Raw genomic sequence first — 57,671 nt, 5'->3', positions numbered from 1 at the left:
TCGTCCCAGACGTACTCACTCTGCACATGTTCGATCAGCCCCTCGCGGAGCAGGCCGCGGCTGAACACCTTCGTCGGCACGCCGCACAGCAGGCTGATGAAGTGCGTGTCGTGGACATGCAGGTCGGCGCCCCAGCCGCCGAGCTCCACGAAGTCGTCCTCCCCCTCCCGCCAGTCCGGCGGGCAGATCACGCGGGCGAAATGGGCGGCCCGCAGTTTGCCGTACTTCTTTTTCTCCGTGGCCTCGTGCAGGTAACGGAACTCCGGGAAGAAGGGCAGCACGTGGCCGACCATCAACAGCACGCCGGCCTTCTCGCAGGCTTTGACCATCCGGTCGGCGGAGGCCAGATCCGGGGCGATCGGCTTCTCCACGAAGACGTGTTTGCCGGCCGCGGCGGCCTTCAGCGTGACCTCCTCGTGCATCTTCGTCGGCAGGCAGACGTCGACCATGTCGACGTTCGGATCGGCCAGCAGTTCGTCGACCGTCTCGTGGGCGGTGACCTTGGAGAGATCCACCTTCCCGGCGGGGGGGCCGAAGTTGCCCTTCAATCCGGTCCAGTCGCCGGCCCGCTTCTTGGCGTTGCGACTGGCGATTGCGGTGATCTTCCCGCCGCGCAGCTTGGCGCTGGCGGTGAAGTGCGTGTAGCCCATGAACCCCAAGCCGACGATGCCGATACGGATCATGCGGAACTCCTGAACCGGCGAATCTGGTGAGCGAGGGACGGGGCAAGCCGAACGATCCGCAGGGTCCGCGGGACGGGCCGCGTTCGCAACCGGGACGGGGATCGAGTCTCGCGCATCTCGTTGCCGAGGCGCGGCCGGCGTCGTAAACTACCGATGCATCGGCAGCGGCTTTCCTATCGGGCAGGCGCGCGTCGCACGATGCCGAGGCGGTGCGACCCCGCCGTCACCGTGACCCCGGTGCGGCCTTCGTCGGGCTGTGCCTGCTTCGCTGGGACGACCGCGCTTCGCGTGGCGGCGCCGGCGTACGTCACGGGGAATCCGCTCCTCGAACGATGCGACCCGCGGCCATGTTGAATCTGCTCGGCGACGGCTCCGCCCACGACTGCGACGGCTCCACCCGCCGCGACTTCCTCACCGTAGGGGCGCTCTCCGCGTTGGGGCTGAACCTCGCGGATATGGCCGCCGCCTCCGAAGCCGGGGCGGTCAAGTCCGGGCACGAGGACAAGGCCTGCATCCTGATCTTCAACCTCGGCGCCCCCAGCGCTCAGGACTGCTTCGATCCCAAGCCGGACGCCCCCAAGGAGATCCGCGGGCCGTTCAAAGCGGTGCCGACGAAAGGCGACTTCCTGCTCTCGGAGATCCTCCCGGAGCACGCCAAGCTGGCGGACAAGTTCAGCATGGTCCGGAGCTGCTACCACACGGCGCCCGCCGTGCACGACACGGGCCTGCAGATGATGCAGACCGGGCGGTACTTCTCCGGCGGGGTCAACACCCCCCACGCCGGCAGCGTGCTGAGCTACCTCCGCGGTCGCAAAAGCGATCTGCCGGCCAGCGTGATCCTTCCCGAGCGAATGGGCCGGGTCGGCGGGAACCTGCCGAACGGTCAGGACGCCGGGTTCCTCGGCCGCGGCTACGACCCGTTCATCCTGAACGCCGATCCGAGCAAGCCGAACTTCCAGGTCCCCGACCTGCTGCCGCCGAAGAGCATCGGCGACGCCCGGCTCGAACGGCGCCGCAAGCTGCGGAGCATCGTGGAGGGCCACGCCGCCGCGTTCGAGAGCAGCGAACAGGCGCGGCTGATGGACTCCAATTTCGAGAGCGCCTACCGCCTCATCACCAGCCCGGAGGCGCGGGGGGCGTTCGATCTGAACCAGGAACCGGACGACGTCCGCGACCGTTACGGCCGCAATCGCTTCGGCGCGAGCCTTCTGCTGGCCCGCCGGCTGATCGAGGCCGGCGTGCGGTTCGTCACGGTGAACACCTTCCTGACGGTGTTCGACGAGATCACCTGGGACATCCACGGCACCAAGCCGTTCACTTCCATTGAGGGCATGCGGGACATCGTCGCCCCGATGTACGACCAGGCGTATTCGGCGTTGCTGACGGACCTGATCGACCGCGGGATGCTGGAGGACACCATGGTCTGCAACCTCGCGGAGTTCGGCCGCACGCCCCGGGTGAACCCCGCCGGCGGTCGCGATCACTGGCCGCAGTGCTGGACGATGTACTTCGCCGGCGGCGGCGTGCAGGGCGGCCGGGCGATCGGCGCCAGCGACGAGATCGGCGCCTACCCCGCGGAACGGCCCACCAGCCCCGCGGACATCGTCGGCACGATCTTCCACAGCCTCGGCTTGGACCTCGAACAGCACCTCCCCGGCCCCGCCGGTCGACCGTTCCCGCTGGTCGATTTCGGCACGAAACCGCTGTACGAGCTGTTCGCCTGACAGGTTGTGAGACCGGAGCGCCAGCTCCGGCCGTCGGTGGAGCCGGCGGAACGCTGAACCGAACGACGCACTGCCGGAGCTCGCGCTCCGGTCTCACCGAATCGACTTTGCGATCGCTGCCGTATGACGCCCCTGCTCCTCGCCGCCGCCCTGCTCGCCGCACCCGCGGAGGTTGGGGGAACCTCGGCCGACGCCGGCCTCGCCGTGCTGCCGGCGACGGTCGAACTGACCGGTCCGAAGGACTTTCAAACGCTGCTCGTGCAGACCCGCGGGGCGGACGGCACGCTCGGCCCCGCCTCGCCCGAGGTCGTTTGGAGCAGCGATGACGAAGCCGTCGTCGCGGTGAAGGAGGGCGTGGCCGTGCCCATGGGCAACGGAACCGCGACGCTCACCGCGACGCTGGGTCAACGCTCCGCGACCGTCGCGGCGACCGTCACGGACTTCGATCAGTCCCAGACCTGGAGCTTCCGCAATCACGTCCAGAGCGTGCTGACGAAGCGCGGGTGCAACGCGGGCGCCTGTCACGGCGCCGCGGCGGGCAAGGGCGGGTTCCTGCTGTCGTTGCGGGGCTACGACCCGGACACGGACTTCCACGCCATCACCCGGGCCGCCCGCGGGCGGCGGATCGTGCCGAGCGACCCGGCCCGGTCGCTGCTGCTCACCAAACCGACGGCCGCGGTGCCGCATAAGGGCGGCTTGCGGTTCGAGGAGGGCAGCGACGATTACCGAGTCATCAGCGAATGGCTCGCCGCCGGCGCCCCCGCCCCGACGGAGGACGATCCGCGGCTCGATCGGCTCGAAATCCTGCCGAAGCGTGTCACGCTGGGCGTCGGCGACGTGCAGCCGACCGTCGTCATCGCGCACTTCACCGACGGCCGCACCGAGGACGTCACCCGTTGGGCGAAGTTCACCGCTGCGGACGCCTCCGTCGCGACGGTCTCGGACGACGGCGTGATGACCGTCGTCGGCCCCGGCGAGGGGCCGGTGGTCGCGTGGTACCTCGCCCGCAACGTCGTCAGCACGGCCGTCGTGCCGCGGTCCGAAGCGCCCGCGGAGGGCGTCTACGCGAACGCCCCCCAGGCGAACCTGATCGACGGGTTCGTCTTGGAGAAGCTGGACGCCCTCAACCTGCCGCCCTCCCCGCGGTGCGACGACGCGACCTTCCTGCGGCGGGCCTGCCTCGACGTCGCCGGCCGTTTGCCGACGCCGGACGAGGTGCGGACGTTTCTCGCTGACGACGCCCCGGACAAGCGGGAACGGCTGGTCGACGAACTGCTCGCCTCGCCGGAATACGTCGATTACTGGACGCACAAATGGAGCGACCTGCTGCTGGTCTCCGGCGATCGCCTGCGGCCCAAGGCGGTGGAGAGCTTCTACGGCTGGATCCGGGAACGGGTCGAGGAGAACGCCGGCTGGGACGAGTTCGCCCACGGCGTCGTCACGGCGAAGGGCGGCACGTTCGACAACGGCGCCGCCAACTTCTTCGCCCTGCATCAAGACCCGGAAACGATGGCGGAGACCACCTCCGCGGCGTTCCTAGGCATGTCGATCGCCTGCGCGAAGTGCCACGACCACCCGCTCGAAAAGTGGACCAACGACCAATATTACGCCTTCGCGAACCTGTTCGGCCGCGTCCGCGGCAAGGGCTGGGGCGGCGATTACCGTAACGGCGACGGGAACCGCACGATCTTCGTCGCGGACGACGGCGACCTCATTCAACCCCGCACCGGCGAGGCCCAACCCCCCGCCCCGCTGGACGCGGACGCCCTCCCCGCCGACTTCGCCGGCGACCGCCGTGAGGTGCTGGCCGAGTGGCTCACCGACCCCGCGAACCCCTATTTCAGCCGGGCGATCGTCAATCGCGTGTGGGAGAACTACATGGGCGTCGGTCTGGTCGACGCCGTGGACGACCTGCGGCTGACCAACCCGCCCAGCAACCCGGCGTTGATGGACGCGCTCGCGGAGTATCTCGTCGCGAACGACTACGATCTGAAGCGGTTGATGCGGCTGATCCTCACCAGCGAAGCCTACCAACGCAGCAGCATCCCGGAGCCGGGCGCGGAGAGCGACACTCGCTACTACTCGCACTTCCTCCCGCGTCGTCTAAAGGCCGAAGTGCTGCTGGACGCCTTCAGTTCCGCGACCGCGGTACCGACGACCTTCAAGGATCAGCCCGAGGGGACGAAGGCGATTCAATTGAAGGACAGCGCCGTCGCCAGCTACTTCCTCGACGCCTTCGGCCGTGCGGAACGCCTGAAGACATGCGCCTGCGAACGCACGGAGATGCCGAGCATGAAGCAGGTCTTGCACGTGATGAACGGCGGCACCTTGAACGAGAAACTCTCCGCCGACGCCGGTCGGATCAAGGAGGGACTGGCCTCCGGGAAGCCCGATGCAGACTTGATCGAAGAGGCCTATCTCGCCTCGCTGAGCCGGTCGCCGACGGAGAAAGAAGCTGCCGCCGTCGCCGCGGTGCTGGGCGCCGCGGAGGGGGACGAGAAACGCATCGCTCTCGAAGACCTGTATTGGGGGCTGCTCAGCAGTCGCGAGTTCCTGTTCCAGCACTGAACCGCTCGCCGTCGCCCCGTCCATCCGCACCTTGCCGCCCGCCGTCGCCGCTATGTTCGCCGTTCGCTTCGCCGCTTTCACGCTGCTCCTGACGCCGGTCGCTATCGCGGCGGAGGGCGAGCCGGGGGGGCCGGACTACGACCGCGAAATCCGCCCGCTGCTGACGAAGTATTGTTCCGGCTGTCATAACGCCGGCGAGCAATACGGCGAGTTCGCCCTGCACGATCACGCCTCGCTGCTCAAAGGCGGTTACGAAGGGGCGGTCATCGTCCCCGGCGACGCGGCGGGGAGCCGCATCTTCGGCCTCCTCGACGGCACGCAGGGCGAGTTGATGCCCCCGGAGGACGAACCGCGGCCGTCCGCGGAGGAGGTTGCCCTGCTGAAGCGGTGGGTGGACGCCGGGGCGCTCGGGGGGAGCGATCAACCGACGTTGATCGTGCCGGAGATCGCCGTGACGGCGGAGACCGTCCGCGAGCCGGTGCACGCCCTCGCCCTCAGCCCGGACGGGGCGACCGTCGCCGTCGGCCGCTACGGGCGGGTCGAACTGATGGAAGCCGACACCCTCAAGCCGTCTCGCACGCTGACCGGCGTGCCGGGGCACGTGCACGCGCTGCGGTGGCTGGATGACGAGCGCGTGTTGGCCGCCGCGGGCGAGCCGGGCCTGAGCGGGGCGGTGGTCGTCTGGGACGTCGGCGAGTGGAGCGAGACCGGCGACGAACCGGCCTACGTGCTCCGCGGGCACGCGGACGCGATCCTCGCCGCGGCGCTCTCCCCGGATACGGAAACGCTGGCGACGGGCGGGTACGACAAGCTCGTGCGGCTCTGGGATCCAGCGACCGGGTTGGAGAAGGGGGTGTTGAAGGGCCACAACGGCCCGGTGTTCGGGGCGGCGTTCCACCCGACGCTGCCGCTGCTGGCGACGGCCTCGGACGACCGCACGATCAAGCTGTGGGACGCGACTACGGGCGCCCTGAAGGACACGCTGACCGAACCCGCGGGCGCCCAGTTGTGCGTCGCCTTCACGCCGGACGGCACGCACCTGCTCGCCGCCGGGGCCGACCGCACCCTGCGGGCGTGGGAACTGACCGGCGAGGGCCGACAGGGCACGACGAAGGTGCGGCTGAGTCAGTTCGTCCACCGCGGCCCGGTGCTGTCGCTGACGTTCGCTCCGCTCGACGACGCGGGCCGCGGCGGGCAACTCATCACGTCGGCGGAGGACTCGACCGTCAAACTGTGGAATCGGCCCCGCGAAATGAAGAACGGCTTCGTCCAGGCCGCCCCCGCGGTCACGCTGCCCGACTGGCCGGCGGCGGTGGCGGTGACAGGCGCATCAGATGAAGTCGGGGCGCTCGTCGGCCTGCTGGACGGTTCTGTGAAGCGGGTGAGGTTCGCGGGGGGCGAATCGGGGGACGCGCCGCCTACTGGCGACGGCGAGTCGGGGGGAGCCGGTGAGCGAATCGCTGCGGTGGAGGACTCCCCCGCGAACGAAGTGGAACCGAACGACGCCCCGGCGACGGCGACGCCGCTGGCGCCCTCGACCGTCTACGGCGTGATCGGCGAACCCGGCGATGCGGACCTGTACCGCTTCGCCGCCGCCCCGGGCAGCGAGTGGGTGTTGAGCTGCGTCCGCGAGACTGAGGGCAGCGGCCCGAACGCCACGCCGACCGACCCGCTGCTGGAGATCCTCCGTCCTGACGGCGAGCCGGTGATGCGGGTCCAACTGCAGGCGACGCGGGCCAGCGTGATCAACTTCCGGCCGATCGATTCAATGCGGTCCAACGACACGCGGTTGGACTTCTGGGACGAAATGGAACTGAACGAATATCTCTACATGAGCGGCGAGGTCGTGCGGTTCTATCGGGCGCCGCAGGGACCGGACAGCGGCTTCGTGTTTTACGAGCGCCCCGACAACAAGCACCGCATCAACTACTTCGGCACCAGCGCCACGGCCCACTCGCTGTACGAGCCGGTTTACACCGTCGCCCCGCACGATCCCGACGCCGACCTGCCGGACAACGGGCTGCCGATCTTCGAGGTGAACTACGTCAGCGACGACGATCCGGAGCGGGAATGGGGCTCCGCCGCCCGCTTGCGGTTCGTCGCTCCGCCGGCCGGCTCCGCGCAGGCGTCCTCGACGGGCGAGTATCTCGTGCGGGTCCGCGACGTCCGCGGCGAGGGCGGGCCGGATTACGGCTACAAGCTCACGCTGCGCGAGCCGCAGCCGGGGTTCACGGCGTCGGTGCAGCGGCCCGGCGGGGGACTGACCGTACCGGCGGGGAGCGGGATGAAGTTCGAGATCCGCGTCGACCGACACGACGGCTGGAACGGGCCGTTGACGGTCGCGTTCGACCATCTGCCGGAGGGTTTTACGGTCGGCGGGCCGGTCGAGATCGAAGCGGGGCACTTCGACGTCAGCGCCGTGATCCGCGCCGCCGCGGACGCCGAATCGCCGAGCGAAGAGCAGTGGAAAGCCGTCTCCGTCACCGCGACCGGGACGGTCGACGGCGAGGAGCGGGTCGAATCGCTGGGCGACCTCGGCAAGCTGTCCGTCGGTCCGCCGCCGAAGTTCACCGTGCGATTGGAGCCGGACGCGGGGTCGCACCTGGACGCCGACGGGAATCTCGTCATCCGCCCCGGCGAGACGATCACCGCGAACCTCGTCATGGATCGCCAGCCCACTGCGAATGCCGAGGGGGGCGATGCCGAGGGAAACGGGGAGACGTTCGGCGGGGAGCAGAAGTTCGACCTGTTCGGCCTGCCGCACGGGGTGATCGTGAACAACATCGGCCTGTCCGGCGTGCTGATTCGCAGGGGAGAGACCGAACGGCAGATCTTCCTCACCGCGGCCGATTGGGTGCCGCCGAGCGTGCGGCCGGTGTTCGCCCGCAGCAAAGGCGAAGGCGGCCAGTGCAGCGGCGTGGTCTCGCTGCGGGTCGCCGGCCCGGGCGAGCGCGTCGCTGTGTCAGGAGGGGGCGTCGCGGCGGAGTGAGCCGGTTTGCGCGGTCGTCCGGCCGGCCGACGTGCGGATCGCTCCGGGGGGCGGCTCGATTGGCCGCGTGCGGCCCCAACGGTACTGTCCGCCGCCGCGTAGCAGCGTCGCCCCCGTCCCGTACCGCCCGCTCCAGCCGCCCGTGTCCGTCGCGCCCGTTCTCGGTTCGATCCTTCCGGTCCTGGCCCAGATCGGGGAGGAATCGTCCGGCTGGGGCGTGGGCGGGAACTCGCCGAAGGGCTGGCTGTTGGTGGCCGGCGTCGTGTTGGCGGTCGCAATCGGCGGATACGTCTTCCGTCGCACCACGCGGGCCGGGGTGCTGGCCGCGGCGACCGCGAAGGAGGCCGTTCGTCAGCCGGTCTTCCTGCTGAGCATGGCGCTCGCCGTGGCGCTGCTGGTGGTCAACACCTTCCTGCCGTTCTTCAGCCTCGGCGAGGACGTCAAAATGCTGAAGGACACCGGCTTGGCGACGATGCTGATCGTCGGTCTGCTGGTCGCCGTCTGGACCGCCAGCACGACGATTCACGACGAAATCGAGGGCCGCACCGCGATGACGCTGCTGTCCAAACCGATCAACCGCCGGCAGTTCGTGCTGGGGAAGTACCTCGGGATCTTGCAGGCGGTCGGCCTGCTGACCGTCGTCGTCGGCGTGATCTTCATGGGGCTGGTGTTCTACAAGGTCGCCTACGACGCGAAGGAGTCCGGCGAGCCGATCGACTACACCGAATGGGTGCAGCCCAAGCAGATCGGGCTGGGCGGGGCGTTGGAAGGCAAAGAGATCCTCGTGCCGAACGTCGAGGCGCTGCTGTCCACGTTCGAGATCGTGCCCGCTTTGATGTTGGTGTATCTGGAGATCGCCGTGCTGACGGCGATCAGCGTGGCGATCAGTTGTCGCCTGCCGATGGTCGTGAACCTCAGCGTCTGCTTCACGGTGTTCATCGTCGGCCACCTGACGGGGGTGCTGGTGCTGTGGAAGGGGGACGGCGGGGCGCTGGTGGAGGGGGTGCGGTTCATCGCCGGCCTGATCGCCACCGTGCTGCCCGCCCTGCCGGCGTATAGCAGCGAGGCCGCGATCGCCCGGGAGGCGCTCGTGCCGCCCGAATACCTCGGTTGGGCGACGCTCTACACGGTCTGCTACAGCTCCGCGGCGATTCTCGTGGCGTTCCTGCTGTTCGAGGACCGCGATTTGGCCTGACGTGCGTTCGCCGTTCTCTTCTCGACCGGATCGGGAGCCGAACGGCGGTCGGACTCCCCGGTCCTATCGGTTCTGCCGCGGAAAACGCGGATCGAACGGCGTCGATCGTGCGGCGACTGCCGTTCGTCCGGGGGAGCCTGCTAGACTGGTGTGTCCGCCGCTTCCGGGTTCCATTCACAACCACCGCCGTTCAGGGAGCCGATCGTCGTGCCCGCCCACGCCTCCCTTCGCCGCGCGTTTCCCCCGCGTGAATACGTTCGCGGTCGATCGTTGGGCAGCGCACTGCTGGGTTTCGCGGCGACGTTGCTGCTGTGCGGCGTGCTGCTGTCGCTGTATCTCATCGCGGATCTGCTGATTTCGCGCGGGACGGTCTCCGCCGAGAACGATCATCTGGCGGACCTGCTCGTCCTGACGGGGCAGGCCACCCCGGATGAGGACGGCGTCGTCGCGATCCCGGACGGCTATCGCATGGCGCCGGGCGATCGCGGCATCGCGCATGCGGTGTGGATGAATCGGGACGGCGTCCTCGGTCCGCCGCTCGCCTGGCTGTACCGCAACGTACAAACGCTGCAATCGAACCTCCCGGCGCTCGCGACGCTGATCGGCGCCGCCGTGGTGCTCGGGTTGATGCGGTCGCTCTGTTTGTCTTGGGCGCGGCTGGCGGCGGCCCGGGCGGTCGGAGCGGCGGTGACGCGGCTGCGAAAGGCGTTGCATCGGCAAGCCTTGCGGCTCGGTCCCAGCGACCTGACGGAAGAGGCCGCCAAGGAGGTCCTCGGCCTGTTCACCGTGGACGGCGAGACGCTCCGGCAGGGGTTGCAGGACGGGGTGCTGCGGCTCGGCCGCTACCCGGCGAAGATCATCGTGCTGACGGCGTTCTCCCTGCTGGTCAGCCCGCTGATGACTTTCTACATCGCGTTCCCGCTGCTGGTTTGCTGGTGGCTGCTCCGTCGTCAGGCGGTGTCGGTGAAGCTGGCCCGTCGGTTGGCCACGCATCGCAGCGACAAGGCGCTGCGGCTGCTCGCCGAGGGGCTGACCAAGGCCCGCGTCGTGCGGGGATACGGGATGGAGGAGTTCGAGAGCGATCGCTTCAACACGCACCTCGGTCGCTATCAGTCCGATCTCGCCGCCGCGAATCGCAAAGCCCGGTTGTCGCGCGGGCTGGCGCGGGCGGCGTTGGTGCTGGCCGGTGCCGTGGTGCTGGGCATCCTCGGGACGAAGGTGCTGAACACCGGCGGAGCGTTCACCCCGGCCCATGCGTTGCTGCTGCTCGGCATCGCGTTCAGTCTGCTGCGACCGCTCAACGAACTGGCCGATCTGCACCGTGATCGGCACGCCGCCGCCGTCGCCGCGGATCGGATCTACCGCTATCTGAACCGCGTCCCGGAGGTCGGGCAGGCCGTCGGGGCCAAGTTCCTCCAACCGCTCTCCCGGACGCTGGAGTTCGACGACGTTCATTACACGGATCCTCGCGGCCGCAAACTGCTGGACGGCGTCAGCCTGTCGCTGCCGGCGGGCCAGGTCACCGCGATCGCCGCGCCGGAGTCGCTCGAAGCGAAGGCACTGGTCAGCCTGCCGCCGCGGTTCCTCGAACCGCAGCGCGGCCGCGTGAAATACGACGGCGAAGACATCGCCTGGGTGACGCTGGAAAGCCTGCGTGCGGAGACCGTCTACGTCGGCGGGGGCGATCCCTGCTTCACCGGCACCGTTCGCGAGAACCTCACCGGCGGCGATCCGGAGGTGCCCCTCTCCAAGGTGATCGACGCCGCGAAGACGGCCCACGTGCACAACTTCGTGCAACGCTTCCCGCAGGGCTACGAAACGGTGCTCGGCGAGTTCGGGGAGACTTTGACTCCCGGACAACTCTTTCGATTGGGCTTGGCCCGGGCGGTGCTCCGCGACCCGGCGGTCCTCATCGTGGACGAACCGAGCGAAGGGCTGGACGAGGACAGCAAGGCGCAACTCGACGACACCTTCGCCCGGGTGTTCCCCGGCCGCACCGTGCTGCTGCTGCCCGGCCGGATGACCACGCTTCGCCGGGCCGATCGCGTCGTGTTGCTGCATCGCGGCGCCGTCGAGGCGGTGGGTCCGCGGGAAGAACTTGTGCAGAAGGTGCCGCTGTACCGGCACTGGGAATACGTGCGGTTCAATCACTTCCGTCACGGAACCGCCCCGCAGCCGGCCGGCCCCTCGAACGGTCGCCCGTCGCCCGGTTCTCCCGCCCTCGCCGGTTCGACGGCGTGAGCGACGCGGCGCCCTCGGATCGCGTTCCCGTCGAACCGACCGGGCTCGACCCGTTTCCTCCGCTGCTGGCTCAGGCGACGCGGTTCGCCGCCGTCGCCCACATCGGTCACCTGCGGAAAGGGTCTGAGGTGCCCTACGTCACCCACACATGGGCGGTGATGGTGATTCTCTGCCGGGCCGGCTGGGCGGAGGACGACGAACTCCTCGCCGCCGCGGCGCTGCACGATGTGTTGGAGGACACCGCGGTCACTCCCGCGGAACTGGCGACATCCTTTCCCCCGCGCGTCTGCGAACTGGTCGCGGCGCTCTCCGAACGCAAACGGGACGAGAGCGGGACGAAGCTCCCGTGGGAGACGCGGAAAGCCGAGCACCGCACGCGTCTGGCCGACGCCGATGAGGCGGCCCGGGCGCTCGCCCTGGCGGACAAGCTGCACAATCTGCGATGCCTGGAAGCGGATCTGGCCGCGGGCGTCGACGTCTGGGCGCTGTTCAACGCCCCCCGCGGACGCTGGTTGGAAGCGACCTGGGAGACGATTGAGGCGCTCCGGTGCGACCGCACGGAGAAATTGGCGGCGGCATGCGTGGCGGTTCTCGAGCACCTGTCGAACCGGCCGTAACAGCATGAAACGCTGTCTCTGCACGGTTCAGGCGAGGCGACGAGAGGTTCCCGTGAACGGGCCGTGAAGGAAGCGCAAGGCCCGTTCCAAAAACTTCCGTGCCAATCGTGCCCAAGTTCGTTGACGGCCAGAACCGTCGCCCTTACTCTCCCCGACCGCCCGCGGGACGCGTCTTTCGAGACACGCCTTGTGTGCCGCGGCTTTACTTGAAACCACTCGGCAAACACTCGAGACGGAATGGCCGGGACAGGTCAGGAACGCATTCGGATTCGGATGGAGGCTTACGAGCACTCCACATTAGACGCGAGTGCGTCTGATATCGTCGATACGGCGAAACGAACCGGGGCCCGCGTTCACGGACCGATCCCGCTCCCGACACGGATCGAGCGGTACACCGTGCTGCGTGGCCCCCACGTGGACAAGAAAAGCCGCGAACAGTTCGAGATTCGCACCCATAAACGCCTGATCGACATTCTCCAGCCGACCGGCAAGACGATCGACGCTTTGAACAAGCTTTCGCTCCCTGCCGGCGTGGATATCAAGATTAAGGCCAGCGTCGGGGGCTGAGTGCCCTTCGCGTCGGTCGTCTTTCGTCTCGCTGTTCCGTTTCACGCCCGCGTTTTCGTCGGCGTGTCTGAGTCTCGCTTCCGGGTTCGGGGGCGTTCTCTCTACCAGACAATTCTGCCCGTCCCGCGGTTCGCGCCCCGGGCTCCGGTCTTCCTCCTCGCCTCCCTCACGCCCGCCTCCTCGCCATGCCCGTCGGACTGCTCGGCCGCAAGATCGGCATGACGCAGGTGTTCGAGGAAGATGGTTCCCGCATCGCGGTGACCGTCGTCCAGGCCGGCCCCTGCGTCGTCACTCAGGTGAAGACCGTCGAGTCGGATGGTTACGAGGCGGTGCAAGTCGGCTTCCTTGATAAGGATCGCCGCAAGGCCAGTCGGGCCGAGCGGGGTCACGTCGCCGATCTTGGCGGCAAGAAGCAGGAAGCTCGCAAGCAGGCCGGCGTCGAGCCGGCTCCCCGGGCGAACTGCGAGCCGAAAACGCACTTTCGCGAGTTCCGCACCGACGGCGAAGAGCACGGCCTGTCCGTCGGCGACGAGCTGACGGTCGAGGCGCTCGCCGATCTGAAGCGGATCGACGTCGTCGGCACCAGCAAGGGCCGCGGCACCGCCGGCGTCATGAAGCGTCACAACTTCAGCGGCCAGCGGGCCACGCACGGCGTCAAGCGGGTTCACCGTCACGGCGGCTCGATCGGTCAGAGCGCCGACCCGGCCCGCGTGATGAAGGGTACGAAGATGCCCGGCCGCTACGGCAACGATCGTGTGACGGTGCGGTTCCTGGAGATCGTCCGCGTCGACGCGGAAAACAACGCCGTTCTGCTTCGCGGCGCCGTGCCCGGTCCGAACGGCGGTCTCGTCGAGTTGAAGCACACCACCAAGAACCGTCACAAGAAGTCCGCCTGACCGCTTCGCGGTTCGCTTGGAACTCTGGTTCGCCCTCACCCTTTTATCCTCCCCGGTTCTTCCCACCCACCTGCGACACATGGCGGCGATTAGCGTCCCCGTGCTCGGCCGCGACGGCGGCGAGACCGGCACCTACGACTTCGACGGCGACGAGCTGGCCTCGGCGATCTCGAAGCAGCTCCTTCACGACGCCGTCGTGATGTACGAGCGTAACAAGCGGCAGGGCACGGTTCAGACCCGCTCCCGCGGTATGGTCGCCGGCTCCACCAAAAAGATTTACCGCCAGAAGGGCACCGGCCGTGCCCGGATGGGTGCTAAGCGGACCCCTGTCCGTCGCGGTGGCGGCGTGACCTTCGGCATCAAGCCAAAGGACTGGTACACCCGGATGCCCCGCAAGGCGGTTCGCCTCGCCACGCGGATGTCGATTCTGTCGAAGTTCCAGGACGGCCAAGCGGTCGTCGTGGACGGGTTCGACCTCGACGAGCCCCGTACCAAATTGGCGGCCGATCGCCTCAAGGCGCTCGGCCTGTACGGTCAGCCGGCGTTGCTGGCGCTGGACGGCCACGACCCCCTCGCCTGGCGGGCCTGTCGCAACTTGGAGCACCTCTGGGTGCGTCCGGTCGGCGATCTGAACGCTTACGACGTGCTGCACCAGCGGCAGTTCGTGATCACCACGGCCGCCCTCGACTCGCTGCTCGGCCGTGCCGATCAGCGGCTCGCCGCCTGACCTTCCCCTCCCGCACCGCACGCACGACCACCGCCGGAGGAATTCATCATGGGCCGCCCCCGTCCCCCCAAGCCGGAACAGTTCGCCGCCGATCGGGCGATCGAACTCGACCCCTACAGCGTTATCTTGCGGCCGTTGGTCACCGAAAAGGGCACGCACCTTTCCGAGCGGCACAACGCGTACACCTTCGAGGTGCACCCGCAGGCCGGTAAGTACGACATCAGAAACGCCGTGCAGACGATCTGGAACGTCCGGGTCGATAAGGTTCGCACCCAGAACCGTGCCGGCAAGACGAAACGGACTCGTTCCGGCCTCGGTCGGACCCGGGCCTGGAAGAAGGCCATCGTCAAGTTGCACGCGGAAGATCAGATCTCGTTCTTCTGATTCACCCGATCGACCTTTATTGCGACCGCATGGCGGGCTGACGTCCGCCGCTCGCCTTTTACTCTCAACTTCGCTCCCCTCCGACTCCCGCTCTCATGGGCATCCGCAACTACAAACCGACCAGTCCGGGCCGCCGCGACGCGTCGGTCGCGGACTTCGCGGAGATCACGGACCGGAAGAAGCAGCCCGAGAAGTCGCTGCTGGTTCGCATCACCCGCAAGGGCGGTCGGAACAACCAGGGCAAGATCACCGCTCGTCACCGGGGCGGCGGCGCTCGCAAGATGTATCGCCTCGTCGACTTTCGTCGCGAGAAGGATGACGTCGCGGCGAACGTGGTCGGCATCGAGTACGACCCGAACCGGTCCTGCCGGATTGCGTTGCTGGAATACGCCGACGGCGAGAAGCGGTACATCCTGGCTCCGGCGAAGCTGGAAGCGGGCATGACCGTGATGAGTGCCGAGTCCGGCCTGGACCCGGACGTCGGGAACTGCATGCCGTTGTCCGCGATTCCGCTGGGCACCACCGTTCACAACATTGAGATGCGGCCCGGCCGCGGTGGACAGATCTGTCGCGCCGCCGGCACCGAAGCCGTGTTGAACGCCCGCGAATCCTCCTGGGCTCAGCTGACGCTGCCCTCCGGCGAGGTTCGCCGCGTGCCGGCCGCCTGTCGGGCGACGATCGGCGCCGTCGGCTTCAGCGAGCACAGCGCCATCAAGCTCGGTAAGGCCGGGCGGAAGCGCCACATGGGCTGGCGTCCGAAGGTTCGCGGTACGGTGATGAACCCGGTCGCTCACCCGATGGGCGGCGGCGAAGGCAAGAACTCCGGCGGTCGTCACCCCTGTTCGCCGACCGGCGTCCTCGCCAAGGGCGGCGACACCCGCAAGAAGCGGAAAGCCAGCTCCAAGTCGATCGTCCGGCGTCGTAAGTCGCGTCGCTACGGCGTCAAGAAAACCTGATCGGCGAGTCTTCGACCCGCTCGTTCATCCCCCGCACTCCGTCTCCTTTTCGTTCACCTCCCGCCTTCACCTCGCAAATGGGTCGCAGCACCAAAAAAGGGCCGTTCGTCGCCGCGCACCTTCTGAAGAAGGTGGAGAAGCAGGACGCCGACGGGACCAAGATCCCGATCAAGACGTGGGAACGGGCCAGCACCGTGATCCCGGACTTCGTCGGTCACACCTTCCAGGTGCACGACGGTCGGAAGCACATCGACGTTTACATCACCGAGGAGATGGTCGGGCACAAGCTCGGCGAATTCGCCCTCACCCGCACCTTCCGCGGCCATGGAGCGAAGGGCAAACGCTAATCGCCCTCCCGCTCTGTTACGTCCGCCTCACGCCTGTTCGCCCTGCTCCCGTGTCACACGTCCGCGCCGTCCACAAGTTCGCCCGCATCTCGGCGACGAAGGTGCGTCCGTTCGCGGACCTGATCCGCGGCAAGACCGCTGGTCAGGCCGAGCAAGAGCTGAAATACATCCATAACCGCGGAGCCCGCATGTTGGAGAAGGTGCTGAAAAGCGCCGTCGCCAACGCGGAAGACAAAGGCGCCCGCAACCCGGAGGGGCTGATCATCGCGGAAGCCCGCGTCGACGGCGGCCCGATGATCAAGCGCTCGCAGGCTCGTGCCCGCGGGATGTCCTACATGATCCGTCGCCGCACGGCCCACATTCATGTGGCCGTCGACGCCCCGGAAGTCGCCTAGTCCCGCCCCTCGCCACCACACCTCAGAACAGGACCGCAGCGATGGGCCAGAAGACCCGCCCCACCGGTTTCCGCATCGGCATCACGGAGCCTCACCGCTCCAAGTGGTATGCCAACAAGAAGAACTTCGGCGACCTCCTGGTCGAAGATCACAAGATTCGGACTTTCATCAAGTCCAAGAACAACAACGCGGCGATCGCCCGCGTCGATATCGAACGCACCCGCGACAGCGTGGTCGTCCATCTGCACAGCGCCAAGCCCGGCGTCCTGATCGGCTCCAAAGGCCAGAACGTGGACCGGGTGAAGGCTGAACTGGAGGATCTGACCGGCCGTCGTATGGACGTCAAGATCGTGGAGCTTTCCAACCCGAACCGCAACGCGGTGCTGGTTGCGGAAGACCTCGCCGGTCAGCTGGAGCGTCGCGGCAGTTTCCGCCGGGCGATCAAGCGGACGATGGACTCCGTGATGGAGTCCGGCGTCCTCGGCGTGAAAATGGAATTGGCCGGCCGTTTGGGCGGCTCAGAAATGAGCCGTCGTGAGAAGGCCAGCCGCGGGAGCATCCCGCTGAGCACATTGCGGCGTCACATCGACTACGGGTTCGCCCAGGCCAAAACGGCCCAGGGGATCATCGGAGTCAAAGTCTGGATCGACCTCGGCGACTACTCGGAAGAAACTCATGGCGTTGATGCCCAAGCGGGTCAAGCACCGCAAGCAGCAAAGAGGGCGTATAAAAGGTGAGGCCCAACGGGGCAACACCATCGCCTACGGCGACTTCGGATTGCAGGCCACGGAGGCCGGTTACGTGACGGCGCGCACCATCGAGGCGAGCCGGATCGCGATCATGCAGTACATCCGGGGCGAGGGGAAGTTGTATATTCGCATCTTCCCGCACAAGCCCGTCACCGCCCGTCCGCTGGAAACGCGGATGGGTAAGGGTAAGGGCGACCCGGATCATTGGGTTGCCGTCGTCCGCCCGGGCACCGTGCTGTTTGAAGTCCTCGGCGTGTCGAAAGACGCGGCGAAGGATTGCTTCGCTCGCGTCGCCTACAAGCTGCCGGTGAAAGTCCGGTTGCTCGAAAAGACCCCCGGTCCGTTGCAGTCTTAGGCCGTGAGCGTTGCGGCCGGAAGGCCGTCTCGCCACACTGCCCCGTTCGGGCGGCCCTCACCGGGTCGCCCTTGTTTTCGATATCCCGCGTCCCCCGCAACCCAGAGACACGATCATGGCGACCGCCTCCGAATTGCGGGAGATGAGCGTCGAGGAACTCGGCCACCAGCTCAACAGCACCCGCCAGGAACTGTTCCGTTTACGGTTCCAGGCGAGTACCGAGAAGCTGGAAGCTCCCTCGAACCTCAAGAAGCTGCGTCGCGACGTGGCCCGCATCCTGACGATCCGTCACGAACGCGAACGGTCCGAAGCCGTCGCCGCGGCCTGACGCTCGATCGTTCGCTCTAAGTTTCCCCGGTTCCTCCCCCACGGCCGGCGCCCCGCACTCCTCCCGATGCTCTCCCTCCAGCGATGAAGACCCGACTCCGCGGCACCGTGACCAGCGACGTAAACTCCAAGACCTTGAAGGTCGAGGTGCAGCGCCGGTATCGGCACCCGAAGTACGGCAAGATCGTTCGTGGCCGGACCGTCTGTCACACCCATGACCCGCAGGAGCGCGGCAAGCTGGGCGACGTGGTTGAGATTATCGAGTCCAAGCCGCACTCCAAGCTGAAGCGCTGGGAGTTGGTGAAGGTCGTTCAGGCCTCCGACGAGGTGGCCGTGAAGGCCAGCTTGGAGACTGAGGCCGATGTGCCCGAGGCGACGGGCGCCACGGCGGATAACACTCCCGCCCCGGACGGGCAGCCGGTGTCCGCGCCGGAGGGGCTCGCCGAGCCGCCGACCGGCGCCGCCGGAGCGGCCGGCTCCCCGGAAGGCTTGGCCTGACTCCCGCCGCACGGCGTTCCCGCCGCTTTTCCGCGTCCCGCCACGCGTTTTTCCCGCACCCTTTTTGATCCGCCGCGTCCGGCGTCTGAGGCCTCCCGATGATCCAGATGGAAACCGAACTCGAGGTCGCGGATAACTCCGGGGCTAAGATCGTCAAATGCATCAAGGTGTTGGGCGGCACGAAGAAGCGGACGGCCGGCCTGGGTGACGTGATCGTCGTCTCCGTTCAAAAGGCGGCTCCCGGCTCGGCGATTAAGAAGGGCACGGTGACCCGCGGGGTGATCGTTCGCACTCGCAAGTCGACCCGCCGCATGGACGGCAGCTACGTGCGGTTCGACACGAATGCCCTGGTCGTGACCGACAAGGACGGCAACCCGCGCGGCACTCGGATCTTCGGGGCCGTCGCCCGGGAGTTGCGGGGCAAGTTCATGAAGATCGTGTCGCTCGCCAGCGACGTGGTCTGAGAGTCGTTCGGTCCCCCACGTACAAGATCGCGCCCCGCTTTCGGGGCTGACGCCCCACGCTCGCCTTCAGCTATGAAGATCAAAAAGAACGACCTCGTCGTCGTCACCGCCGGCAACCATAAATCCACGCAGCCGAAGCGGGTGCTGGAAGTGCGCGACGGCGGGAAGAAGGTCGTGGTCGAGGGCGTGGCCGTGGCGTTCAAGCACGTCAAGAAGGGCCATCCCAAGAGTCCGCAGGGCGGCCGGCTCGAGATGGAAATGGCGATCGACGCCTCTAACGTGATGTACTTCGATCAGGCCGCCGGCAAGCCCTGCCGCCTGGGGTACCGCTTCACCGAGGACGGCGCGAAGGAGCGTTATTGCAAAGGGAGCGGCAACGCTGCCGGGATCGTCAGCCCCCCGAAGGCCAAGTACGCCTCCAAGTAGCATCGCTTCGTTCGCCCACTCTAAGTCTCACCGCACCCGCGAAAGCGTATCGGCAAGCGGCGTCTCCCCCGCCGCGGTTGATTGCCGGTCCCCTGAAAGAATCTCATGCAGCCTCGCCTGAAAACGAAGTACGAGGAGCAAGTCCTCCCCGAGCTCAAGAAAGAGATCGGCCGCGACAACGCGCATTCGTTGCCGAAGCTGACGAAGATCGTCATCAGCATGGGGCTGGGCGAAGCGAGCCGCGACAGCAAGCTGATCGATCAGGCTCAGGACATGCTGTCGATCATCGCCGGCCAGAAGGCGGCCCGGCGGAAAGCGACCAAGAGCATTTCGCAGTTCCGGCTCCGCGAGGGGACCGAGGTCGGCGTGATGGTCACGCTTCGGGGCGCTCGGATGTACGAGTTCCTCGATCGGCTGGTCGCCCTGGCCCTGCCGCGGGTTCGTGACTTCCGCGGGTTGAACCCCAAGGGCTTCGACGGCGCCGGGAACTTCAACATGGGCCTCAACGAGCAGTACGTGTTCCCCGAGGTCGACCCGGACCGCTTCCCCAACCAGCAGGGGATGAACATCGTGATGGTGACCACGGCCAAGGATGACGACGAGGGCCGGATTCTGATGCGGAAGCTCGGCCTGCCGCTCCGCAAGCCGGGCGACACCGGCGGTCGTCGTCGGTAGTCTCGCGCTCACGTCGCTTTTTCACCACTCATAACGCTCAGGGGGCGAACGCCCCCCGCTCGCCTCCCACTTCTTTCGCCCCAAGGCCCCCGCCATGATGACCGACCCGGTGGCGGACATGCTCACCCGCATCCGCAACGCAGTCGCGATCGAGCGGCCGCACGTCGACATTCCCACGTCCAAGCTGAAGGTCGGCATCGCCGAAGCCCTCCAGCGTGAGGGGTATATCTGGGAGTACGAGATCGTCGAGGAAGAGCCGCGCAGCACGCTGCGGCTGATCCTCAAGTACGGTCCGAACGGCGAGCGGGTCATCACAAAGATTGATCGCTTCTCCAAGCCCGGTCGGCGCGTCTACGCCAACGTCAAAGGCACCCCGGTGGTGCTCGACGGCCTGGGCGTGGCGATTCTCAGCACCAACAAGGGCGTTCTGAGCAGCCGCGAGGCCAAAGAGCAGAACGTCGGTGGCGAAGTCCTCTGCACGATTTATTGAGCCGACTTTTTCGCTGCCCTCTTCCAAGAGGCCGGCGAACGTTCGTCTCTCTTCCCTCCTCCCGGACGCACCGCCCAAGCGGCTCGCCGACGGACTCTTCCTGAGAACCTCCCATGTCTCGTATCGGTAAGCAGCCGGTCGTCGTGCCGGACGGCGTGACCGTCTCCGTCGACGGCGGCTCCGTGAACGTCAAGGGCCCGAAGGGCGACCTGTCGTTCGCCCCACACCCGAACATGACCGTGGCGCTCGCCGACGACGGCAAGAGCGTCTCCGTCACCCGGCCGAACGATCAGGCTCAGAACCGCGCCCTGCATGGGCTGACGCGTTCGCTGATCGACAACATGGTGATCGGGGTCAAGGAACCGTTCGAGCGGAAGCTGGAGATTCGCGGCGTCGGTTACAACGCCAAGCTGAACGGCAACAAGCTCGCGTTGCAGGTCGGCTTCGCCAACACGATCGAGTTGACGGTCCCGGACGGCGTCGAATGCACGCTGCCGGATCAGACGCACGTCGTCGTCCGCAGCCCGGACAAGCAGAAGTGCGGCCAGTTCGCCGCGAACGTCCGCAAGGTGCGGCCGCCCGAGCCGTACAAGGGCAAGGGAATTCGCTACGACGGCGAACAGGTCAAGCAGAAGGCAGGTAAGGCGTTCGGCGCCGGCGGCAAGTAGGCCGCGTCGTTGATCGGGGCCGAACGTCGGCGTTCGGCCCCCGACCGCTCCCTCGGGCGGTTGCCCTTTTCGCCGCCCCACCGCATAGTGCCCGGCCCGCCGCCGGGCGAGACGAACCCACCACACGCCGATGCCCACCCAGAAGAAGCTCGCCAAGACCCGCGCCCGTCGCGGCTATCGCGTGCGCAACCGCATTCGCAAGTTCGCCGCCGGCCGTCCCCGGCTGACGGTGTTCCGGTCGAACAAGCACACCTACGCCCAGTTGATCGACGACGTCGCGGGCAAGACGCTCGCCGCCGCCAGCACGACGGAGTCCTCCTCCGACGGCAAGGCCGCCGGCGACGCGGAGTCCGCGAAGAAGGTCGGTTCGCTGATCGCCGAGCGGGCGAAAGAGGCCGGCATCACCGAGGTCGTCTTCGATCGCGGTCGCTACGCCTTTCATGGCCGCGTCGCGGCGGTGGCTGAAGGCGCTCGCGACGGCGGCTTGAACTTCTAAGCATTTCTGCCCGCGTCGAACCTCGTTCGGCGCGGCACCCGATCACCTTTCTCCCCACGTTCGTCTCCCGATGTCTCAAGGCCGCGGCGACTCGCCGGAAAAGACCGTTCAGATTCGCCGCTGCTCCTGCGTGGTGAAGGGCGGCCGTCGGTTTAGCTTCACGGCGCTGGTGGTGACCGGGAACTCGCAGGGCAAGGTCGGCTACGGCTACGGCAAGGCGATCGAGGTGCCCCTGGCGATTGAGAAGGCCACCAAACAGGCCAATCGCCAGATGAAGGACATCCCGCTGGTCGACGGCACGATCCCGCACAAGGTGATCGGCAGCTATCGTAGCAGTAAGGTGATCCTGATTCCGGCCCGCCCCGGTACCGGCATCATCGCCGGCGAAGCCGTGCGGGCGGTCGTCGAGAGCGCCGGCGTGACGGACATCCTCACCAAGTCGATCGGGTCCTCGAACCCGGTCAATCTGGTGAAGGCGGTCATGCAGGGGCTGGAGTCCCTGCGGACCCGTGAGACGGTCGCGACGCTTCGCGGCGTCGAACTCTAAACCGCACTGTGAGCCGTCCTCTTCGAGAGGACGGCTGACGCTTCGTTCACACTTTTCTGATCAGTCCGCCGCACGACGGCACGGGCGAGGCGGGAGCCGAACAATGATTATCGACGACGTCCATCAGGGCATCCGCAAGAACCGCAAGAAAAAGCGGGTCGGTCGCGGTCCCGGCTCCGGCCACGGCAAGACCAGCGGTCGCGGCCATAAGGGCTTCTTCTCGCGGGCCGGTTCCAGCAAGCGGACCGGGTTCGCGGGCGGCACCACCCCGCTGTTCATGCGGGTCGCCAAGCGGGGCTTCTCGAATGCGAAGTTCCGGCTGAAGGTCGCCGCGGTGAACGTCTCCGCGTTGGAGATCTTCGATGCCGGCACCGAGATCACGCCGGACTTCCTGAAAGACAAGGGCTTCACGAACGGCCCGTTCGACGTGGTCAAGATCCTCGGGGACGGCGAGCTGACCAAGAAGCTGACGGTGAAGGCTCACCGCTTCAGCGCCAGCGCCAAGCAGAAGATCGAAGCGGCCGGCGGCACCGTCGAAGAGCTGCCCCGCACGAAGCCCGAGAGTAAGAAGCGGCGCGGCGTCTCCGCGGCGTTGGCGGCCGCTGGCGATACCGTCAGCGGCGCTGCCGGCGAAGCCAAAGATGCCGCCGCTGCCGCGACGGGCGCCGCCGCCGGCGTCGTGGCTTCCGCGGCCGAAGCGGTCGCCGGCGCGGCCGAGTCCGTCAAAGAGACCTTGACCGACGACGACGCCTCCGCCGACGCTGGCGACTCTGAAGAGTAGCTTCCCGCCGCGATTCTCCGCGGCTGGCAGATCGATATCCCCGACGATCAGACCCCGAAGGACCGCGGGACGCGATGTTCAATAAGCTCGTCACCGTCTTCCGCATCCCCGAGTTGCGGCGGAAGATCCTGCTCACGCTGATTCTCTTGGCGGTCTACCGCATGGGGTTCAGCATCCCCCTGCCGTTCATCGACCAGGATCAGCTCGCCGCGCTGCAGGCCAAAAGCAGCGGCGACAGCACCGACCCCACCGGGAAGGTGCTGCAGGTCGTCAGCCTGTTCTCCGCGAGCAGCCTGTCGAACGCCACGATCTTCGGTCTGGGGATCATGCCGTACATCTCGGCGAGCATTATCTTCCAGTTGCTCGGCAGCGTGTATCCGCCGCTTGAGCAGCTGCAGAAGGAGGGCGAAAGCGGGCGACGAAAGATCACCGAGTGGACGAGATACGCCACCGTGCTGATCTGTATCGGGCAGAGTTACTTCTGGATCAAGCAGCTCTCCAGCGGGGCGTTGACCGGCCAGAAGTTGATTATGACCGAGTACGACTGGTGGCTGTATTACATGCTCGGGACGATCGTGATGACGGCCGGGACGATCTTCCTGATGTGGATCGGCGAGCAGATCGACGCCTACGGCATCGGCAACGGCATCTCGCTGCTGATCATGGCGGGCATCCTCGCCCAGATGCCCGGCGCCGGTTACGACCTGCTGCGGCCGGCGTTGAAGGACGGTATCGCCCTCGGCTCCGAGATGGGCATCGACACGCTGCTGTTACTGACATTGCTGTTCGCAGGGGTCGTGGCCTGGGTCGTGTTTATCACGCAGGGGCAGCGGCGGATTCCGATCCAAAGTCAGAAGCACGTTCGCGGCCGCAAGAGCGCCGGCGGTCAGCGCCAGAGCCTGCCGCTGCGGGTGAACCAGGCCGGCGTCATGCCGATCATCTTCGCCAGCAGTCTGCTGATGTTCCCCTACTTCATCTTCCACTACCTCGGGCAGGTGTTCCCGAACGTGGGGATCCTGAACGAGCTCGATCAGGCGTTTGGCGGGCAGGGCTTCATCTACAACTTGCTCTACGTCGCGCTGATCTACTTCTTCTGCTACTTCTGGACGGCGATTACCTTCAACCCGAAGGACATGGCGGAGAACCTGAAGGACTACGGCTCCTTCATCCCCGGCTATCGCCCCGGCGCCCGGACGGCGAACCACCTCGAAGCCGTGATGGTTCGCATCACCTACGTCGGCGCCGCGTTCCTGGCGCTGGTCGCCATCATCCCGGCGATCATCAGCTCCTACCTCGGCGTTCCGCCGATGGCGGCGAGCTTCTACGGCGGCACCGGCCTGCTGATCGTCGTGAGCGTCGTGCTGGACCTCGTCCAGAAGATCGACAGCCACCTCGTCATGCGGAACTACCCGGGCCTGCTGGACGCGGAGAACTGAGGGGTGGAGTTGAGAGTTCAGAAGTGAGAGTTGAGAGTACGCTGGGGTCGTCGCCGACCGCCTCTCAACTCGGGTCTCTCAACGCTTAACTCCCTTGCCCGTCACGCTGAAGACCGCCGCCGAGATCGACCGCATGCGGGCGGCCGGAGCGGCGGTCGCTGCGTGTCATGACGCGGTTCGGGCGATTCTCAAGCCGGGCGTCACGACCCGGGAGCTGGACGACGCCGTCTGGCGGGCGATGCGGAAGCGGGGCGGCTCCCCGCTGTTCCTCGGTTTTCCCAACCCGGACGGCGACGGTCCTCCCTTCCCCGCGGTGACCTGCATCAGCGTGGGCGAAGAGGTGGTGCACGGCATCCCCTCGGATCGCGTGCTGAAAGCGGGCGATCTAGTCAGCGTGGATGTCGGCGTGCGCATCCGAGGGTGGTGCGGCGACAGCGGCTGGACCTACGCCGTCGGCGAGCCGTCTGCGGAGCATGCCCGGTTGATGAACTGCGGGCGGGAGTCGTTGGCGTTCGCGCTCCGTGAGTTGCCGAAGCGTCAGCGGTGGAGCGAGATCGCCGGACCTTTGGCGGAGATCGCCGCCGCCGCAGGCTTCGGGGTGGTGAAAGAATTCAGCGGACACGGCCTCGGTCGGACGATGCACGAGGAGCCGGAGGTGCCGAACTACCCCGACGAACATCGTGACGATTGGGACTTCGATCTTATCCCCGGGCTGACGCTGGCGATCGAGCCGATGCTGACGGCTGGGAGCCCGGACGTAAGCGTCTCCGACGACGATTGGTGGACGGCGACTACCGACGACGGCGGCGCCGCGGTGCATTTCGAACATACGGTCGCCTTGACCGAACGAGGGGTCGAGATCCTCACCGCCGGCGTGGGCGAACCGCTGTCATTGTAGGATCCGCTTTGCGGACCGACGACCGGCCGATACGGAGGTCGGACACGCCGTCCGCACAGCGGACTCCGCGGGACGCGCGATTTCGGTACGGTTTTCGCGTCGGGTCGGTTGAGGTTCCGGCGGACGGCGCCTAGACTCGGCGATTCGCCCCTGTGCGTGCTCGGCGCTTCCCGTCTAGGGCGATGCCCGGCGTCCGCAGAGTTCGCTGTTTCGTCGCCGCCCCGGGCGGCCCCATTCGCCCCGCCCGCGTTGCTCTTTAGAGTGAGGACTGTCCGATGAAAGTTCGTGCCAGCGTGAAACGCATCTGCGAGTCGTGCAAGGTGGTCCGCCGCAAGGGGCGGGTCTACGTGATCTGCACCGCCAACCCCCGTCATAAGCAGCGGCAGGGTTAGTCGCGGTCGATTCGATCGCGGCTCTCGTTCGCTGCTTCCTTTCTCTTTTACCGCACCTGGGGCTGCCGCCCCTCGCTCGCCTCTCGCCAGCAACTCGAAGTTATGCCGCGTATCCAGGGCGTCGACATTCCGAACGACAAGCCCGCGTTCGTCTCGCTGACCTATCTGTACGGCATCGGCCGGCATACGGCGATTCAGATCTGCGATCAGCTGGAGTTGGATCCGCGCGTCAAGGCGGGCGAGATCGGCGAAGAGGGGATTTCCCAGATCAACAACCTGCTCGATAAGTCGTACACGATCGAGGGCGCTCTGCGGCGTCAGGTTGCCGGGGATATCTCTCGCCTGCGTGAGATCGGCTGTTACCGCGGTATTCGGCATCGCCGCGGCCTTCCGGTTCGCGGTCAGCGGACCCAGACCAACGCCCGGACTCGCAAGGGCGGCAAGAAGACCGTTGCCGGCAAGAAGGGTGTTAAGGACATGCGGCACTAGGTCGTTCGACCCGGTCCGCAGTTCGGTCGCGTTCGTTTCTCCTCCCCTCGATTTAGCAGCTCAGTCCCGCACCCGTGGCAAAAGTCAAACGCAAACGCGTCCGTCGCAACGTCAGTCGGGCCGTGGCCCACATCAAGGCGACGTTCAATAACACCACGGTGACGATCGCCGACACCAACGGCGACGTGTTGTGCTGGGCGACCGCCGGAACGATGAACTTCAAGGGTTCTCGCAAGAGCACGCCCTACGCCGCCCAGCGGGCCGCGGAGAGCTGTGCGGAGCGGGCGGCGAAGTTCGGCGTCAAAGAGATGGAGGTCAAGGTGAAGGGCCCCGGCAGCGGCCGTGAGTCCGCGATCACCGGTCTGCAAATTCCGGGGCTGTCGATCAAGAGCATCGAGGACGTAACTCCCCTGCCGCATAACGGCTGTCGCCCGCCCAAGAAGCGGCGCGTCTGACGGCCCCCGCGTTCGCCGCTCGCTCCCGCTTGGTCCGGGTCGAGCCGCCGCGGACGCATGAGCGAGGCCAGGGATTCGGCCCGCTTCGTTGCTCGCCGCGGCTCCGCGAGGGGTCCGCGGCGATTCCCGTCCGGTCGGTCAATGTGAGGACCGCCGGCGGCCCGCCCCCCGCCGACCCCACCCAGGTCTTGATTTTATGCGTATCCGCTGGCGCGGCCTCGAACTCCCCAGCAGTGTTACTTCCGATCGGGAGACGCTGACTGATACTTACTGCGCGTTCCACGTCGAGCCGTTTGAGCGAGGCTTCGGCCACACGATCGGCAACAGCCTCCGCCGCATTCTGCTCTCCAGCCTCGAAGGCTCGGCGGTCAGCAAGGTGAAGCTGCAGGGAGTCCAGCACGAGTTCAGCACGATCCCCGGCGTCCTTGAAGACGTCACGGATATCTGCCTGAACCTCAAGAGCCTCGTCGTCAAGAACCACAGCCCGGCTGAGAAGGTTCTGCGGATCGAGAAGCACGGCGCCGGCCCGGTGACCGGGGCGGACGTGATCGGCGACGATCAGGTGCACGTCGTCAACACCGACCTGCACATCGCCACGCTGACCGAGGACGTCTCCTTCGTCGCGGAGATGGCCGTCAACAACGGTCGCGGCTACGTGCAGGCGGCCGAGTTTTACGAGCGGGATCCGGAACCCGGCACGATCCCGCTGGACGCCATCTTCAGCCCGGTGACGCGCGTGCGTTATCGGATCGAAGAGACGCGCGTCGGTCAGCGGACGAACTACGACCGGCTGATCCTGGAAGTCTGGACCGACGGCACCATCACCCCGGAGATGGCGCTGGTCGAAGCCTCCAAGATCCTTCGCAAGCACCTCAACCCGTTCATCAACTACCGCGAGCCCGGCCCGCTGATGCCGCCGGAGAGCGGCCTGCGGCGGATGATGGACGAGACTGGCTACAGCCCCGTCGATCAGGAGTTGGAAGAGAAGCTCAATATGAGCCTCGCCGAGCTGGAACTGAGCGTCCGGGCGACGAACTGCCTCGAGAGCGAAGGCATCAACAGCGTCCGCGATCTCGTCAGCAAGAACGAAGACGAGCTGCTTCAGGTCCGCAACTTCGGCGAGACGACCCTCGTCGAGGTCCGCGAGCAACTCCAGCAGCACGGCCTGCGACTCGGGATGCGCGTCCCGGCCCGCACCTGATTCACTGATTCGTTTCGTAACGCTGAGGCCCGGCCGGGCCTCAGCGTTATTGCTTGAAGTCCACCGGCCGATCGGTCGGGGCGAATCGTTCGCCCCGGACCCCAACCCGCGCTCTCCCTTTGAGCCGGGTTCCCTTCCCTCCCCCTGAACCTCAGACGAAAGCTCTCCCATGCGTCACCGCATGCGTGGCCGCAAACTCGGCCGGAACGCCTCGCACCGCAAGGCCATGTTCAAGAACATGGCGTGCAGCCTGATTCGCACCCTGCGGATCGACCCGGACGAGCCCGGCGCCCCGTTGGTCAGCGGCCGGATCGTGACGACCACGCCGAAGGCCAAGGAGCTGCGTCCGTTCCTGGAGAAGCTGATCACGATCGGCAAGAAGGCGAAGATCGCCGCCGCCAAGGCGGAAGAGTTCGCCACGACGGCGGAGAGAGGCTCCGCGGAGTACAAGGAGTGGCGTGAGGGCGAAGGTTGGCGGAACTGGACCGCGGCCCGGGCGCCGTACGTCGCCTTGCGTCGCCGGGCGTTCAGCCGGCTGCGGGATGACGAAGCGGTCGACATCCTGTTCGAGGAACTGGCCGATCGGTTCGAGAACCGCCCCGGCGGCTACACCCGCATCGTCCGTCTGGCCGCTCGGCGGTTGGGCGACGGCGGCGAGCAGGCGATGATCGAATTCGTCGGTGAATCGGACGCTCGCAGCCGCTCCGGCAAGAAGCGGACCGCCCCCGTGGTCCGCGACGACGCGCCGAAGGTCGTCGCCGATGAGACGACCGCTGAAGAGTCGACCGAACCGCCCAGCGACGACGCGGACGCCTCCGGCCCCCCGCCGGAAGCTCCGGAGACCGCCGAAGGCGAAGCCGCCGCCGGCGCCGCGGCCGACGAGCAGCCGCGGAACGAACCGGACGGCTCCCTGCCGAAGGACTGAAATCGTCGACGACTCTCAGCCGACGTCGCCCGCGTCCCGGATCCCCTCAGGGTCCGGGACGCTTCGCGTTGGAGATCACGCGACATTCGATCCGGGCAAGCGTTCTGTCGTCCGCACGCCGGGCTCGGCCGGGTCTGTCCGGAGAGGGGGGCGCCCGGCGCCGCGATCCGGGTTCGCGCGATGGTGGGGGACGTTGCTAAACTACGCCCCGCCCCGCGTTCGTCGAGCGTTTGCCGTGTCTCCTCCCCCGCGTCGCCGCCTGCGGGTCGATCGTGCCGCCCGGTCCGCGGTTCAGGGATCGAAGCAGTCGGAACCGTTCGACTTCACGTTGACGATGCGGCGGTTGTGCGAGGACGTGTGCGATTCGCTGCCGGAGTTTGCGCATATCGACATGCGTCGGGTCGCGGTGACGTTCGCCCAGGCCAAGAAGCGGGTGCCGCACGGCTTGCAGGCCAAGCTGACCCCGCTGCGATTCGAGGGCGGCTCGGCGACGACGGTGCGTCGCGGCGTGACCTACGCGGCCCCGACGCTGCACGACGGCGAGGTCGAACTGCTGTACGTGCTCACGTTCTATCTCCCGCGGTTTCTGGACCACGTGCCGAAGGAGAAGCTGACCACGGTGCTGCACGAGTTGCACCACGTCAGCCCGGCGTTCGACGGCGATATCCGTCGGTTTCCCGGCCGCTGCTATGCCCATTCGCACTCGCAGGCGCAGTACGACGCCGAGATGGCGGTGCTCGCCGAGCGTTACCTCGAAGCCGGTCCGCCGGGTTGGGTGGATCGCTTTCTGAACAGCCGGTTCCGCGATCTTCAGTCCCGGCACGGGGCGGTGGTGGGATTGAAGCTGCCGATTCCGAAATTGATCCCGGTGGGTCGCGGGTAGAGCGAAGCCTTCAGTCTCTCGCTTCCCTCTCCGGCGCCCCGCTGACCAGCGATCAACCGCGGCGGAAAAGCCGATCTCGACCGACCCCGCCGAGCGTCCACAGGGCGGCGATCGCTTCGCGTCCGTTGATCTTCGAGTGGCCGATCGCGCGATCCGTAAACGTGACCGGCGTTTCCGCAACGGTCGCCCCCGCGGCGACGCAGCGGTAGAGAAACTCTTCCATGAAGGAGTAGCCGGTCGAGCGGATCGCCTCGAAGTCGACACGGTTCAACAGTTCGCGTCGGAACGCGCGATAGGCGCCGCTGCAATCACGCTGTGTCAAACCCAGCAGCGCGCGACTGTAGATGTTGATCGCACGGCTCATCACAAGTCGCTTCAGCGGCCAGCCTTCAATGGCCCCGCCGGGGACGTAGCGGCTGCCGATCGCCATTTCGTGGGTCTCCAGCACAGCCAGCAGCGCCGGGAGATGGCGGGGGTGATGCGACCAGTCGGCGTCCATCGTGACGACAGCGCCGTAGCCGTCGGCGAGAGCGGCCCGCAGTCCGGCGAGCGTGGCGCTGCCCAGGCCTCGTTCGTGCTGCCGCACCGAGACTGAGACCCGAGGGTTCTCCGTGAAGCGTTCCTCCACCGCGGCGGCGGTGCCGTCAGGCGAATCGTCGTCGACCACGAGCACATCCAACCGATCATCGACCGCGAGAATCGCGGCGGCGAGGTCGGGGACGTTCTCCCGTTCGTTATATGTACACAGCACCACCTGAATGCGATCGGCCCGCGCCGCGAGAACAGGGGCGGCGCCTTCGGCCGGAACATCGCTCAAACGGTCGGCTCGTCGGCATCGGACGCGGGGCTCTCCGCCGGCGCCGGCGCCGCGAGGGGAGCCAGATCAGCGGGGGAGCCGGCGGGGGAGCCGAAGTTCACTTTGACCGGATCGAGATACGGCCGGAGGTGGGGGCGACCGCCGGTGAGCCGCCAGGCGGCTTCAAAGATCTCGCGGGCGCGGTCGTCGCCGTTGGCGTGCATCGCCGCGCCGAGCAGGAACAGCCGATCCGGATCGCGGACGTCCGCACGGGCATGTTCCGCCACTCCGCCCAACGCCGCGGTCCGAGCGATGGAGTGATCCGGCCCGAACATCTCCCGCAGGGTCGGTCCGGTCGTGGGCAGGGCGGGATTCAATGCGACCGCCCGCCGCAGCTCCTCGCCCGCGGCGGCAAACTGACCGAGGGCGATGCGAGCGAAGGCGGATTTGTAGAGCGGCTCGCCGCGCGTCGGGGCGACGTCCGCGGCCCGGCGATAGAGGGTGAGAGCCTTGCGATAATCGAGTCGGGAGAACGCTTCGTCAGCCGCTCGTTCATCGCGGAGGGCTTCGGCGAGTTCCCGTTCATCCGCGGGCCGGGGGACGCCGGGAAGCGGGCCGGCGTCGCCGAGATCGATCGGCGCCCGCCAGCGATCGGCCTGCTCGCGGAACGCTTCGTCCAACGCCGGGTTCGGCCCGGCGCCGAGCGGGCCGACCGCCGGCCCGGCGACGTCCAAACCGGCGCCGTTGAATCCGGAGTTGAAGCCGGCGCCCGAGTTGCGGTGCGGACCCATCGTGAAGGCGTTGGGGTTGCCGCCGTAGTTCGTGTACCGCCCGCCGTACGCCGGATAGCCGAGGTAATTATTGCCCAGCCCATATCCGTAGCCGCCGTAACCGAGGCCGTAATACGGCACCGGACCGGGCACGAGGTAGGCGCCGCCCTGATTCAGCCCCACGACCGGGTTGGCGTACGACCCGATGCCGTAGGGGTAGTAAGCGGCCCCCCCGCCGTATCCGTAGTAGTTTCCGAAGCCGTAATAGTTTCCATAGCCGAACCGGGAACCGCCGAGATATCCCCTTCCGCCGAAGCCGCCGCGAAGGCCGCCGGAGCCGATCCCTCCGATGCCGCCGCCGGAGCGGGTGAAGGAGCCGGTGGCCCCGAACGGTCCCTCGCCGGTGCCGCCGTCCTTCATGGGATGGCTGTCCGGCAAGGAGCCGGTGATGCCGGTCCCCTGCGCCGCGGCCGTCTCTGCGGATGCGCAGAAGCCGACCGCTGATAAGGCCGCTGCGGCGAGGAGCGGCCGGAACTGGGTGAGGGGAGACATTTCCGGCGACCGTTCTGAGGAATGAGGCTCTATTTTCACCGTTGGAGGAGGCACAAGCAATCGGTGCGACCCCCACCCGCGCCGGGCGCCCAAATCCTCGGACCGGTTCTAAAACCGTTTCGATCAGCCGATTTTGTCCTGCACGAAGGCGGTCACCTCGTTCGCCGGGATGCGGGACTGTTCGAGCGTGTCGCGGTCGCGGACGGTCACGGTGCCGTTCTCGAGCGTTTCGCCGTCGACCGTGACGCAGACCGGCGTGCCGATCTCGTCCTGGCGCCGGTAACGGCGTCCGACGGCGCCCTGCTGATCGTAGGCGACCTCGAGGCCGGCGCGTTTGAGGGCGCCGTAGATCTCCGCGGCCTTCTCCGGCATGCCGTCCTTTTTGACCAGCGGGAAGACGGCGGCCTTCACCGGGGCGATCTTCGGATGGAACCGCAGCACGGTGCGGGACTGCATCTTGCCCTTCTCGTCCGGCGCCTCGTCCACCTCGTAGGCTTCGCAGAGGAAGGCCAGCGTGGCCCGGTCGGCGCCGGCGCTGGGTTCGATGACGTGCGGAACGAACTTCTCCTTGGTCTCCGCGTCGAAGTAATCGAGCGACTTCCCGCTGCCGGGATGTTTCGGCTTGCCGTCCTCACCCAGTTCCACTTCCAGCTTGCCGTCGCGGTTGACCAGCTTGCCTTCGGAATGACTGCGGAGGTCGAAGTCCCCGCGATGGGCGACGCCTTCCAGTTCGCCGTATTCGCCCTCGGCGAGGAACGGGAATTTATATTCGATATCCGCGGTGCCCACGGAGTAGTGGGCCAGTTCCTCCTGATGGTGCTCCCGCAGGATGAGGTTCGATTCGCTGATGCCGTGGTCGGTGTACCAGCGGAAGCGGCGGTCGCGCCAGTACTGATACCACTGATCGGAAGCGTCCGGGCGGCAGAAGAATTCAATCTCCATCTGCTCGAATTCACGGCTGCGGAAGGTGAAGTTCCGCGGAGTGATCTCGTTGCGGAAGCTCTTGCCGACCTGACAGATCCCGAACGGCAGCTTCACCCGGGAGCTGTCGAGCACGTTCTTATAGTTCACGAACATCCCCTGAGCCGTCTCCGGCCGCAGGAACGCCGCGTCGTCCTCGCCGCCCAGCGCCCCGAGGGTCGTTTTAAACATCAGGTTGAACTCTCGCGGCTCCGTCAGATCGCCGCCGCAGGTCGGGCAGTTCGGCAGGGGAGCGTCCGGGAAGCGTTTCGTGAACGCCTGCAAGTCGGTGCGGATGACTTCGCCGCCCTCGCCGGTCTTCTTATCGAGGCGTTTTTGCTTTGTTTTGGAGAGGTTGGGAGTCTCGTCCGTCGGCATGAAGGCTTCCGCCGCGGCGACCTCCCCGCCGGCGGTGACGGCCGCGCACACGGCGACCTGGTCGGTGCGGAAGCGGGCTTTGCAGCCTTTGCAGTCCGCCATGAAGTCGTGGAACAGGTCGTAGTGCCCCGAGGATTTCCAGACCCGCGGGTGCATGATGATCGCCGTCTCCACGCCGACCATCTGAAACGCTTCCGGGGCGCCCGCGGGGGCGATCAGTTCGTTGTGCTCGCTGACGGCGTCACGCCACCAGGCGTCGCGGACGTTCCGCTTCAGCAGCGTGCCCAGCGGGCCGTAATCCCAGAAACCCTGCTGACCGCCGTAGATGTCGGAGTCCTGAAACACGAACCCCCGCCGCTTGGCGAGCGAGGTGATATCGTCCATGGACTTCGACATTGTGCTGTGCGTTCGAAACGACTCGGGTGGCATGCTCTCACGCCGGAACGGAGCGGAGCAGAGTGCAGGCGGGTGAGCATGAAGAGCGACCCCGCGGCCTCTGTGAGACCGACGTCGCTCCCATGCCGACCCCGCGGCGGCGACGCAGACCGATCGGCCGACGCACGCTCCGCCGCGGGGAAGGCATGCCACCCGGGATTCTTGCGGGGAGACTACGAAACCGGACGCAGCGCGTCGCCCGTCAGCCGGGGCACGACGGGGGCGGAATCGGCCGCCGCGCAGACCTCGATGTCGCTTTCCCGTCCCAATCGGGCGAGGTTCCGACCGCCTCGGCTGTCGTGCAGCACGGCGGCGGTCTCCGGGTTCGCCGTAGCGAACGTCGCCGCCAAGCGGGCGGGGTCGGCGTCGTGGTGGTCCAGCGTGCCGGACCCGGCCTCAACGAGTCGGTTCGCCACGCGACCGGCGAACAACGCATCCTCCGCGGTGAGGTTGCGATCCGTCCCCGCACAGACCAGATTCACCCTTCCGTCCCCCCCGGCGAGGCGTTCGCACAGCGCTGAGAGATTCGCGAAGGAGCCGACCAGCACCTCCCGAGCTTCCAGGCAGCGGAACAGCGCCGCGGTGCCGTTGGTCGTGGTGAGGACGACCGGTTTGCCGCCGACGGTCTCCGCCGTGTACTCGACGGGGGAGTTGCCGAGGTCGAACCCGTCGACCTTCACGCACATCCGCTCCCCGCCCAACAGGGCCGCTTCGCCCTTCGCCCGCAGCGCCGCGGCGGTCTCGCGGGCGTCCTCCACCGACCCGCAGGGCACGACGCGATCGGCGCCGGCGTGCAGGGCGTGACAAACGGTCGTGCTGGCCCGCAGCACGTCGATCACCACCGCCGTTCCGCCCGCCAGCATGTCCGGGGTGAACAGAGCCGGGACGAAATGTACGTGGATCGGGCGGGGCATGGCCGCAGATTAGCCCCGACCTCGAACGGCCGACAGGCGGCCGGCGCCGCTCGGGTCAATTCGCTGGGGCTTCGATCAAGCGCGTTTGCCGAATACCGCTTCGGCTCGTTTGGGTTTCCAATCGATATCGTCGGCCGAACGTCGCGCTGACGGCAAAGCCATCATCATCCGCGGCAATGGGCTCAAAGCCATCTTCGCCGCGGGCGTGAATGAGGAGGCCCGGGGGATCGGTGCGGGCGTCGGCCAGCCAGTATTCCCTCACGCCCAATGCGAACAGATCCCCCGGCAATTCGACGGTGTCTTTGCGGGTGGAGGAATCACTGCGGACCTCGATCACGACCTCGGGGGGGCCGACGATTTCGGTGAAATCCCCTTCCCGGCCGACTTTCGGGGTGAGCGTCACACGACCGTCGGTAATGGCTTCGTGAGAGAGAAACACAAAGTCCGGCTCGCATAGCGTCCGCCGCTCGGCGCCGTCGGGGGAGACGACGCTCGTGCTGTCAGTGAAGGCGAAGCCTAGTTCTTGTTCGGCGATCAGGTTCCCAAGCACGCGGACGATGTCGGTTTTCGTCGTGCCATGGGTGAATAGCGATTCAGGCATGACTTCGAGGCGAGGACGATTCCCAATCCATTCAAACTTCCCCCAGGCGGGGCAGGCATCCGACAGCTTCCACGCCCGGAACGCTTCGAATTCCGCCAGTGCCGACCCGGGCACTGTCAGACCGTCACCGTCGGCGCCCACGCCTGGGAGATGCAGGTCGGGCGGAGTCCTCCCTTGCATAGAGGCCGACTGCGGGAGGCGAACCGGCGGTTTGGCGAGGGCTGCGTTCATGGATCGTCATCCGAGGAATGAACGTAGTTTAGCGAACAAGCCGCCGCCGGCGCGAAATGCTCATCGCACCGCCCGTTCCCAGCGACTCAGGGCGATGAGGGGGAAATAGAGACTGTAGAGGTGGTAACGCAGATAAAAGACGCTGGGGAAGCCGGTGCCGGTGAACTGGGGTTCGGTCCAGGTTCCATCGAGGTTCTGGTTGTCTCGAAGCCAACCGGCGGCGCGGCGGGCGGCGGGGGTGCGGGCGTCGCCGGCGGCGATCAGACCCATCAACGCCCACGCCGTCTGGCTGGCCGTCGGTTCGCCGCGGCCTTTGGAGGTGGGATAGTCGTAGCTCGCCGGGCTTTCGCCGAAGCCGCCGGAGGGCTGTTGCACGCTCTTGAGCCACTGCACCGCCCGGCGGACCCGGGCGTCCTCGGAGCGAACCTTCAACGCTCCCAGGCCCATCAGCCCCTGCCAGGTTCCATAGAAGTAATTGACGCCCCAGCGGCCGTACCAGCTGCCGTCCGTTTCCTGAGCGTCGCTGACGTAGTCGATCGCCCGCTTCATAAACGGTTTGTCGCCCGGGATGCCCAGCAGGCCGAACAGCTCCAGCATCCGGGCGGTGAGGTCCGCCGTGCTGGGGTCGATCATTGCATTGTGATCGGCGAACGGGACGCGGCAAAACAGTTCGCGGGTGTTATCCACGTCGAACGCGCCCCAACCGCCGTCACGGTTCTGCATGCCGATCAGCCAGTTGACCCCCCGCCGGATCGCCGCCGTCAGCGGGGCCGCCGCCGTCACGTCGCGGAGCGCCGTATGCGAATCGACGTCGCGGCCCGCGATCACGGTGCGGTCGTCCTCGCCGCCTTCGGGATCGTCGCTGAAGCAGATGTCGGCGCTCCAGTCCGTGCCGCTGCCGGCGGGCAGGCAGCGGGCCAGGGCCATCAACACCATGCAGGTGTCGTCGGTGTCCGGGTAGAACCGATTGCGATATTCAAAGCACCAGCCGGACGGCTCCAACTTCGGCCGCCGCGCGGAGTAATCGCCGGGGGTGCGAATCTCTCGATCCAACAGCCAGCCCGCGGACTTCCGGACTGCCGGGTGGTGCGGCGGGAGGCCGCTTTCCCGCAGGGCGATCGTCGCGATCGCGGTGTCCCACACCGGGCTTTTGCAGGGTTGCAACCGGGTGACGGTGCGGCCGTCGTCGTCGAGGTCGGTGAGCTTGAGCCGCTCCAACTCCTCCAACTGCCCGGCGACTTCCGGGGAGTCTTCCGCATAGCCCAGACACTTCAGCCCGACGATCGTCCAGACGATCGGCGGGAAGATCGCCCCCAGACCGTCGCTATCGACGAGGCGGTCGAGAATCCACCGCTCCGCCTTCTTGACCGCGATCCGTCGCAGCGGGCGGAAGCGGACGGCGTCGGCGGCTTTGTAGATGCGGTCCAACCGGTAGAAGAAGCGGTGCCAATCGACTTTCGTCCCGCCCTGTTTCCCTTGATCGAGAGACCGTTCAACCGCTTCGCAGCGGGGCATCGCCAGGGGGAGATTCTCCGGCCCGTTCACGAACAGATCGGCGATGTCGATCCCCGCCGCGGGGAGATCCTTTGAAGGTTGGGTGGCCCACAAGAGCGAAAGCGGCACCACGATGGTGCGGCTCCAGGCGCTCATCTCGGAGAGGTTCAGCGGGCTGAAACCGGGGACCAACATCAACTCCGGCGGCACCGCCGGGCACTGCCGATATGCGATCTGCCCCAGCAGCGCGAGGTAATACCGGGTGAAGCTGTTGACCCGTTCCGCCCCGCCGGCGGCGAGCGTCGCCCGCTTCGCCGCGTCCAACCGCGCTTCCAAATCGGCCGGTCCGTCGCCGTCGCGATAGACCGCCCGCAGCGCCAACACCGCCTTCACCGTGGCGGAGACGTCGATCGGGGCCCCTGGGAACTGGCCCCACCACCCGCCCGGCTCCTGTTGATTCAGCAGGTGACGGGCGACCGCCTTCGCCCCTTCGGTTCGCTCGCGGCCGAGCCAGGCGAGCAGGCAGAGGTATTCGCTTTGGAGGATGCTGTCGCCCTCCAATTCGCCGCACCAGTGGCCGTCCTCGTGTTGCAGGGACAGCAGGGCGTCCCGCGCCTTGGCGACGGTCGCACCGACGCCGTCGCCGCGGTACGCGGTGCGCATGGTATCAGGGACGACGGCGGGGCCGGCGAGGGCGTCGGCGAAGCGGTGCGAGAGCACGACGGGCCGGTGAGGAACGAGGGGCGAACCCGCAAAGTGCGGCGAAGCGTCCCGGACGATAGGCGGGGCGCGTCAGACCCCGCAAGCCGCGGGGACGCCGGCGCCGCTCGTTTCACAGGCGCCGGCCGCAGGACTTCCCTCATCGGTTTGGGGGGATAAACCCCCCGGCTCGCCGGCGGCGCTCTCGGGTTCGGCGAACTCCGCGTCGCTTTCCACGCCGGACAGGACGACCTCGAAGCCGAGGTCTTCGATCATCTTGTGATCCTCGCTCGCCGCCTGCCCGGCGGTGGTGAGGTAGTCGGAGACGAACAGGCTGTTCGCCGCGTACAACGCCAGCGGTTGCAGGCTGCGGAGATTTACCTCGCGACCGCCGGCGACCCGCAGTTCGGCGGTCGGCAACAGGAAGCGATACAGCGCCAGCACTTTCAAGCAGTACCGCGGGTCGAGTTCCCGCCGCTTCTCGAACATCGTGCCGTCGATCGCGTGCAGGAAGTTGATCGGCACGCTCTCGGCCTGCAGTTCTCGCAGCTCGTGGGCGGCGTCGATCAGGTCGTCGCTCGATTCGCCCATGCCCACGATCAGCCCGCTGCACAGCTCCAACCCGGCCTCGCGGGCCTTCTTGAGCGTGGCGAGGCGGTCGTCGTAAGTGTGGGTCGTGACGACCTCGTCGTGATTGCCGCGGCCGGTGTTGAGGTTGTGGTTGATGCGGTCCACGCCCCCGGCCTTCAGCACCTCCGCCTGTCCCTCTTTCAGCAGGCCCAGGCAGGCGCAGATGTGCAGGCCGTGCTCCTGCTTGATGCGGGTCGCCACGTCGGCGACGTGCTTCACCTCGCGGTTCGACGGGCCGCGGCCGCTGGCGACGATGCAGTAGGTCTTCGCTCCCGCTTTCGCGGCGTCCGCGGCGCCGGCGAGTAACCGGTCGGCGGAGAGCATCGGGTACTTGTCGATCGCCGCGGAGGAATCACGCCCCTGCGAGCAGTACCGGCAGTCCTCCGGGCACAGTCCGCTCTTGGCGTTCTTCAGGTAATACAGCTGAACCTTCGTGCCGAAATGCGCCCGCCGCACGCGAAACGCGGCGTGCATCAGGCCGAGCAGGTCGGCGTCCGATGCGTTCAGGACGCTCTTGGCGTCCTCCCGAGAGAGCGAATCCCCGGCGAGGGCGGTGTCGGCGAACGATTCGTAGGCGGCGGCGTGGCTCATAGCCGCGGAATCGTACCGCCGGACCGATTGCCCTTCACCCCCCGCCCCCCGCCGCGTCGTTCGAGTCGGGGACATGGCCCCGCGACCCGCTCTCAACCGGCGCTTTCGTCCGTGATGCGGGTCCAAATTTCCGTCTCTTCGTCCTCGGGGCTGAACAGCACCAGCGACTCGTCGTCCGCGGAGGTGATCGTCCAGTCGCGTTCGCTGCCGAACAGGCTCGTGACGGACTCGAACGATTCCTTCGGCGTGCCGGAGACGCTCTCGAAATGCACGCCGGGGTTCTCGTCGGTGCCGGCGTCCGTCAATTCCCAGTCGATCTGAACCGTGATCGTTTTCGCCCCGGCCATCCATTGATAGAGCGGGTCGACGTCCACCTTCATCGTCGCGGTGCCGTCGTCCCGCACCGTCAGCGTCCGCGTTCCGTAACTCTCGCGGGTGTAGGTGCCGGGGAGGCGGTCGACCACCGAAGCCGGCGCCGCCCCTTGCTCCTGAAGCGGCGGGGGGACGGGGAGCACGAACTCATCGCCCGCCGCGGCCACCCGCACCGGGGCGGGATCGGCGGGCGGTCTCTCGACGGATGCCGCCGGCTTTTCGTCGGCCCCGCAGCCCGAGAGCAGCCCGGCGAGCGCCGTCACGGCCAGGCAGGCCGGGAACGAACAGATCCAGCGGGAGATCGCGGGGCGGAGGCGGGGGCGGGGCATCGGGCGGTCCGTCAGTTCATGCTGGGCGAAGGAGTTCTACGTCGCACCGGCGGACTCCAGAAGTGCAAGTGCTGTTCGCCCATCACCTCGATCAACTCCCGCCGCAGGCCCGGGCCGCAGGAGACCCGCAGGTGGCCGGGCGTCGAGATACGATACCGTGTGCGGACCGCTTCGGTTTCGCCGTTCGCCTCCCCCGCCCCGCCCGTGAGGGCTTCCGCGGAGCCGGTGTCCACCAGCACGACCACGTCCGTCTCGCCGGGATATCGGCCGAGGATCTCCCGCACCCGGGCCAGTTCGGCGTCCGCGTGCAGGCCCTTCTGAAACTTCACCGCGAGCTGGCGGGTGTGTTCCTTGATGGCGTCGTCCGGCGTCATCAGGCGATTGACGATCAGGTTCGGCTCCCGGCCGCGGCGATCCACTTTGCCCTTCACATAGAGGACCGCCTCGGCTTCCACGAGCTGCCCCTGACGGGCGTAGTCCTCCGGCCACATGATGCACCGCACGCAGCCCTCGGCGTCCTCGAAGTCGAACATGACGTAGTCCGAATTATTGTTGCGGGAGGGCTTTTTCGTGCGGGCCTTTTTGATGGCGCCGACCATCCCGCCGACGCACACCTCCACGCCGTCCTCCGCCTCGCCCAGCTCCCGCGTCGTGGCGGTGGCGAACTTGGTGATAATGTCGCCCGCTTCGGTGAGGGGATGACTGGTCAGATAGAAGCCGAAGACCTCTTTCTCATGGGCGAGCTTCGTCGCCCGGTTCCAGTCGGGCACGTCGGGGAAGCTCGCGGCGACCTCGGGGGCGTCGTCGGCCTCTTCCTCCCCGCCGAACAGGCTGGCCTGTCCCGCGGCGGCGTCGCGGGCCTTATTCGCCGCGGCCTGCACCGCCCGATCGACCACCGCGGAGTGCTGGGCCCGCGTCGGTCCGAGCAGGTCCAGCGCCCCGCATTTAATCAGGATCTCCAATGCGGAGCGGTTCAGGTGTCCGGGATCGACCCGCTCGGTGATGTCGAAGATATCTTTATAGGGGCCGTTCGCCTCGCGTTCCGCCACCAGGGCGTGCATCGCGGACAGCCCCAGCCCCTTCACCGCGCCGAGGCCGAAGGTGATCCCCGGTTTCCCGTCGTCAAGGGGCGCCACCGAGAATTCCACGTTGCTGCGGTTCACGTCCGGCGGCTGCACCTCGATGTCCTGGCGACGGGCGTCCTCGACGTGTTCCGTGATCCGGTCGCTGCTCTCCATCCCGCAGGAGAGCAGGGCGGCCATGAACTCGACCGGATAATGCGCCTTCAGGTAGGCCGTTTGATAGGCGATCAGCCCGTAGGCGGTACTGTGCGACTTGTTAAAGCCATACCCGGCGAACTTCTCGATTAGCTCGAACAGGTTGACCGCGACCGACTCGTCCACGCCGCGCTCTTTGGCGCCGTCGATATACTGCTGCCGGAACTGGGCGATAATCGCCAGCTTCTTTTTCGAGATCGCCTTAATGCACTTGTAGGCGCTGGCCAACTCGATGCCGCCGACCCGGTTCAGGATCCGCATGACCTGTTCCTGATACACCATGATCCCGTACGTGTCGGCCAGCACGGGGTCGACCAGGGGGTGAATCTTCGCGACCTCCTTGCGGCCGTTTTTAATGTCCACGTAGTTCATCACCATCCCGCCCTCCAGCGGGCCGGGACGATAGAGGGCGGAGGTGGCGATGATGTCCGCGAATTTGTCGGGCCGCATCTTCGTCAGGAGGTCCCGCATCCCGCCGGACTCCAGCTGAAACACGCCCTTCGTCTCGCCCCGTTGCAGCAGGGCGTACGTTTTAGCGTCCGGCTCGTCCACCTGCTGCAGCACGGACAGGTCGAAGTCCGGGTTGCTCGCCAGCACGTTCTTGATGGACTTGTCGAGGATCGTGAGGTTCCGCAACCCCAAGAAGTCCATTTTAAGCAGCCCCGCCGCCTCGACGGTGGGACCGTCCCACTGGGTGATGACGTCCTCTTTGCCGGTGATGACCTGCAACGGCAGCAGGTCCTTGAGCGGCTGGTCCGCCACCACCACGCCGGCTGCGTGCGTCCCGGCGCTGCGGGCCAGGCCTTCCAGCCGGTAAGCGATATCGATCAGCTCCGTGATCTGCGGGTCGTTGTTGTAGGCGTCCGACAGCTCCGGGCTTTGCTTGACGGCCTCCGCCAGTTTAATCCCGAGCGTGTCCGGGACCGCTTTAGCGATCTCGTTGACCCGGGACAGCGGGACGCCCAATGCGCGGCCGACGTCTCGCACCACGGCCTTGGCTTTGAGCGTGCCGAACGTGCCGATCTGGGCGACGGCGTCTTCGCCGTATTTCTCCTTGGTATAATCGATCACCGCCTGCCGCCGGTCGCGGCAGAAGTCGATATCGATATCCGGCGGCTCTTTGCGGCTCTTATCGAGGAACCGCTCGAACAGCAGGTCGTACTTCAGCGGGCAGACGTCGGAAATGCCCAATAGAAAGGCGACAATCGCTCCGGCCGCGGAGCCGCGGGCGGTGCAGGGAATGCCTTCCCGCTTCGCGAATTCCACGAAGTCCCACACGATCAGGAAGTAGCTCGAATACCCCATGTATTCGATGACCCCCAGCTCCAGGTCGAGCCGGTCGCGGTGCGCCTGGGTGGCCTCGTCGCCGTAGCGCTCGACCATCGCCTTTTCGCAGATCTCCCGCAGATACTCCGTATCCGTCAACTCCCGCGGCGGTTTGAAGACCGGGTAATACTTCGGGTTCTCCTCAAGCTGAATATCGCAGCGATCGGCGATCTCCTGGCTGCGCCTGACGGCCTCCTGCTGGCTCGGGAAGACCTGATACATCTCTTCCGGCGACTTGACGAAGAAGTCCTGCGAACCCAGTCGCATCCGCTTCGTATCGTTCCGCTCGCTGCGGGTATTGACGCACAATAAAATGTCGTGCGCGACGGCGTCCTCGCCGCAAAGGTAGTGGCTGTCGTTGGTGGCCACCAACGGCAGACCCATGCGGTTCGCCAGATCGACGGTCGCCTCGCCCGCGTCTTTCTGAATCTGGATGCCGCTGTCCTGGATCTCCATATAGAAGCGGTCGCCGAAGACTTCCGTGTACCATTGGCACAGCTTCTCGGCCTCCTCCTGCTGCTCGTTCAATAGATGCCGCGACAGTTCGCCGGAGACGCACCCGCTGAGGACGATCAGCCCTTCGCTGTGCGCTTCCAGCAGTTCTTTATCCATACGGGGCTTGTAATAAAACCCCTCCGTGTAGGCGATGCTGCTCATCCGCACCAGGTTGCGAAAGCCGGTCGCATTCTGAGCCAGCAGCGTCAGGTGAAAGTTCGACTCTTTCATCCGCCCGCCGCGCTCCGTGCGGCTGCGTGGGGCCATATAGGCCTCGATGCCGAGGATCGGGTTGATATCCTCCGCCCGACAGGCGTGATAGAACTCCATCGACCCGTACAGGTTGCCGTGGTCCGTGATCGCCGCGGCGTTCATGCCGGACGCCTTCGTCGCCTGCACCAGTTCCGGGATCTTCGTCATCCCGTCCAGCAAACTGTAGTGCGTATGACAGTGCAGATGCGCGAACGGGGGCGTGACGGCGCCGCTCTCCGGGGCGGCCTGGTTCTGGGCAGACGAGTCGGACACGGGGCGGGCGATTCCGGCATGGGTGGACGAACGGCCATCGTATCGGTCGGCGGGGTCCGTGACGGCCGGGAATCTCGAATCGGCCCGACAGACGGACCGACGGGGGAGCCGCCGCGTCGGCGCCGGTCTCCCCGCCGCTACAGCCCGCAGAACCGGCTCGCCACGGGCGCCCGCGGGGTCATCCGCAGTCGATCACCGCGTCCGCCGCGGCGAGCAGGCGAGGGTGGGAGTCGGCGGCGACCACGGCGTGGCCGTTCTCCGTCAGGCGTGCGAACACCTCGCAGAGTCGCTCCGCGTCGGCGGGGTGCAGTCCGGCGGCGGGCGCTTCGAGCAGAATCAACGTCGCGGACGCGGTGCGGGCGGCCAGCGTCTTCGCCAACCGCAGGCGCTGGCCTTCGCCGTGGCTCAGCGTGTTCGCCGCCCGGCCGATCGTAATGTGGCCTAACCCCACGTCCCGGACCGCGGCCGCCCGCGCCCGCGGCTTGGGCCGTCCGCGGAAGAACGGCACGGCGTCCTCGGCGGTGAGGTTCAACGTGTCCGCGATCGACAGCCCCCGCACGCGGATCGCCAGGATCTCCGGCTTGAACCGGTCCCCGCCGCACTCCGGACAGGTCGCGACCAAGTCCGGCAGGAACTGCATCGGCGTGGTGACGGTTCCTGTCCCCTCGCACAACGGACACCGCCCCGGCGACGATCCCGCCAGCGAGAAATGCCCGGCGGTGAAGCCCCGCAACTTCGCCTCCGGCGTCGAGGCGAACAGGTCTCGGATCTCCCCGAAGAACCCCAGAAACGTGGCCACGGTGCTCCGCGGACTCTTCGTCAGCGGCTTTCGAGGACCGAACAACACGTCTCCGAAGCGGCCGAACCGCTCCACCGCGGTCGCCTCGGCGGCCAGCGTGCGCAGTCGCTCCTCCGCATTCTCCCCGGTCAGAACCGCCAGCCCCCGCGGCACGAACGGCGTGCGGTTCGCATCCGGCAGCGCCTCCGTCGCGTCGTGGGAAGCGGAGGCGGCGGAGGGGGATTCGGAGTGCAGGAACGGGGCGAGGATCGAACCCTCCGCGTTCGCGATCTCATCAGGCGGGCCGGCAAAGAGAACCCGACCGCCGTCGGCCCCGGCCCCGGGGCCGAGTTCCACCAGCCGATCCGCCGCCCGGCAAAGCGCCGGCTCCGACCCCGCCGCGACGACCGTGTTCCCCCCGTCCGTCAGCGATCGGCAGAGCGACTGGAACCGCTCCGCATCCTCGGCCGGCAGCCCGGCGAGCGGCGCGTCGAACAGCATCAGGAGTCCCCGCATCCCCGGGTCCGCGGCGGCGGCGAGCAGCGCCCGGCGATTCTCGGCGCCGTTGAGAGACGAGGCCGGCGTGTTCAGCGGCGTCCCCGCGAGCACCCAGCCGTCCAATCGATCGAGCGCGACCGCAAGCTGCGAGACCGCCGGCGGACCGTCCGTCGGCAGAGTTTTACGCAGGTTCTTCCCGGTCTGTGCAAGCCACTGATCCCAGGTGTCGCCCTCGAATCGCCACGCCCGCCGACCGATCTCCTTTGGCCCGAACGACGCGGAGAACAATCGCGGCGTGGGACCCGGTAGCACGGCCCCGTCGTCCAGAACGGCGCGATCGCGGACGATCTGTTCGACCCAGGTCCGGCCGTCGATCTCCCGGTCGCCCTCGGGCCACTCCGTCCAGACGACCGCCCGCCCGCCGCCAAATCGCAGGGCCGTCGAGAGGCTTTCCTCCGTCCGCTCGAGGGAGGACGGCGAGAGCTTCACGCGGTCCACGAGGACGGCGGCGCCGGCGGGGAGCGCCTCCGCGTCTTCTAATCGGCCGGTCTCGGCGCCGGCGACGAACCGGTTGAAACCGGCGCCGCGGTACGCCTCCGGGGAGAGCGCGGCGTCGGCGGCGAAGCCGATCAGCGTGCGGGCGTCGGGGAACGCTGCGGTCAATCCGTGGGCGGCGACGTCGGCCCGCGTGACGGGCAGCACGGCGCCGGTGGCCGGATCGTGCGGCCGCGCGAGCGCGGCGAAGGCGGTGCGCAGCAGATCGCCGAGACCCGCCCGATCGGCGAGCGTCTCGTCTTTTGCAGGCGGCTGATCGAGGTCGATCAGAATCGCCGGCGGGACATGCTCGATCGCGTCGGCATCCGGCCGTTCGCGCCGTTCCAGCAGGCGGCGAGCCGAGGCGGAGAGCGCCGCGACGTACCGCCGCTGTCCCTCCGCATGCAACACGTCCCGCAGCAGCGTGCTCTTCCCGGACCCCGCCACGCCGGCGACGACTGTCAGGGCGCCGAGCGGCAGATCGAGGGCGTCGATCTGTAGGTCGCGCACTCGGACGCCCCGCAGACGAATCGGCGGGGCGTCGGGAGCGGGCATGGCGGCATGTTAGCGTCCCCGTTCGTAGTGGCGTCCCTTCAGGGCGCCCCCGCGAGCGGAGCGAGCGATCACGCCACGGGTTCGCGGCTGTGCCGCTCGGGGCGCCCTGAAGGGCGCCACTACGAACAGGCTCAGGCCGCGTCGGCTTCGGGCATCAGGAAGGCGCTGATGCGGTTGGCCGGTTTGAAGGCGGCGGGGGTGTTCGACAGCGCGAAGTGCATCGCGTAGGCGTCTTCGGTCGTGTCGTCGTAGCGGTCATGGACGACGCGGAAGGCCCGAAAGCCCTCGCCCTTGAAGAACAGCTGCGCGGGAAGGTTCGTCTCGCGAACCTCCAGCACGATCTCCGTGCGGCGCTGCTGCGACAGCTTGTCGACCAGACGGCGAACCATCTGCCGGCCGATGCCGCCGCGGCGGTTCTCGGGGGCGACGGCGAAGTTCAGGATCCGCAAGCGGCTTTTCTGCAGCTCGTAGATCATGTAGCCGACGACCTCGCCTGCGACTTCGGCCACCATGCCGATGCAGTTGCGCTGCCGGAGGCAGCAGATGAAGTCTTCCTCGGTCCAGGCGAACTCGAAGCTGGCCGCTTCGATTTCGAGGACAGCCGGCATGTCACGGCGGATCAACCACCGGATCTGGACGGCGTCGGGGCGATGAATGGAAAGTTCTGACGGCATCGCGGCCGGCCTCCTTGCCGGGGGTGCGGGGACTGTGCACGGGGTGTACCCCACGCCCCCCAAGGACGAAACCCCGGTTCCTCTCAAGTTTTCGTCGCCTCCGTAACGCCGAGGCTCCGCGGAGCCTCGGCGTTACGGAGTCATACGGGAGACGCTCGATACGGGTTCGGACAGCAGTTTTTCGGACAGACGTCGTGGTTCGGACGGAACGCTCCAACGGCCCGCTTCTCCGACGCCTCGCCCAGCCGTTCGAGGATCAATTCGACCAGCATCGCGACGAACCGCGGATCCGTCCCCGCGGTGCCGGCGCGGCGGAACTCCAAGCCCATCTCCGCCGCCTTCGTCTTCGCCTCGTCGTCCAGGTCGTACAGCACCTCCATGTGATCCGAGATGAACCCGATCGGCGCCACCACCGCGGCCCGCACGCCGGCGGCGTGGACGGCTTCGAGGTGATCGCACACGTCCGGCTCCAACCACGGATCCTGCGGGCGACCGCTGCGGGACTGGTAGACCAACGCCCAGCGATCCTCGGGGATGTCGAGGCGTTCCGCGATCAGCCGGCTCGTCTCGTGCAGTTGGCGGGCGTAATCGCTGGTGTCGGCCATCGACATCGGGATGGAATGGGCCGTGAAGGCGACGTGCGCCCCGTCCCGCAGCTCCGCCGGCAGATCGTCCAACGCAGCCCGAATCAGATCGGCGTTCACGTCGATCCAGCTGGGGTGGTTGTACCAGACCCGCACCTTGTCGATCGCCGGGGCGTCGGCCTCGGCTTCCCCTTCACACACCGCTTCCCGGGCGCGGTGCAGGTCCTCGCGGTACTGCCGGCAGCCGCTGTAACAGCTGTAGGCGCTGGTCACGAGCGCCAGCGCCCGGTTCACGCCGTCGTCGGCCATCTGCTTCAGCGTGTCCGGCAGCATCGGCTCCCAGTTCCGGTTCCCCCAGTAGATCGGCAGGTCGACGCCGGCCTCCTTCAGCGCCGGTTCGAGCGCCGCGATTAGATCACGGCACTGCTGATTGATCGGCGAGACGCCGCCGAAGCTCTGGTAGTGCTCCGCGACTTCCAGCAGCCGTTCCCGCGGCACCGGTTTGCCGCGGAGCACGTTTTCGAGGAAGGGGATCACGTCATCCGGCCCCTCCGGCCCGCCGAAGGAGGTCAGCAGGATCGCGTCGTAGACGTATGGGCCGGGCATCGACATACCTTGGGGAAGTGACGCCCCATGATTCGCCGCCGCCTTCGAATCGCCACCCCGCCGTGCCGCTCACGCTGAGGGAAGCGTTGAATCGGGACGATCTGGGCGAGGCAGGAACCGTCCCCTTCACCGCCGCCACGGAGTTCAGCGGCCGCGTGACGCCCGGCGGGCTGTTCGCCGGTCTGCGGGGGAGGGATGTGCACGGGGCGTGGTTCTGGGAGGACGCCGTCGAACGGGGGGCCGCCGTGGTCCTCACCGACGAACCGTTGTCGGAGTGTCCCATCCCCGTCGCAGTCTTCACGCCCTGGCGAGGGGACGTCCGGCAGGCGTTCGGCGAGGTTTGCCATCAACTGCACGGCCGGCCGAGCGAACGATTGTTCGTCGCCGGGGTGACGGGGACGAACGGCAAATCGACCGTCTGCTGGCTGCTCCGCAGCATCTTTCGAGAGGCGATGCGGGTGAAATACAAGCCGCCGATCGCCGGTCTGTGCGGCACGATCGAGACCGACGACGGCCGCGAGATCGTGCCCTCCCAGCTCACCACCCCCGCCTGCGAGGACCTGCACGCCTGGCTGGCCCGCTGCGTGGCGAACGGCTGTGAGGCCGCGGCGGTGGAGTTGTCGTCGCACGCCCTCGATCAGGACCGGGCCGCGGGGCTGCGGCTGTCCTCGGCGGTCATCACGAATGTGACGCGGGATCACCTCGATTACCACGGCAGCTTGGAGTCCGTCGCGGAGGCGAAGGCGGAGATTGTCGATCTGCTAGCCGATGACGGCAGACTGATCGGCTGCATCGACGACCCGTTAGTGGAACGCATCCTTCTCAAGCAGTCGGCGAGGGACCAGCGTGCGACGAAGGTCACCGGCTTCGGATTCGACTGTGCGGGAAGCGGACGAATCTCTGCGGCTGGCTGCGGTCCGGTCGGCTCGACTTTTGTGCTCGGGAACGCCGGCTTTCAACCGCCGCCGCGTCGGCTGAGTCTCCCCCTACTCGGTCGCTTCAACGTCCTCAACGCCGCAGCGGCTGCCGTCGCATTGACCTCGTTCGATCCCCGCGCCGTCGCCCTCGGGTTAGCAAAGGTCTCTCCGGTGCCTGGGCGGCTGGAGGAAATCGAGTGCGGCCAACCCTTTCGCGTGCTGGTCGATTACGCCCATACCCCCGATGGCCTGCGGGCGGTGATCGACGCCGTCCGGCCGCTGTGCGAAGGCCGATTGCACCTCCTCGTCGGCGCCGGCGGGGACCGGGACCGCGGCAAGCGGGCGGAGATGGGCGCCGCGGCCGGGCTGGCGGATTGCGTCGTCTTCACCTCGGACAATCCGCGATCCGAAGACCCGCACGCCATCCTCCGCGACCTCGCCGCCGGGCACCCGGACCCGGCTCGATATGAAATCATCGAGGACCGCCGCGCCGCGATCGCCGCCGCGCTGTCTGCGGCCCGACCGAGGGACTGGGTATTGATTTGCGGCAAGGGGCACGAGACGACGCAGGAGGTCGCCGGCGTGTATCACCCCTTTGACGATCGCGTCGTTTGCCGGGAGATCCTCGCGTCGCCTGGGTTTGCGGGGGACTGAACGTGTTCCCCCTTACGCTCGATCGACTTCCAAGTGTGTTCCGTAACGCCGAGGCTCCGCGGAGCCTCGGCGTTACGCGGGGGACACAAGTCGGGGGCGCGGCGATCGATTCCCGGGCGGTGCGTCCCGGAGACCTCTTCTTCGCCCTGCCCGGCGCCCGCACCGACGGGCACGATTATGTCGCGGACGCCTTCCACCGCGGCGCCGTCGCGGCGGTCGTCGCACAGGAGACCGACGCTGGACCGGCGATCGTCGTGCCCGACCCCGCCGCGGCGCTCGCCCAACTCGGGGCGTGGAACCGCGACCAGTGCGCCGGACCCGTCGTGGCCGTCGGCGGCTCGCATGGGAAAACGACCTGTCGGGATCTGCTGCACGCCGCGTTGTCCGGCCTCGGGCCCGGGGTTCGCAGTCGGGCGAACTTCAACAACGCGCTCGGCGTCCCGCTGACGCTCTGCGAGATCGCCCCGGAGCATCGGTCTGCCGTCATCGAAGTCGGCGCTTCCTCCCCCGGCGAGATCGCGACGCTCTGCGAATGGGCGAAGCCGACGGCCGGCGTGCTGACGGGCGTCGGCACGGCCCACGTCGGCACGTTCGGCGGACCGGCGGCGCTGCGAGCCGCGAAGGCGGAGCTGTTCGCCGGCGTCGCCCCGGACGGCGTGCTCGTCGTGAACAGGGACGACCCGGGGGCTCGGGCGCTCGCCCAAACCGCAGAGCGACCGATCGTCGTCGCCGGCACGACGGCCGACTGCGACGTACGGGTCGAACCGCTGCCGGCCCCACCGGGGTTCCTGCGGTTCGGTCGGAACGGGACAACGTTCTCGCTGCAGGGGTTCGCGCCGCATTTCGTGTCGCTCGGTGCGTGCGCGGTGGCGGTCGGAGAAGCATTGGGGCTGTCGAACGAGGCGATACGGAACGGTCTGACCCGGTTTCGCCCGCCGCCGGGGCGCGGGGCCGTCACGGTCGTCGGCGGAGCGACCTTCATCGACGACACCTACAACGCCCCGCCGGAAGGTTTCTTCGCCGCGGTCGATCTGCTCGCCAGTTGGCCGGTCGTCCCGCCTGGTCGACGTTGGTTGGTGTGCGGCGGGATGCGGGAGTTGGGCGAGGAGGCCGACCGGCTGTATGCGAAACTCGGCCGTCGCATCGCGACGGCGGGGCTGGACCGCGTGCTGTTCGTCGGCGCCACCGGCGCCCGCACGGCGGACGCGGCCGGGTTGTCCGAAGCGGTCGGTATTCGGGTTCGCGATGCGAGCGCCGCGGCCGCTGTTTTGAGCGAGGAGATCCGCCCGGGAGACGTGGCGCTGGCGAAAGGCTGCCGGGCGGACGGGCTGGAACGGGTGATCGCCGCGGGGATCGCGGCGTTCTCTTGAGTGAATTTCGCGTGGAGCCGGGAAAACCGCGGGAATCGGGGTTCCCCCGGACCGCCGGTCTGAACGACACATCGCCCGCCGCGAGTCGCCCCGCCCGCAGCGGGCGTCTCGCACCTGCCCCTCACCGAAATAACCGTCAGGAGGTCCATCGTCGTCGCCCGGATCGCGACTCTGCGGGGAGACGCATCCGTCGATCGCACCGGTTTCTCGTCCCGTATTGGGGGCGGGGAACGCTCGCGGTCGAGAGCGCCTGAGGGTGCGAAGGAACATGTGATTTGATGGGTCGATCACTCCGCCGCACCGCTCGACGAAGACGATGGATACGGCCGACCGACCGGACGCGGGTCCGGTCGGTCGGCTCCCCGCACCCCCGCCGGCGGAAACGCCGGCGGGGGTGTTTTCGTTCACGTTCCCCGCTGCACCCCACGCGTTAGCGAAGGCGGCACGACCGATGATCGTCTTTCTGCTCCAGACGTTCGGCCCGCTGCTGGACTCCGCGGACGCCATCGTGCCCGGCAACAGCCGGGTGTTCCTCGCCGGCCGCACGGTCGCGGCCGGGGTGACGGCGTTTTGCTTCGCTCTGCTGCTCGGCCCGCGGGCGATTGCGTGGCTGCGGGCCCGGTTCCGCGAAGAGGTGAAGAGCGCCAGCGGGACGCTCGACGCCTTGCACGCCCAGAAGACCGGCACGCCGACGATGGGCGGGCTGTTCACCGTCGCTGCGGTGCTGGCCGGCGGGGCGGTGTGGGGCGACCTCTCGAATCGCTTCGTTCAAGCCGGGATGTTCGTGGTCGGCTCGTTCGCCGCGCTGGGCGCCGCGGACGATTGGGTGAAGCTGCGAACCGCTCGGCGGGGATTGAAAGCCGGCGAGAAGCTCGCGGCCCAGTTCGGCCTCGCGGCCGTCGGGGCGGTGTTGCTGCAAATCGCATTGAACGAAGCCGGGGTGATGACGGAGATCGTGCTGCCGATCGGCGGGCTGTCGATTCCGACCGGTCTACTGTTCGTCCCCTGGGTGGCGCTGGTGACGGCGGCGGGATCGAACGCGGTGAACCTGACCGACGGTCTCGACGGTCTCGCCGCGGGCTGTGCGGTGGTGGCGGGCGCCGCGGTGACGGGCCTGTGCTACCTCGCCGGACACGCCGTGTGGGCGGAGCACCTCGCCGTGCCGCATGTCCGCGGCGGCGGCGAGCTGGCCGTGCTGCTGAGCGCCGCCACCGGCGGGATGCTCGGCTTCCTGTGGTTCAACACGCACCCGGCGGAGGTGTTCATGGGGGACACCGGCGCCCTGTCGTTCGGCGGTCTGCTGGCCTTCAGCGCCACGGCGGTGCGGCAGGAATTGCTGCTGATCCTCGTCGCGGGGGTGTTCGTCGCGGAAGCGTTGTCCGTGATCGGGCAGGTCGGCTGCTATCGGATCTGGGGCTTCAAGCCGATCGCGTGCAGCCCGCTCCACAACCATTTCGTGTTTCGCGGGCACAGCGAGGGCCGGATCGTCGTGCGATTTTGGATCGGCTCCGCGGTCTGCGCGGCCGCGGCGTTCGCGAGTTTGAATCTGCGGTGATGGAGACTGAAATCGCCGATGAGCCCCGACCGTCAGGGAGGGGCCGCTCACCCGGGTGCGGCGAGCTTCCGCAAACATTTGCTCCCGCCAGAGCGGCCGCCTCCCTGACGGTCGGGGCTCAAACGATCACGACTCACCAAGACGATCGCCGGGCGTTCGTGGGCGTCGCCGCGGTGTTGGCCGGGGTGGGACTGACCGTCGCCCACTCGACCGCGATGGCCGAGCCGGATCCGGCTCGCGTGTTGGCGAAGTGCTGCGTGCTGCTGGCGATCGCCGTCGTCGCGGGGACCGCTTGCGCCTTCACGCCGCCCACGTGGATCCGCAGAGCGATTCCCTGGCTGCTGGCGGCGACCGTGCTGTTGCTGATCGCCGTGCTGATCCCCGGCGTGGGCGTGAAGAGCGGCGGCGCCCGGCGCTGGCTGCGGGCGGCGGGCGTCAGCGTGCAGCCCGCCGAACTGGCCAAGCTGTGCGTCCCGTTGGCGATCGCCTATCGCCCGGTTCCTTCAAGCCGAATCGCGACCGGGCGGTTTGGGCTGGGGTCCGTGAGACGCTTATGCGGCGTGTGGCCGGCACTGCTGTGCGCCGGATTGATCGCGGCCGAGCCGGACCTCTCGACTGCGGTGACCGTGCTGCTGGGCGCTGCCGCGGCGGTCTGGTTGCGGGGGTGGCCGCTGTGGCCGTTCGCCGCCGGCGCCTGCGCCGCGATTCCCGCGGCCGCGGCGACGTTTGCGCTGCGGCCCTATCAATGGGGGCGGGTGACGGCGTTCTGGGATTCTCTGTTCGACCCCGCTTCGGCCCCATACCAAGTGCGACAGGGGGCGGTCGCGCTGGGATCCGGCGGCCTCTGGGGCTGCGGACTCGGCCGTGGCTGGCAGAAGTTGAGCTTCCTCCCGGAGGCCGACGACGACTTCGCCCTCGCCGCCGTCGGGGAGGAACTGGGGCTGGTCGGCGCCTGCGGGGTACTGCTGCTGTGGGTTCTGCTGGCGTGGTTCGGCTTGCGGGCAGTTCGATTCGCCTCGCCGGTCCGCCGAGCGGCGGCGGGAGCGTTGGTCGTGCAACTCGTCGGTCAGGCGCTGTTGAACGCCGGGGTCGTCTGCGGACTGCTCCCGCCGACGGGCATCCCGCACCCGTTTCTCTCTCGCGGGGGGAGCAGTCTCGTCGTGACGTGCGCTGCGGTGGGGCTGGTTCTCTCGCTCAGTCGCCCACCGGACTCCCCGCGACTCTCCGGCGAAGAGTCGGGGAACTCCCTGTGACTCCCGTGCGACGCACGCTGGTCCTGTTCTGCGGCGGAGGCAGCGGTGGACACCTCACGCCGGGATTGGCCGTTGCGGACGCTCTGAGCGCCGGCGACGATCCGCCGGAGATCCTGTTTCTCGTCGGCGATCGGCCGGTCGAGCGGCGGATGATGGAGGCGGAGTCGTACCTGCACCAGTCGTTCCCGCTGGCGCCGGTGCGGCGAACGCTGACGTCCATCGCCGCGGCCCGTGGTTTCGCGGGTGCCGTTCGGTCTGCCCGCCGAGCCGCCAAGGGGCGACCGACTGTGGCGGTCGGAACCGGCGGTTACGTCAGCGTGCCCGGGGTCTTGGGGGCGAAGATGGGGGGCGCCGTCGTCTTTCTCATCGAGCCGAACGCCGTGGACGGCCGGGCGAAGCGGGCGCTGAGTCCATGGGCGGATCGCGTGTTCCGCGCGACGCCGAATCGCAAACGCGGGTTGCCGGCGGAGGTGCGGGTGGAGCCTCGCTCGCTGCTGGTGCTGGGGGGATCGTCCGGGTCCGCCTCGTTGGACGCCGCCGTTCCCGCGGCCGTCGCCGGGCTGTCAGGCGTGGGGTCGTTGCGGATTCGGCATCAATGCGGCGGCGATCCCGAGGCCGTCCGGTCTGCCTACGTCGCGGCGGGGGTACCTGCGGAACAGGTTGAGGTCGCCTCGTTCTTTCCGAACGCCGCCGTGAGGCTCGCAGAATCGGCGGCGGCGATCACCCGGGCCGGGGCGTTGACGCTTGCGGAAGCCGCGGGATACGGGGTGCGGCCGATACTCGTGCCCTACCCGCATGCCGCTGGGCACCAGCTTGCCAACGCCCGTCGGCACGCCGCCGTGCAAGGCTGTGCGGTCGTCGAAGAGGGGCCGAACCTGCCGGAGCGGTTGCGGGCGGCACTGGCCGAATCGCTGGCCGAGGCCCCCCCGGCAGTCCGGCGGCTGACGCCGATCGACCCGGCGGCGAACGTGGCGGAGCTGATTCGGGCCGAACTCCGCCGGTTGCGCGGGTAGACTGTGGCCCGCCCCTCCCCGAGACCGTTCCCCGTGCGTCCGCAGCACAAATTTGACTGGAATCACTTCTGGAAGTGGCTGCCGGCGTATCTGGCGGCCACGCTGGTGATTTACGTGCTCGCCGCGGGGCCGCTGTATTATCCGATCTATTACGGCGTGTACTCCGGCACGAACCCGGTTCTCGTGCGGCTCTATATGCCGCTGCTGGTGCTGTGCGACGCCGTCCCGGCGATCGGGGCGGCGATGGATTGGTATCTTCAATTTTGGGTCTGACCCGACCGCGTCGTCCGGCCGGCGAAGGCGTTACTGACCGGACGAACCCGCAGGCTTCGGCACGCGTTCGCCCTTCTTGCTTCCGCCCCGGCCCCGTCGCCCGCGCTTGCCGCGATCGGAGGCCGGCCTGAGGTCCGACTCGTTTAGCGGTTCGCCGATGCGGTCGCTCAGTTTGGCAACCTTGTCCCGCAGGCCCGCGGCCTTTTCGAATTCCAGATTCTCCGCGGCGGCGAGCATCTCTTTCTCGAGTTCCGCGATCAATTCCTTCGTGATCGTGACGGTCCCCGGCTCGGACGTGACCGCCTTGCGAACGCTCTGGTTGGCCTGCACCTCCGCCTCGATCCCGCCGCTGATTTTCCGCGTGGTCGATCGCGGGGTGATATTGTGCTTTTTATTGTGAGCGATTTGAATCGCCCGGCGTCGGTTCGTTTCCTCCATCGCGCGGGCCATGCTGTCGGTCACGCGATCGGCGTAGAGAAAGACCTCCGCGTTCACGTTGCGGGCGCTGCGGCCGATCGTCTGAATGAGGCTCGTTTCGCTGCGCAGGAAACCCTCTTTATCGGCGTCAAGGATCGCCACCAGCGAGACTTCCGGCAGGTCGAGGCCTTCTCGCAGCAGGTTCACGCCGATGACGACGTCATGGCTGCCCTCGCGCAGTTCACGGAGCACCTGGACGCGTTCGATGGCGTCCATTTCGCTATGCAGCCACATGCATTTGACGCCGTCCTCTTGAAGATAGGCGGTGAGGTCTTCGCTGAGGCGCTTCGTCAAACAGGTCACGAGCACTCGCTCGCTGCGTTCGATGCGCTTGGCGATCTGTTCCCGCAGGTGCGGAACTTGTCCGCGGGCCGGGACGACGTGGATTTGCGGGTCGATCAGGCCGGTCGGGCGAATGACCTGCTCGACGATTTCGCCCTCCGTCAGTTCCAACTCCCAGTCGTTCGGAGTGGCGGAAACGAAGATCGTTTGGCCGCGGCGTTCTTCCCACTCCTCGAACTTCAAGGGGCGGTTGTCCATCGCCATCGGCAGGCGGAAGCCGTGCTCCACCAGCGTTTTCTTACGGGCGTGGTCGCCGTTATACATTGCCCGCACCTGCGGCACGCTGACGTGCGATTCGTCAATGACGGTCAGGAAATCCTTCGGGAAGAAGTCCAGCAGCGTATCCGGCGGTTGACCCGGCTTGCGGCCGGCGAGGGCGCGGCTGTAGTTCTCGATGCCCGGGCAGAACCCGGCTTCTTTCATTAATTCGGTGTCGTACCGCGTGCGGGCGGAGAGCCGCTGGGCTTCCAGCAGCTTGCCTTCCTTATGGAACTTCTCCAACTGAGCGTTCAATTCGCCCTCGATCTCCGCGATCGCTTTGCCCATCTTGTCGGCGGGCATGACGAAGTGCTTGGCTGGATAAATATAGGCTTCGTCGACCTTCTTGATCGTCTCCCCGCTGGTGGGGTTGATGACGGACAGCGCCTCCACTTCGTCGCCCCACAGTTCGATGCGGTAGGCGAACTCCTCGTAGGCGGGCCACAATTCGATCGTGTCTCCGCGAACGCGGAATCGTCCGCGGGCCAGGTCGTAGTCGTTGCGGTCGTATTGGATGTCGATGAACTTGAGCAGCGCCTCGTCCCGGTCCAGTTCTTCGCCGACCTGAATCGGGACCATCATGTTCACGTACTCTTTCGGGCTGCCCAGCCCGTAAATACAACTGACCGATGACACGACGATCACGTCCCGGCGGCTGACCAACTGGCTCGTCGCCTGCAGCCGCAAACGATCGATCTCCTCGTTGATGCTGGAGTCTTTTTCAATATAGATATCCCGTGCGGGGATGTACGCCTCGGGTTGGTAATAGTCGTAATAGGAGACGAAATAGCTGACGGCGTTGTTCGGGAAGAACTCCCGCAGTTCGCCGTACAACTGGGCCGCGAGCGTTTTGTTGTGGGAGAGAACGAGCGTGGGCTTCTGCACCCGTTCGATGACGTTCGCGATCGTGAACGTCTTGCCGGAGCCGGTGACGCCCAGCAACACCTGATCGCGCTCTCCCGCGTTCAAACCCGCGGTCAGGGCGTCGATCGCTTTGGGTTGATCGCCGCCGGGGGCGAACTCGCTGACGACCTCGAACTTCGGCACGGTTGGGCGGGGGCGTGTGAACGTGAGAACAGTCCGGGGGCAACGGTACGCCCCCGAAGCTCCAAGACCAAGAACTCAAGAACCAAACGGAGTGACGAGTCGAGCGATTGGTTCTCGAGTTCTTGTCTCTTGGGATTTAGGCCATGGGCGGGAGCAGCACGATCGGGCCGAAGTTCTCCGCCTGTTCCGCTCGGAAGCGGTGGTGCCGCAGCAATTCCAGCACCGCGAGGAACGCCCCGGTGACGGCGCCGCGGTCGCGGGGGTCTTCGAAGCAGTCTTCGAATCGCACCCGGCCCTCGGCACGAATGCGGGCGTCCAGCCGCTCCACCCACTTCGCCACGGGAATCTCCTCTCGCTTCAGCGTGCCGGCGCCGACCTCCTCGGCGGGTTCGATCACCCGGGCCAACGCCCCGACGAGATCCCACAACTCGACGTCGCGGATGCGGTCGGCGCCGCCGCGGTCGGCGGCGGGGCGATCGACGATCCGCGGCAACCGTTCCGACGCGCCCGAGGCACGCTTCTCAAGGGCGGCGGCGGCTTCTTTGTAGCGGCGATATTCGAGCAGTCGGCTCAGCAGGGCCGTCCGGTCCTCGCTGGGGGCTTCCTCCTTCTCTTTCTTTGGAGCGACTGGCAAGGCTCGCTTGCTCTTCATCTCCACCAGATGAGTCGCGGCGGAGAGGAAGTCCCCCGTGCCGTCGAGGTCCAGGTAGCCCAACGCTTTGCTGTACGCCTCGAACTGCCCGACCACCTTGGCGAGCGGCAGGTCGAGCAGGTCGACTTCGCTCCGGCGGGCGAGGTGGTGCAGCAGGTCGACCGGGCCGACGTACAGATCCAAGCCGATTCGGAACCCCTCCGCCTCTTCCTCGGCGATCGCGTCGCGGTTCGCCTCGGTCTGCGGGCGATGGACGGCGAGGGCGGGGGCGTCAGCGGTCATGCGAAAACTCCGCCAGGATCGCGTCGCGGAGAACGCGCGAGTCCGGCCCGCCGGCCCTCACGACGACCGCACGGCTCGTTTCCCCCGTGGCGGCCAGCGTTAGCGTGAGACGATCGGTCGGCAGCACGTCCGCGACGCGTTCGGCCCATTCGATCAGCGTGGCGCCGGTCTCGATGAACTCCTCCGGGCCGAGGTTCAGGTAGTCGTCTTCGTCCGCCAGACGGTAGGCGTCGAGGTGGAAGAGGAGGGGCGGCGCCTCGGGGAACGAGGTGAGCGCCGTGCGATATTCGCGAACGAGGGTGAACGTGGGGCTGCCGATCTCCGCGGGGTCCACGCCGGCGGCGAGGGCGATCGCGCGCACCAACCGCGTCTTGCCGGCGCCGAGTTCTCCGTTCAAACCAATCACGGAGCCGACGCTCAGGCGGTCCGCGAGGAACCGGCCGAGGCGATCGGTCGCCGCTTCATCCGGGAGGAGGAGATCCGGGGGAACGGGGGCGACGGGCTGCGATTGCGGGTGAGCGGAGATGGCG

General features: G+C 67.4%; 54 protein-coding genes and 1 pseudogene (1 of these 55 running past the window's edge). 39 read left to right on the top strand and 16 right to left on the bottom strand.

Annotated features, from left to right (window positions below; genetic code table 11):
- Positions 1-683 carry the 5' portion of a Gfo/Idh/MocA family protein gene (locus tag LzC2_RS01220; RefSeq protein WP_171182869.1) on the bottom strand. Its footprint begins 376 nt before the window's first position, so the window shows 683 of its 1,059 coding nt (coding positions 1-683); the start codon lies at positions 681-683; its stop codon lies off the left edge, out of view.
- Between the two features lie 347 nt (positions 684-1,030).
- Between LzC2_RS01220 and LzC2_RS01215 the strand changes: the two genes are divergently transcribed.
- The 33 genes and pseudogenes from LzC2_RS01215 (at position 1,031) to LzC2_RS01055 (ending at position 29,444) form a co-directional block, all read left to right on the top strand.
- Positions 1,031-2,407, top strand: coding sequence for a DUF1501 domain-containing protein (locus LzC2_RS01215; protein ID WP_171182866.1), 1,377 nt, complete (start codon positions 1,031-1,033; stop codon positions 2,405-2,407).
- A gap of 123 nt (positions 2,408-2,530) precedes the next feature.
- The gene (locus LzC2_RS01210) at positions 2,531-4,975 is read left to right on the top strand and encodes a DUF1553 domain-containing protein (protein ID WP_171182864.1); all 2,445 of its coding nucleotides are present in this window, start codon (positions 2,531-2,533) and stop codon (positions 4,973-4,975) included.
- Between the two features lie 52 nt (positions 4,976-5,027).
- Positions 5,028-7,964, top strand: coding sequence for a c-type cytochrome domain-containing protein (locus LzC2_RS01205; RefSeq protein WP_171182861.1), 2,937 nt, complete (start codon positions 5,028-5,030; stop codon positions 7,962-7,964).
- Between the two features lie 142 nt (positions 7,965-8,106).
- Positions 8,107-9,159 (top strand): ABC-2 transporter permease, encoded by a 1,053-nt coding sequence (locus tag LzC2_RS01200; RefSeq protein ID WP_315854482.1) that lies wholly within the window; start codon positions 8,107-8,109, stop codon positions 9,157-9,159.
- A gap of 207 nt (positions 9,160-9,366) precedes the next feature.
- Positions 9,367-11,400, top strand: a complete 2,034-nt coding sequence (locus LzC2_RS01195; RefSeq protein ID WP_171182859.1) for an ABC transporter ATP-binding protein — start codon at positions 9,367-9,369, stop codon at positions 11,398-11,400.
- Positions 11,397-12,017 carry an HD domain-containing protein gene (locus LzC2_RS01190; RefSeq protein WP_171182857.1) on the top strand — a complete coding sequence of 207 codons (621 nt, stop codon included), beginning with the start codon at positions 11,397-11,399 and terminating at the stop codon, positions 12,015-12,017. The genes LzC2_RS01195 and LzC2_RS01190 overlap by 4 nt, the downstream gene beginning before the upstream one ends.
- Before the next feature lie 237 nt (positions 12,018-12,254).
- Positions 12,255-12,584: a 30S ribosomal protein S10 gene (gene rpsJ / locus LzC2_RS01185; RefSeq protein ID WP_145358908.1), complete on the top strand. Its 330-nt coding sequence runs from the start codon at positions 12,255-12,257 to the stop codon at positions 12,582-12,584.
- 185 nt (positions 12,585-12,769) lie between these two features.
- On the top strand, positions 12,770-13,480 hold the full coding sequence (gene rplC / locus LzC2_RS01180; RefSeq protein ID WP_171182855.1) for a 50S ribosomal protein L3: 711 nt from the start codon (positions 12,770-12,772) through the stop codon (positions 13,478-13,480).
- Between the two features lie 16 nt (positions 13,481-13,496).
- Positions 13,497-14,207 (top strand): 50S ribosomal protein L4, encoded by a 711-nt coding sequence (rplD, locus tag LzC2_RS01175; protein WP_246254624.1) that lies wholly within the window; start codon positions 13,497-13,499, stop codon positions 14,205-14,207.
- A gap of 48 nt (positions 14,208-14,255) precedes the next feature.
- Positions 14,256-14,591 (top strand): 50S ribosomal protein L23, encoded by a 336-nt coding sequence (rplW, locus tag LzC2_RS01170; protein ID WP_171182853.1) that lies wholly within the window; start codon positions 14,256-14,258, stop codon positions 14,589-14,591.
- Between the two features lie 95 nt (positions 14,592-14,686).
- Positions 14,687-15,547: a 50S ribosomal protein L2 gene (gene rplB / locus LzC2_RS01165; protein ID WP_171182850.1), complete on the top strand. Its 861-nt coding sequence runs from the start codon at positions 14,687-14,689 to the stop codon at positions 15,545-15,547.
- Between the two features lie 77 nt (positions 15,548-15,624).
- Positions 15,625-15,894, top strand: a complete 270-nt coding sequence (gene rpsS, locus LzC2_RS01160; RefSeq protein WP_171182847.1) for a 30S ribosomal protein S19 — start codon at positions 15,625-15,627, stop codon at positions 15,892-15,894.
- Positions 15,895-15,944: 50 nt separating this feature from the next.
- Positions 15,945-16,289: a 50S ribosomal protein L22 gene (rplV, locus tag LzC2_RS01155; RefSeq protein WP_171182845.1), complete on the top strand. Its 345-nt coding sequence runs from the start codon at positions 15,945-15,947 to the stop codon at positions 16,287-16,289.
- A 41-nt stretch (positions 16,290-16,330) separates the two neighbouring features.
- Positions 16,331-17,026 (top strand): 30S ribosomal protein S3, encoded by a 696-nt coding sequence (rpsC, locus tag LzC2_RS01150; protein ID WP_171182843.1) that lies wholly within the window; start codon positions 16,331-16,333, stop codon positions 17,024-17,026.
- Complete coding sequence (gene rplP / locus LzC2_RS01145; protein WP_145358916.1) at positions 16,965-17,393, top strand: 50S ribosomal protein L16; 429 nt, start codon at positions 16,965-16,967, stop codon at positions 17,391-17,393. Before rpsC ends, rplP begins: the two co-directional genes overlap by 62 nt.
- A 115-nt stretch (positions 17,394-17,508) precedes the next feature.
- The gene (gene rpmC, locus LzC2_RS01140; RefSeq protein WP_171182841.1) at positions 17,509-17,721 is read left to right on the top strand and encodes a 50S ribosomal protein L29; all 213 of its coding nucleotides are present in this window, start codon (positions 17,509-17,511) and stop codon (positions 17,719-17,721) included.
- Positions 17,722-17,804: 83 nt separating this feature from the next.
- On the top strand, positions 17,805-18,218 hold the full coding sequence (gene rpsQ, locus LzC2_RS22685; protein WP_171182839.1) for a 30S ribosomal protein S17: 414 nt from the start codon (positions 17,805-17,807) through the stop codon (positions 18,216-18,218).
- Between the two features lie 98 nt (positions 18,219-18,316).
- Entirely contained in the window at positions 18,317-18,682 is a 366-nt protein-coding gene (gene rplN / locus LzC2_RS01130; RefSeq protein ID WP_171182837.1) for a 50S ribosomal protein L14, read from the top strand.
- A gap of 72 nt (positions 18,683-18,754) precedes the next feature.
- Complete coding sequence (gene rplX / locus LzC2_RS01125) at positions 18,755-19,108, top strand: 50S ribosomal protein L24 (protein ID WP_171182834.1); 354 nt, start codon at positions 18,755-18,757, stop codon at positions 19,106-19,108.
- A gap of 105 nt (positions 19,109-19,213) precedes the next feature.
- Complete coding sequence (rplE, locus tag LzC2_RS01120; protein WP_171182832.1) at positions 19,214-19,783, top strand: 50S ribosomal protein L5; 570 nt, start codon at positions 19,214-19,216, stop codon at positions 19,781-19,783.
- Positions 19,784-19,877: 94 nt separating this feature from the next.
- Positions 19,878-20,273, top strand: coding sequence for a 30S ribosomal protein S8 (gene rpsH / locus LzC2_RS01115; protein WP_171182831.1), 396 nt, complete (start codon positions 19,878-19,880; stop codon positions 20,271-20,273).
- A 113-nt stretch (positions 20,274-20,386) separates the two neighbouring features.
- Positions 20,387-20,941, top strand: a complete 555-nt coding sequence (gene rplF, locus LzC2_RS01110; protein WP_171182829.1) for a 50S ribosomal protein L6 — start codon at positions 20,387-20,389, stop codon at positions 20,939-20,941.
- Positions 20,942-21,071: 130 nt separating this feature from the next.
- Complete coding sequence (rplR, locus tag LzC2_RS01105) at positions 21,072-21,437, top strand: 50S ribosomal protein L18 (protein ID WP_171182827.1); 366 nt, start codon at positions 21,072-21,074, stop codon at positions 21,435-21,437.
- Positions 21,438-21,507: 70 nt separating this feature from the next.
- Positions 21,508-21,984 (top strand): 30S ribosomal protein S5, encoded by a 477-nt coding sequence (gene rpsE / locus LzC2_RS01100; protein WP_171182824.1) that lies wholly within the window; start codon positions 21,508-21,510, stop codon positions 21,982-21,984.
- A 103-nt stretch (positions 21,985-22,087) separates the two neighbouring features.
- A pseudogene (gene rplO, locus LzC2_RS01095) lies at positions 22,088-22,528 on the top strand (50S ribosomal protein L15); the annotation flags it as partial.
- A 311-nt stretch (positions 22,529-22,839) separates the two neighbouring features.
- The gene (secY, locus tag LzC2_RS01090; RefSeq protein ID WP_171182822.1) at positions 22,840-24,201 is read left to right on the top strand and encodes a preprotein translocase subunit SecY; all 1,362 of its coding nucleotides are present in this window, start codon (positions 22,840-22,842) and stop codon (positions 24,199-24,201) included.
- Between the two features lie 94 nt (positions 24,202-24,295).
- A complete protein-coding gene (gene map / locus LzC2_RS01085) occupies positions 24,296-25,099 on the top strand; it encodes a type I methionyl aminopeptidase (RefSeq protein WP_246254623.1) in 804 nt (267 codons plus the stop codon).
- A 275-nt stretch (positions 25,100-25,374) separates the two neighbouring features.
- Positions 25,375-25,491: a 50S ribosomal protein L36 gene (gene rpmJ / locus LzC2_RS01080; RefSeq protein ID WP_171182820.1), complete on the top strand. Its 117-nt coding sequence runs from the start codon at positions 25,375-25,377 to the stop codon at positions 25,489-25,491.
- 102 nt (positions 25,492-25,593) lie between these two features.
- Entirely contained in the window at positions 25,594-25,980 is a 387-nt protein-coding gene (gene rpsM, locus LzC2_RS01075) for a 30S ribosomal protein S13 (RefSeq protein WP_171182817.1), read from the top strand.
- Positions 25,981-26,054: 74 nt separating this feature from the next.
- Positions 26,055-26,435: a 30S ribosomal protein S11 gene (gene rpsK / locus LzC2_RS01070; RefSeq protein ID WP_171182815.1), complete on the top strand. Its 381-nt coding sequence runs from the start codon at positions 26,055-26,057 to the stop codon at positions 26,433-26,435.
- A 196-nt stretch (positions 26,436-26,631) separates the two neighbouring features.
- A complete protein-coding gene (locus tag LzC2_RS01065; RefSeq protein WP_171182813.1) occupies positions 26,632-27,636 on the top strand; it encodes a DNA-directed RNA polymerase subunit alpha in 1,005 nt (334 codons plus the stop codon).
- 169 nt (positions 27,637-27,805) lie between these two features.
- Positions 27,806-28,561, top strand: a complete 756-nt coding sequence (locus tag LzC2_RS01060) for a bL17 family ribosomal protein (protein WP_171182811.1) — start codon at positions 27,806-27,808, stop codon at positions 28,559-28,561.
- A 235-nt stretch (positions 28,562-28,796) separates the two neighbouring features.
- Entirely contained in the window at positions 28,797-29,444 is a 648-nt protein-coding gene (locus LzC2_RS01055) for a hypothetical protein (RefSeq protein WP_315854480.1), read from the top strand.
- A 52-nt stretch (positions 29,445-29,496) separates the two neighbouring features.
- Here the strand turns inward: LzC2_RS01055 and LzC2_RS01050 are convergent, their stop codons facing one another.
- The 12 genes from LzC2_RS01050 to LzC2_RS00995 all read right to left on the bottom strand — a co-directional run bounded on the left by LzC2_RS01050 (position 29,497) and on the right by LzC2_RS00995 (position 47,048).
- Positions 29,497-30,261 (bottom strand): polyprenol monophosphomannose synthase, encoded by a 765-nt coding sequence (locus LzC2_RS01050; RefSeq protein ID WP_171182809.1) that lies wholly within the window; start codon positions 30,259-30,261, stop codon positions 29,497-29,499.
- Complete coding sequence (locus LzC2_RS01045; protein WP_171182808.1) at positions 30,258-31,562, bottom strand: tetratricopeptide repeat protein; 1,305 nt, start codon at positions 31,560-31,562, stop codon at positions 30,258-30,260. Before LzC2_RS01045 ends, LzC2_RS01050 begins: the two co-directional genes overlap by 4 nt.
- A gap of 123 nt (positions 31,563-31,685) precedes the next feature.
- A complete protein-coding gene (locus LzC2_RS01040) occupies positions 31,686-33,296 on the bottom strand; it encodes a glycine--tRNA ligase (RefSeq protein WP_206678521.1) in 1,611 nt (536 codons plus the stop codon).
- A 212-nt stretch (positions 33,297-33,508) separates the two neighbouring features.
- Positions 33,509-34,249: a 2-phosphosulfolactate phosphatase gene (locus tag LzC2_RS01035; protein WP_171182804.1), complete on the bottom strand. Its 741-nt coding sequence runs from the start codon at positions 34,247-34,249 to the stop codon at positions 33,509-33,511.
- A gap of 55 nt (positions 34,250-34,304) precedes the next feature.
- On the bottom strand, positions 34,305-35,081 hold the full coding sequence (locus tag LzC2_RS01030; RefSeq protein WP_171182802.1) for a Uma2 family endonuclease: 777 nt from the start codon (positions 35,079-35,081) through the stop codon (positions 34,305-34,307).
- Positions 35,082-35,141: 60 nt separating this feature from the next.
- Positions 35,142-37,295, bottom strand: a complete 2,154-nt coding sequence (locus LzC2_RS01025; RefSeq protein WP_171182800.1) for a terpene cyclase/mutase family protein — start codon at positions 37,293-37,295, stop codon at positions 35,142-35,144.
- Between the two features lie 72 nt (positions 37,296-37,367).
- Complete coding sequence (bioB, locus tag LzC2_RS01020; RefSeq protein WP_171182798.1) at positions 37,368-38,495, bottom strand: biotin synthase BioB; 1,128 nt, start codon at positions 38,493-38,495, stop codon at positions 37,368-37,370.
- Positions 38,496-38,587: 92 nt separating this feature from the next.
- A complete protein-coding gene (locus LzC2_RS01015) occupies positions 38,588-39,196 on the bottom strand; it encodes a hypothetical protein (RefSeq protein WP_171182796.1) in 609 nt (202 codons plus the stop codon).
- Between the two features lie 11 nt (positions 39,197-39,207).
- Complete coding sequence (dnaE, locus tag LzC2_RS01010) at positions 39,208-42,819, bottom strand: DNA polymerase III subunit alpha (protein WP_171182794.1); 3,612 nt, start codon at positions 42,817-42,819, stop codon at positions 39,208-39,210.
- A gap of 178 nt (positions 42,820-42,997) precedes the next feature.
- Positions 42,998-45,184 (bottom strand): excinuclease ABC subunit UvrA, encoded by a 2,187-nt coding sequence (locus LzC2_RS01005; RefSeq protein ID WP_171182792.1) that lies wholly within the window; start codon positions 45,182-45,184, stop codon positions 42,998-43,000.
- A 131-nt stretch (positions 45,185-45,315) separates the two neighbouring features.
- Positions 45,316-45,792, bottom strand: a complete 477-nt coding sequence (rimI, locus tag LzC2_RS01000; protein WP_246254622.1) for a ribosomal protein S18-alanine N-acetyltransferase — start codon at positions 45,790-45,792, stop codon at positions 45,316-45,318.
- A 206-nt stretch (positions 45,793-45,998) separates the two neighbouring features.
- Positions 45,999-47,048, bottom strand: coding sequence for a ferrochelatase (locus LzC2_RS00995; RefSeq protein WP_171182788.1), 1,050 nt, complete (start codon positions 47,046-47,048; stop codon positions 45,999-46,001).
- Between the two features lie 62 nt (positions 47,049-47,110).
- On the opposite strand from LzC2_RS00995, the gene LzC2_RS00990 reads away from it, so the two are divergent.
- The 6 genes from LzC2_RS00990 (at position 47,111) to LzC2_RS00965 (ending at position 54,083) form a co-directional block, all read left to right on the top strand.
- Complete coding sequence (locus tag LzC2_RS00990) at positions 47,111-48,619, top strand: UDP-N-acetylmuramoyl-L-alanyl-D-glutamate--2,6-diaminopimelate ligase (RefSeq protein WP_171182786.1); 1,509 nt, start codon at positions 47,111-47,113, stop codon at positions 48,617-48,619.
- Between the two features lie 2 nt (positions 48,620-48,621).
- Positions 48,622-49,989, top strand: coding sequence for a UDP-N-acetylmuramoyl-tripeptide--D-alanyl-D-alanine ligase (locus LzC2_RS00985; protein WP_315854479.1), 1,368 nt, complete (start codon positions 48,622-48,624; stop codon positions 49,987-49,989).
- A gap of 451 nt (positions 49,990-50,440) precedes the next feature.
- A complete protein-coding gene (gene mraY, locus LzC2_RS00980) occupies positions 50,441-51,544 on the top strand; it encodes a phospho-N-acetylmuramoyl-pentapeptide-transferase (RefSeq protein ID WP_171182773.1) in 1,104 nt (367 codons plus the stop codon).
- A gap of 158 nt (positions 51,545-51,702) precedes the next feature.
- Positions 51,703-52,797 carry an FtsW/RodA/SpoVE family cell cycle protein gene (locus LzC2_RS00975; protein ID WP_171182771.1) on the top strand — a complete coding sequence of 365 codons (1,095 nt, stop codon included), beginning with the start codon at positions 51,703-51,705 and terminating at the stop codon, positions 52,795-52,797.
- Positions 52,798-52,802: 5 nt separating this feature from the next.
- A complete protein-coding gene (locus tag LzC2_RS00970) occupies positions 52,803-53,810 on the top strand; it encodes a UDP-N-acetylglucosamine--N-acetylmuramyl-(pentapeptide) pyrophosphoryl-undecaprenol N-acetylglucosamine transferase (RefSeq protein ID WP_171182769.1) in 1,008 nt (335 codons plus the stop codon).
- Between the two features lie 33 nt (positions 53,811-53,843).
- On the top strand, positions 53,844-54,083 hold the full coding sequence (locus LzC2_RS00965; protein WP_171182767.1) for a hypothetical protein: 240 nt from the start codon (positions 53,844-53,846) through the stop codon (positions 54,081-54,083).
- A 30-nt stretch (positions 54,084-54,113) separates the two neighbouring features.
- Here LzC2_RS00965 and uvrB read toward each other — a convergent pair whose 3' ends face one another.
- The 3 genes from uvrB to tsaE all read right to left on the bottom strand — a co-directional run.
- Positions 54,114-56,207, bottom strand: a complete 2,094-nt coding sequence (uvrB, locus tag LzC2_RS00960) for an excinuclease ABC subunit UvrB (RefSeq protein WP_171182765.1) — start codon at positions 56,205-56,207, stop codon at positions 54,114-54,116.
- A gap of 136 nt (positions 56,208-56,343) precedes the next feature.
- A complete protein-coding gene (locus tag LzC2_RS00955) occupies positions 56,344-57,141 on the bottom strand; it encodes a segregation and condensation protein A (RefSeq protein ID WP_171182763.1) in 798 nt (265 codons plus the stop codon).
- A partial coding sequence (tsaE, locus tag LzC2_RS00950) for a tRNA (adenosine(37)-N6)-threonylcarbamoyltransferase complex ATPase subunit type 1 TsaE (RefSeq protein WP_171182761.1) occupies positions 57,131-57,671 on the bottom strand: 541 nt, incomplete at its 5' end. The genes tsaE and LzC2_RS00955, both read right to left, overlap by 11 nt.

This window comes from Alienimonas chondri (assembly GCF_013036045.1).
Classification (GTDB): domain Bacteria; phylum Planctomycetota; class Planctomycetia; order Planctomycetales; family Planctomycetaceae; genus Alienimonas; species Alienimonas chondri.
This window is presented reverse-complemented; position numbering and strand designations above follow the sequence as displayed.

Bases quoted from the DNA above. Each gene is read 5' to 3' on its own strand.
- rplW (WP_171182853.1), top strand. From the start codon at position 14,256: ATGGGCCGCCCCCGTCCCCCCAAGCCGGAACAGTTCGCCGCCGATCGG.
- rpsJ (WP_145358908.1), top strand. From the start codon at position 12,255: ATGGCCGGGACAGGTCAGGAACGCATTCGGATTCGGATGGAGGCTTAC.
- rpsM (WP_171182817.1), top strand. From the start codon at position 25,594: ATGCCGCGTATCCAGGGCGTCGACATTCCGAACGACAAGCCCGCGTTC.
- rpsC (WP_171182843.1), top strand. From the start codon at position 16,331: ATGGGCCAGAAGACCCGCCCCACCGGTTTCCGCATCGGCATCACGGAG.
- rimI (WP_246254622.1), bottom strand. From the start codon at position 45,792: ATGCCGGCTGTCCTCGAAATCGAAGCGGCCAGCTTCGAGTTCGCCTGG.
- LzC2_RS01045 (WP_171182808.1), bottom strand. From the start codon at position 31,562: ATGTCTCCCCTCACCCAGTTCCGGCCGCTCCTCGCCGCAGCGGCCTTA.
- LzC2_RS01065 (WP_171182813.1), top strand. From the start codon at position 26,632: ATGCGTATCCGCTGGCGCGGCCTCGAACTCCCCAGCAGTGTTACTTCC.
- rpsQ (WP_171182839.1), top strand. From the start codon at position 17,805: ATGAAGACCCGACTCCGCGGCACCGTGACCAGCGACGTAAACTCCAAG.
- rplC (WP_171182855.1), top strand. From the start codon at position 12,770: ATGCCCGTCGGACTGCTCGGCCGCAAGATCGGCATGACGCAGGTGTTC.
- LzC2_RS01015 (WP_171182796.1), bottom strand. From the start codon at position 39,196: ATGCCCCGCCCCCGCCTCCGCCCCGCGATCTCCCGCTGGATCTGTTCG.
- LzC2_RS01210 (WP_171182864.1), top strand. From the start codon at position 2,531: ATGACGCCCCTGCTCCTCGCCGCCGCCCTGCTCGCCGCACCCGCGGAG.
- rplR (WP_171182827.1), top strand. From the start codon at position 21,072: ATGCCCACCCAGAAGAAGCTCGCCAAGACCCGCGCCCGTCGCGGCTAT.
- rpsE (WP_171182824.1), top strand. From the start codon at position 21,508: ATGTCTCAAGGCCGCGGCGACTCGCCGGAAAAGACCGTTCAGATTCGC.
- LzC2_RS01215 (WP_171182866.1), top strand. From the start codon at position 1,031: ATGTTGAATCTGCTCGGCGACGGCTCCGCCCACGACTGCGACGGCTCC.
- rplN (WP_171182837.1), top strand. From the start codon at position 18,317: ATGATCCAGATGGAAACCGAACTCGAGGTCGCGGATAACTCCGGGGCT.
- rpsS (WP_171182847.1), top strand. From the start codon at position 15,625: ATGGGTCGCAGCACCAAAAAAGGGCCGTTCGTCGCCGCGCACCTTCTG.
- rplE (WP_171182832.1), top strand. From the start codon at position 19,214: ATGCAGCCTCGCCTGAAAACGAAGTACGAGGAGCAAGTCCTCCCCGAG.
- LzC2_RS01030 (WP_171182802.1), bottom strand. From the start codon at position 35,081: ATGAACGCAGCCCTCGCCAAACCGCCGGTTCGCCTCCCGCAGTCGGCC.
- rpsH (WP_171182831.1), top strand. From the start codon at position 19,878: ATGATGACCGACCCGGTGGCGGACATGCTCACCCGCATCCGCAACGCA.
- LzC2_RS00995 (WP_171182788.1), bottom strand. From the start codon at position 47,048: ATGCCCGGCCCATACGTCTACGACGCGATCCTGCTGACCTCCTTCGGC.
- secY (WP_171182822.1), top strand. From the start codon at position 22,840: ATGTTCAATAAGCTCGTCACCGTCTTCCGCATCCCCGAGTTGCGGCGG.
- LzC2_RS00955 (WP_171182763.1), bottom strand. From the start codon at position 57,141: ATGACCGCTGACGCCCCCGCCCTCGCCGTCCATCGCCCGCAGACCGAG.
- LzC2_RS01060 (WP_171182811.1), top strand. From the start codon at position 27,806: ATGCGTCACCGCATGCGTGGCCGCAAACTCGGCCGGAACGCCTCGCAC.
- mraY (WP_171182773.1), top strand. From the start codon at position 50,441: ATGATCGTCTTTCTGCTCCAGACGTTCGGCCCGCTGCTGGACTCCGCG.
- LzC2_RS01035 (WP_171182804.1), bottom strand. From the start codon at position 34,249: ATGCCCCGCCCGATCCACGTACATTTCGTCCCGGCTCTGTTCACCCCG.
- rpmJ (WP_171182820.1), top strand. From the start codon at position 25,375: ATGAAAGTTCGTGCCAGCGTGAAACGCATCTGCGAGTCGTGCAAGGTG.
- rpmC (WP_171182841.1), top strand. From the start codon at position 17,509: ATGGCGACCGCCTCCGAATTGCGGGAGATGAGCGTCGAGGAACTCGGC.
- bioB (WP_171182798.1), bottom strand. From the start codon at position 38,495: ATGAGCCACGCCGCCGCCTACGAATCGTTCGCCGACACCGCCCTCGCC.
- rplF (WP_171182829.1), top strand. From the start codon at position 20,387: ATGTCTCGTATCGGTAAGCAGCCGGTCGTCGTGCCGGACGGCGTGACC.
- LzC2_RS01040 (WP_206678521.1), bottom strand. From the start codon at position 33,296: ATGTCGAAGTCCATGGACGATATCACCTCGCTCGCCAAGCGGCGGGGG.
- rplB (WP_171182850.1), top strand. From the start codon at position 14,687: ATGGGCATCCGCAACTACAAACCGACCAGTCCGGGCCGCCGCGACGCG.
- LzC2_RS01205 (WP_171182861.1), top strand. From the start codon at position 5,028: ATGTTCGCCGTTCGCTTCGCCGCTTTCACGCTGCTCCTGACGCCGGTC.
- rplP (WP_145358916.1), top strand. From the start codon at position 16,965: ATGGCGTTGATGCCCAAGCGGGTCAAGCACCGCAAGCAGCAAAGAGGG.
- LzC2_RS01005 (WP_171182792.1), bottom strand. From the start codon at position 45,184: ATGCCCGCTCCCGACGCCCCGCCGATTCGTCTGCGGGGCGTCCGAGTG.
- rplX (WP_171182834.1), top strand. From the start codon at position 18,755: ATGAAGATCAAAAAGAACGACCTCGTCGTCGTCACCGCCGGCAACCAT.